Raw genomic sequence first — 56,855 nt, 5'->3', positions numbered from 1 at the left:
CCGTCCCGGCCGGATCGACATGGCGCGTTGAGCCCAGGCAATCGCATCATCGCGGGCACCGCGAACCCACCCCGCGGCCATGTCGACGACGTCGGAGTGATCGCGAGCAGTCTCGCGCGAGACCATCGCGGGCAATTCGTCGACTAGTTCGTCTTGGGCACGCCCCATGAAGGCCGTGATCGCCATTTCCGTGCGTCGCGCCCGCACGCTTGGCTCGTCAATCGCGGCGTGGGTGCCGATGAGTCCGATGCCGCGCACGAGGCGCGGGTGACGCTCGACCATGGCCATCGCCGCATACCCGCCCATCCCGTTGCCACACACGACAGCGGAGGTGACGCCGTGAGCACGGATAGATTCCGCGACGAGATCGGCGTACAGCTCGAGGGCGGGAGTCTCGCTCGGCAGCATCGACGCGCCGAACCCCGGCGGATCCACGGCAATGACGGGGATTCCCTCGAAGCGACGCGCCACTGCCTCCCACATGCGGTGATCGAAAGGAAACGGCGGCAGCAGGATCAGCGTGGTGCGCGTCGCGACGTGGTCGGCGTCGCGCTTAAACAGCGCCAGAGAACTATTTGCGCTCATCTTTTCTCCTTACCGCTTGTGTCCATCGTTGGTGGCTACCCTCACGCCGGCCGCAGGCCCCTATGCCAGCACGAAGCGTGCCAGTGGCGTCGTCCCTCCACCATGCGCTCGGCCGATACGAACTGATCGGTCGCCCACACGACGACGTGGGCCGTCCCCTGCGGAATCTCACTCAGACATCCCGGGCACGTGTAGGGCTTGCGCCCGGAGCTGACGTGCTGAACCCGGAAGCTGCGCTCGCCGCGTTCCTCGCTACGAGGCATCGAGGCCAGCCGCGTCATGTCGAGACGCCGATGCGGCTTGGCATAGGGGCGCTTGCCAGAGCGCCGTGCCATCTATGCTTCGCCCCCGACGACGTCGTCACCGCGGAAGATGACCCGCATCGGCTCAAGGTCGGGGGTAACAACGACGAGATCAGCCCGGTAGCCCTCCCCGATGCGGCCTACCTGGTCGTTGCCAAGAATGCGCGCGCCTTGGACCGAGGCCATGTAGACAGCGTCAACGAGAGGAATCCCGGCGGCATGCGCGGTGCGGACGACGTCAATGAGATGCGCCGTTCCCCCGGCGATGGCGCCCGTGCGGCCCAACCGGGCAACGCCGTCGCTGACCTCGACCTCTTGCCCACCCAGAACATAGGCACCGTCGGCAACACCGGCCGCCGCCATGGCGTCGGTGACGAAGACGATCTGCTCGCGGCCAACGAGCTCGTAGACGTTGCGCACCAGCTCGGGCGAGACGTGGACGCCGTCGGCAATGATCTCGACGATTACTCCGCCACCGGCGGCATCGGCGAGGATCTCGGGCACCGGACCGGGGTCGCGATGGTGCATCGGGGCCATGCCGTTGAACAGGTGCGTCACCGTTGCGTGGGCGCAGCGCGGCATCGGCGAGCGCGCAATCGTCTCGCGGATCTCGCGCAACGCCTGGCGCATGCGCTGAGCGTTGGTGTCGGTGTGACCAAACGAGGCCACGGCACCACCGTCAACCAGCGTCTCGGCGACGCCGCCGGGCCCCATCGTGTAGGGCTTTTCGGGCGCAACTGTCATCGACACGGCGTGCCCGCGTGAAGCGATGAGCAGCTCACGGGTCAACGCGGGGTTGGGAGACTGAATATGGCGGGGATCCTGGGCGCCGCAGTGCCCCTGCGCGATGAAGGGCCCCTCGAAGTGGATCCCGGCGATCTGCCCGGCATCGGCCAGATCGGCAAGCATCTCGGCGCGCTCGCGCAGCACCATCGGCGACGCCGTCACCAGCGACGCGACGAGCGAGGTCGTCCCCCACTGCCGATGCTCCATGACCGCCGTGAGCGCCTGATCCTTCGACGTCGAATCGGGGAAGGACTGCGCGCCCCCGCCGTGGCAATGGACGTCAACGAGTCCGGGGAGGATCAGTCGATCGTCGCTGGGCGCTTCGGCATCGAGGACCTCTTGGCCAAATCCCGCCACACGCGCGTCGGTGGATTCACCGACCCAAGCGATGGCGTCTCCGGCAACGACGACCACCCCGTCGGTGAGGATTCGATCAGGCAAAACAACGCGACCGCGCACGGCGTAAACAGACGATCCCATGGCTCAAGTATGGCAGACAAGGCCCTCCTTGCACCCATAGCGCAAGCGCATAATAGGGGCATGCACGGGACTGCCACGCCGCCACGACCTCGCTCATCTCGAGGACGAGGCTGGCGCGCCCTCCTCGTCCTCGTCGTTCTCGCCGCCAGCATCGGGGCGTCCCTGATCCTGACGAATGTGACAGCGACGATCTATCACGTCGGACTCCATCCGCACGTCGTGCGCGTTGACAACCATGATTCGTCAATCGACACCGGCGACCTCGAAAAGCGTCTCGCCCGCACCCAGTGGGGACGCCGGGTCGACCTCTATGTAGCGATCGCAGCTCGCACGCAGCCGCCGACCCCACAGGCCCACGTCGATAACCTCGGCATCACCCGCTACGACAATCCCGGTGCCCGCGGCGTCGTCACCTGTTCGACGACAGATCGCACTTATCAACGCCAGGCGTTTCCCGAGCTGCGCTCGGCCCCGAACTACTCGACCCCCGTCGTCTATCTATGCGTCGACCCGTATTCCGGGCAGTATGTCCTCGAGGAGGCAACAACCGCCGGCGGGCGATCGGCGTACGACGTCCAGGCGCGTCTCGAGCGCATCCTCGTTCACGACGATCTCGACGCCGACGCGATAGTTGGTGCCCTCCAAGATCTCGCCCAGGCCGAGGCCGGCGACGACTTCACGACGAACGTGCCGCGAAGTGCCGCGGTCATGCTCGGGATCATTATCGGCATCGTCGCCCTGTGGGGCATCGATTCGCTGCGTCAAACGATGACGAGGCCGCGCAGTTCCCGTGCCACGCGTCGCAAGATGGCCGAGCGCGTCAGTGCACGTTTCGAAGAGGCATCATTGGGCTTGGACGACCTCGCGCTGCACTGCCTCACTACCGAGGGCAACCTCGACAAACGCTTCGAGGCGTGGAAGCTGCGTTACACGCAACTGTGCGCGGAACTGGCCGACGACCACGACGACAAGCCACTGTGGGCGCGCTCGCGCTATGAGCGCCTGCTCTATCTCGACCGGCTCAGCGCCATCGTCGACGAGGGGCGCGATGCTCTGCTCGCCGAAGCCGGCGACGATGCGGGAGCCGACAGTGCGCGCGCAAGTCTCGAAGCGGCGTTGCGAGCCGCACTGAACGAGGTCGACGTGCTGGCAAACGCCCTCACGATCGGCAAGGACTCGTTGCAGTCGAGCGCGCTCGGGTGGCGCCACCGTTTCGATGTGGCCACGCGCGCCGACGATGCGACGGCGTTTGCCGCCTATACCGATCTGGCCAACGACATCGAGTCGGGCATTCACTGGCCCCTCGCGCGCTACGCTCGCGATCGCGGCCAGACCTACCCCCGCACCGACGTGTTTGCTGTCCCCGGACAGATCCTCGGCCTCGACCTCGTCCCCGCCGACGACGTCACCGGCTCGCCCGGAGCCATCGACAACCACGCGATCCTCAAGCAGGCCCGCCAGACCCCGCAGAATCATCGCACTCTGAGCGGAACCGGCCTGCTGACGCCGCTCACCCCGCGCGCGATGGCCATCGCCGTACTTGTGGCATTCGTCATCGGCATCCTCTCGCCGCTTCTTCAGATGGCCTGGGAATCCGAGTCGGCCACGTGGTCGCCCGGTAGCGTATACGCGAGCGCCTCCCCCGCCCTCCCCGGCGCCGGTTATCTGCCCGAACGCGCCTCCGACACCGCACTGCGCCATCCGGCTTCGGTGACGATCGACGACCCCGATGGCCTCGTGAAGTCGGCTGACGTTCTGCGTGAGAATCTGAGCCACCTAGGGTTCGCGACCGCCGCCTCACCGGACATCGTCGTCGCCGTGCGCGAGATCGACGCGTGCTCAGATGAGGCGAACATCGACCTGTCACGCTGCCTCTCGCCCGTGCTCAAGCCGGTCGAAGGGGCCGCCTCCCTGCCGACGGATCGGGCGTACGTGCCGGTCTCAGAAACCGGCATCGTCGTGGTGGTGCTGTACTCCGATAGCGCAGAACGCCTGATCCCCTACGTCTTCGCCGGCGAGGCGAAACTGCGAGGAAACCTGGATAAGGCGTCCTACCACGGCGCCAGTGGCTCGCCGCGTATCGTCATGTCGAACTCGGCACCCGACCTTCTCGTGTGGAACGGCCTCGTGGCAACCGCTCACATCTCGCGGGGCATCACGACCGCCGGCCTGGCGCCGATTGCTCGTACCCGTATCCACCCGCTCGTCCTCGGAGTCTGCACCGGCGGGGCCGCGCTCATCGCCTTCGTCATCGTGGGCGGCGCGGCCTCGGCGATCCACCGCTCACGCTCGCGCACGCGCGCCATGGCGGCCCGCGTTGATCGCTACCTCACGCGCGCCGTGATGGACACCGATCGCCTCGAACTTGAAGTCCTGTCCCTCTCCACCGCCTACCCGGCCTACGAGTCGACTCTCAACGAGCGGTGGCAGCGCTGGACCCAGAATCTCAACCGCGCGCTCGCGGTCGCTGGCCGTGGCTCCGAGGGAGCGGGACCCCTTGACGAACAGGCACGGCTGGCTCAGCTCGTCTCTTTGCAGCAGGCATCGTTGTGGCGCGTACGCTCTATCCTCTCGCGCGGTCCCGGCTGGCGTCATCAGTGGGAACGCGAGGTGATGACATGCGCGACTCTCGCTCCCACGATGAATGCCGTCGATCAGCACGCTCTCATCCAGCTGAGCGAATCCGTGCTCACGGACCGCTACGGGGGAACCCGTGCGCTTCGCCAGCTCGATCGCATGGCGACGCAGTGGCGGGCAACGGCCATCGTCCGCGGACTCGACGACGTCAGCGACCACCTCAGTGAAGAGGATCTCGGCTGGCGCGCGCTCACCGATATTCCTGACACGGCTCGCTACCGTGCTCCCGGGTGGGCGCGGTTGAGCACGCCCGGTGATTGGGGTCGCTGGATCGTTGTCCTCATCATCGTCGGGGCCCTCACGTGGGCCTCGATCGGCACGTATAGTCCCACCGAACGCCGGGTCACGTCGTGGACGACACCCGTCGACACCACCAGTAGCTACAAGCCCGCCAGCATCACCGTCACCGACCCGGGCAATCTCTTCGATGAGCGCGCCGTCGCGCACGCCGCCGAGACGACGCGGCTACCCGCTCCATTCCATCTCGTCATCACCTCTGCACAGGCGGCACCCCACGACGTACTCGCCAACGTTGATGGCTACCAATTCCCGGGTCTGCTCGCGCCGACAATCAGCCCAAATGCCGACGCGCTGCCACGCACCATCGCCATCATCGTCTACGCCGACCACATCAGCATTGAGAAGGGAGTCATGGTGCAGGTTAGCCCCGAGGCCCAAGCCGTCATTGATTCCCCGTCTGGGAACGATCACACGCAGCAGCTCACCCGGCTACTCGCGACGTCGCTGGTCACGTCCTAGCGCGTCACTCAGAACAGACGCGAGTCGGGATCATCCATGCCGCGCATCGCGTCGTAGTCGAGCACGACACACGCGATGCCACGATCTTCGGCGAGGGTGCGCGCCTGCGGCTTGATTTCCTGAGCCGCAAACATTCCCCGAATATCTGCCAAACGGGGATCGCGACGCAGCAGCTCGAGGTAACGCGTCAACTGTTCGACGCCATCGATCTCGCCGCGGCGCTTGACCTCAATGGCCACGTGGATGCCCTCGGGATCGATGGCAAGCAGATCGACGGGGCCAACGGGAGTCGGGTATTCGCGACGCACGAGGCGCCATCCCATTCCCAGTACGCCCTCAAGCGAATCAGCGAGGAGGGCTTGCAGGTGTTTTTCCACCCCGTCCTTGACAAGCCCGGGATCGACGCCGAGGTCGTAGGTGGATTCAGAGATCATCTCGTGGATGCTGATACGCAACATGTCACCCGTCTTGGTCTGGCGGACCTCCCACACTCTCTCGACCTCGCCGGCGACCTCGTCCTCGTCAGGCGCGCGCTCGCTCAGCGTGCACGGCGGTGCCATCCAGTTCAACGGCTTATAGGATCCCCCGTCGGCGTGAATGAGCACCGATCCGTCGGCCTTCACCATGACGAGGCGGATTGCCCGAGGAAGATGGGCATCCAGGCGTCCCGAATACTCGACACTGCACTCAGCAACACACACACGCACGGGAGAAGATCCTAACAGCCGCCCCGGCGCGCTAGTCGAGCGAGTAGGTGACCCCCGTCGTCGGGCGCGCCGGCGGTGCCGCCTCGCACCACGAGATCAACCCGTTATAGTCGGCCTCGGAGAGAAAAAGAAAGAACCGGTGGCCATCGGCTGTGACCGGCACAGCAATCCACACGGTTCCCTCGTTATCTGTTCGCCTCGTTGCATGCCCGAGGCTCATCCCCGATCGCGACCACGTCTTGTGGGGACGCATCGACAGCGAGACGAGCTTGTACCAGCTCAGCGCTGTCGCCTCGTAAGAACAAAATCCTTCGGTCCACCCATCACCGGCGGAAGCACGGTAGGACGCGAGGAACGAGCCGTCGCCCTTGAACCTGCGGCGCAACTTGAACAGATACGCGAACGTCGCGCTCACACAGGCAAGCGCGACGCACGCAATCGCGACAAGCAGCCACCAGATCCAGGGATTCATGGACCTAGCCTACTCGCTTTGATCCCCTATCTGACGGTCGACGACGATGGTGACCTCGTCCTCATCCACCGACGCAAACCCCTCGTCGACGTCGATGCTTCGGGTGCCGCCACCGACGAGCGTGAGGTCGACCGTGCCCGCCTGCATCGCGGCGAGCAGAGGCTGGCGACCCGGGAGGATCCCCAGGGAGCCGGTCACCGTCGGAATTGCCACGTGGGTGGCCTCGCCGCGAAACAGCTCGGCCTGACGGCTGACGATGCTGACCTGCAAAGCCATCTGCCACTCCTTCCCGCGCCGCTCAGTCCTCGGCCATCGCCTTGGCGTTGCGTTCGAGATCCTCGATGCCGCCGATGTTGAAGAATGCCTGCTCGGGGACGTGATCGTAGTGTCCCTCGCACACGCGCTTGAACGCCTCGATGGTCTCGGACAGCGGCACCGTCGAGCCCGCGACGCCCGTGAACTTCTCGGCCATGTAGGTGTTTTGCGACAGGAACTGCTCGATGCGGCGCGCACGCGCAACCGTGACCTTGTCTTCTTCCGACAGCTCGTCGACGCCGAGGATAGCGATGATGTCCTGGAGTTCCTTGTTCTTCTGCAGGATCGACTTCACGCGCGTGGCGACCTCGTAGTGTTCCTTCCCCACGAGCGCGGGATCGAGCAGTCGCGATGTCGATGCCAGCGGGTCGACCGCCGGGTAGAGACCGCGCGCGGCGATGTCACGCGAGAGTTCGGTCGTCGCATCCAGGTGCGCGAACGTCGTCGCGGGAGCGGGGTCGGTGTAGTCGTCGGCGGGCACGTAGATGGCCTGCATCGACGTGATCGAGTGTCCACCGGCCGAGGTGATGCGCTCCTGAAGCTGGCCCATCTCGTCGGCGAGGTTGGGCTGGTAGCCCACCGCGGAGGGCATCCGGCCCAACAGCGTCGACACCTCAGAGCCGGCCTGGGTGAAGCGGAAGATGTTGTCAATGAACAACAACACGTCCTGATTCTTCACGTCGCGGAAATACTCGGCCATCGTCAGCCCCGTCAACGGGATGCGCAGACGCGTCCCCGGCGGCTCGTCCATCTGACCGAACACGAGCGCCGTCTTGTCGAAAACGCCGGCCTCTTCCATCTCGTGAATGAGGTCGTTGCCCTCACGGGTGCGCTCACCGACGCCGGCGAACACCGAGACGCCGCCGTGGTCGAGGGCCACGCGCTGAATGAGTTCCTGAATGAGAACGGTCTTGCCGACGCCGGCACCACCGAACAAACCGATCTTGCCGCCTTGCACGTAGGGTGTCAGCAGGTCGATGACCTTGATGCCCGTCTCGAACATCTGTGTCTGCGACTCGATCTGATCGAAAGCCGGGGGCTGGCGGTGAATCGGCCACCGCTCGGTGATCTCAAGCTCCTCGCCGTCCGCGAGGTTGAGGCACTCACCGGTCACGTTGAACACGTGGCCACGGGTGACATCGCCGACGGGAACGGTGATCGCCGATCCCGTGTCGGTGACCTTCTGCCCGCGCACGAGGCCGTCGGTCGGCTTGAGCGCGAGGCAGCGGACCATGTTGTCGCCGAGGTACTGAGCGACCTCGAGGGTCAGCTCCTGCTCGGTGTGGCCGCCATCGTCGTCAGGCATGGTAATCGTCGTGCGCAGGGCGTTGTACATGTCCGGCATCGCGTCGGGCGCAAATTCAACGTCGACAATCGAGCCGGTGACACGGGCCACCCGACCAACGGTCGCCTCAGTGGTATCAGTCATCGTCTATTCCTTACTCAGTTGTCCTAGCTGCCGCTCAGCGCGTCGGCTCCGGACACAATTTCCGTGATCTCGGTGGTGATCTCGGCCTGACGGGCCGCATTCGCCAACCGGGTGTAGGTGGCGATCATCTCGTGGGCGTTGTCGTTCGCCGTGTGCATCGCCGTCTGCCGGCTGGCCAGCTCTGACGCCGCCGATTGCAACAGGGCGTTGCGAATGCGCGAGCGCACATACATGGGAAGCAACATGTCGAGAACGACTTCGGGGCTGGGCTCGAACTCGTACAGCGGCATGATCCGCTCGGGCACGGATTCGGGAATCAGGCCCTCGTCGAGGAGGTAGTCGCGGTCGGTGTCGTCGACGACCTTCAACGGCAGCACCTTACGAATCTCGGGAACCTGCTTGACCATGTTGTGGAAGCGGGTGTAGAGCACATAGACCTCGGCGATTCCTCCGTCCTCGGCCGGCGCCATAAACGTCGGTCGGTGAGGGTGCGCGCGATGTCGTCGCTCATCTGCTCGCTGGGACGGTCAGATTCGCCCTCCCAGGCACCAGCCACCTCGATGCCGCGATAGCTGTAGTACGAGCGTGCGCGTCGTCCGGCGACGTAGAGTTCCGGCTCCCGGCCCGACTCGCGCAACCGCTCGACGAGATCGTCGCATGCGCGCAAGATCGACGCCGAATATGCCCCGGCCATCCCGCGATCCGCGGTAACGGCGAGGATCGCGACCCGCTTGGTGTCCGTGCGCTCGCACGTCATCGGGTGCTCGATCGTCGAGTGCTGAGTGAGCGCCGCCACCGCATGTGTGATCGCGCGGTCGAACGGGTTGGCCGAGGACGCGGCATCGCGGGCAGCACCGATGCGCGAGGCAGCGATGAGTTCCATCGCCCGAAACACCTTTGCCAGGGTCTCGGTCGACCGAATTCGCTGCTTGTAAACGCGTTGAAGTCCGGCCATATCTAGCCTCGCTTACCCCGCGTGATCGTCTCCTCGGCGTATTCCGGCTCGACGATGTCTTCCTCGGCGAGGTCAACCTGGCCGCTGAGCGCCTTGCCCTCGGTGACGAACGTGCGACGGAATGCCTCGACGGCTTCCTTCAGTTCGTTTTCCGTGTCCTCGCTCAGCTCACCGGTCGACTTGATTGTGTCGGGCACTGACGTGTGCTGGTGGAGGTAGTCGAGGAAATCGCGCTCAAAATCGCGCACCTTGGCCAATTCGATGTCGTCGAGGTAGCCGTTGGTTCCCGCCCAGATCGAGCAGACCTGATCTTCGACTTCGAACGGCGACGTCTGCGACTGCTTGAGCAGCTCCATGAGCCGCTCACCGCGGTTGAGCTGGCGCTTCGTCGTCGCATCCAGGTCGGAGGCGAACATCGCGAACGACGCCATCGAGCGGTACTGGGCCAGCGTAATCTTCAGCGTTCCCGCGACCTTCTTCATCGCCTTGATCTGGGCGTCGCCGCCGACGCGCGAGACCGAAATGCCGACGTCGACGGCCGGGCGCTGGTTGGCGTTGAATAGGTCGGACTGGAGGAAGATCTGTCCGTCGGTGATCGAGATGACGTTCGTCGGAATGTAGGCGGAGACGTCGTTCGCCTTCGTCTCGATGATCGGCAGGCCGGTCATCGACCCGCCGCCCAGCTCGTCCGACAACTTGGCACAGCGTTCGAGCAGACGCGAGTGCAGGTAGAAGACGTCGCCCGGGTAGGCTTCGCGCCCCGGCGGACGACGCAGCAGCAGCGACACCGAGCGGTAGGCCTCAGCCTGCTTCGACAGATCGTCGAAGACGATGAGAACGTGTTTGCCGCCGTACATCCAGTGCTGGCCGATGGCCGATCCCGTGTAGGGAGCCAGGTACTTGAAGCCGGCGGGATCAGATGCCGGCGAGGCGACGATCGTCGTGTATTCCATGGCGCCGCCGGCCTCGAGGGTGTTGCGCAGCGAAGCAATCGTCGAGTTCTTCTGCCCGATCGCGACGTAGATGCAGCGGACCTGCTTATTCGGATCCCCCGACTCCCAGTTCTCGCGCTGGTTGATGATCGTGTCGGTGGCGATCGTCGTCTTACCCGTCTGACGGTCGCCGATGATGAGCTCGCGCTGGCCGCGCCCGATCGGGATCATGGAGTCGATGGCCTTCAGGCCGGTCTGCAGCGGCTCGTGAACGGACTTGCGGTGCATGACACCGGGAGCCTGGAGCTCGAGCGCACGTCGCCCCTCGAGATCGGCGATGTCGCCAAGCCCGTCGAGCGGGTTTCCCATGGGGTCGACGACGCGACCGAGGTAGCCGTCTCCGACGGGGACCGAAAGGACCTCACCCGTGCGGTGGACCTCGTCGCCCTCCTCAATACCTGAGTAATCCCCGAGGACGATGCAGCCGATCTCGCGCTCATCGAGGTTCATGGCCAGCCCGAGGGACCCGTCGCTGAAGCGAACGAGCTCGTTCGCCATGACACCGGGCAGTCCCTCGACGCGAGCAATGCCGTCGGCCGCCTGAACGACGACGCCGATTTCTTCCTCGCTCGCGCGTTGGGGGTCAAAGTCGCGAACGTACTCGTTCAGCGCGTCCCGGATGTCATCGGTCGTGATGGACAGTTCAGCCATGAGTTGTCTCTCCCTCCCTTTCGCGCCTACGCGCGGGCCTTTCCGGCCAGGCGCCGCTCGGCCTCGTCGAGTGCCGAACGGATCGTGCCGTCATAAATTGTGGAGCCGACGCTCACGCGCATGCCCCCTACAAGTTCGGGGTCTTGGGCGACGTTGAGGACGACGTCGCACCCCATCTTCGTGCTCAATGCGCGCCGCAGGCGTTCCACCTGCTCCTCGGTGGGCGTCGTCGCCGCGTGCACCGTCGCGATGGTCACTCCCTCGATAGCCGCGACGTCGTCGCGGTAGCGGCGAAGCGTCGAGGCAATATGCCCCGCCCCCTCCGCCCGCACAGCGCGTTCGAGAAGGGTCACCGCGTCCTGCGAGACTTTTCCGTCAAAGATCCGGTGAATGATGCCAACGCGATCGCCCGCGCTCAGTTGACCGCGTTCGCTCAGCGTGATGCGAAGGTCACGGTGATTCGCAATCACCTCTTCGGCATCAAAAAGATCGTTGCGCAGCTGCTCGCTGACCCCGCGCGAACGCGCGTGGATTGCGAGAGCCTGAGCACCCAGGTCGTCGGCGGCATGAGCGAGGTCATCGATGTGCGACCACCGCTGCCGGGCCATCGTCGCCACGATGTCGCGGCACGCCGGCGTCACCGACGTCAACAACCGTTCGGCCAACCGCGCCCGATCCTCACCGGCGCGGGTGGGATCGGTGAGCGCTGCCGCGACCTTCGGCTGGTCATTAAGGAGGTCGGCGAGGGCGAACAACTCACCCGACAGGGTTTGTGCCGTCTCGCCGTCCTCGGCAATGAGCGCGATCAGACGGTCGCGACCGGCTTCCCGCGCCGCCTCACTGGATGCCCGCATGAACTCTCACTCAGCCTTTCTGGGAGGCCTCAACCTCCAGCGAATCGAGGAAGCGATCGATGACGCGTCCCGACAACTCGCGGTCTTTCAGCTGCTCGCCGACGATCTTTTCGGCCAGCTCGGACGCGAGCAGCCCCACGTCGGTGCGCAGCGAGATCTCGGCGGCCTGCCGGTTCGCGTCGATCTCGCGCTGCGCACGCTCGACAATGCGGCGGGCTTCCTGATCAGCCTGCGACTTCGCCTGTGCGACGGTCTTTGCGGCGTGCTCCTGAGCCTGGGCGCGAATGTCGGACGCCTCAACGCGCGCCTTAGCCACCTCGGCGTCGGCTTGCGTGCGGGCGTTGGCCACGATGTTCTCGGCCTCTTTCGACAGGGAAACCCCGCGTTCGATCTCGGCGTTTCGCTCATCGATCGTCTTGGTGAACGTCGGCACGACAAAGCGCCACATGACGACGAAGACGATCGCGATGGTGATGGCCGACCACACGAGGTCGGGAAGCGTCGGGAACAGCAGGTTCGGCGTCTCCCCTTCCGCGGCGGCCGGAAGAAGATTCATCGCGTACATGACGATCACGCGCGGAAGAGGAAGCCCATGATGACGCCGATCAGCGCCAGAGCCTCAACGAAGGCGATACCGATGAACATCGTCGTCGAGAACGACCCACGCAGCTCGGGCTGGCGAGCCGTCGCCTCCTGCGTCTTACCGATGAGGATCCCCAGGCCGATGCCGGGGCCGAGGGTGGCCAGACCGTAACCGATCGTTGCGAGGACGGCAATGGAACCAGTCATGTTTCTTTCCTTTGTGTTGTCGGACTGCCCAGATGGGACAGCAGATCCAATCAGTGCGCGTGCACAGACAAGTTGATGTAGACGGCGGTCAGGATGGCAAAAATGTAGGCCTGCAAAAACGCGACGAGCATTTCGAACAGCGTGAAGGCCAGTGCGGCGGCCAACGTCAGCAGCCCAAAGCCCTTCATCGCGCCCAGCGCCGAGAAGACGAAGAAGTTGGTTCCCACCAGCGTCAGGGTCAACAGGAAGTGGCCCGAGACCATGTTGGCGAGAAGACGAACGAACAGCGTGAACGGGCGGACGATGAACGTCGAGACGAACTCGATCGGGGTCAACAAGATGTAGAGGACCCACGGCACGTTGGGCGGAAACAGCTGGGATTTGAGGAACTTCAGCCCACCCTGTTCGCGAATACCTGCCCAGATAAACAACAGCCACGAGAAGACGGCGAGGAGCAGGGGCATCCCCGGCAGAGCGGTCCCGGCCAGGTTGAGGCCGGGGATGATGCCGGCGAGATTCATGAACAGCACGAGGAAGAAGATCGACATGATGTGCTTCTCGTACTTACGCCCCATGGTGCGCCCGAGGATCTGCTCGGCGATCGACTCGCGGCAAAAGAGCAGCGCCGATTCAAACACCGTTTGGGCGCGCCCGGGGACGACCTTCGCCCGGGTCACATACAGCAGGGCGCACACGACAAAAGCGACGAGCATGACGAGGCGGTTCGTCGTCACTGCGTTCATCTCGAACGGGGTACCGATAAACGCGTACGGGTCCGGGTACAGCTCGTCGATGCTGGGAGCGTGAAAACCGGCCGCTACAACCCCGCTACTTGCGAGCACACTCGCACTACCCACGAGGGAACCTCCCTTGCCCCAGACTCGGCATGTCTTGGCCTCCTAGATGCCAGCGCAACGCTCACCAGTTTAGCGCGCGAATACGGATCGCCATGACCCGCCCCGCGTCGACACGGCCCTGGGTCCGCGCGTTTCCTTCGGCACGACGCTCACTCTATCGAATAGGTATGCGCGCCAGGCGACTTCGCCTCCGATATGACCTACGTCCCACTCGTCTCGGTCGAATCGAGAAGGCTCACACGGGTGCGGTGAATCGCCACGGCCGCCGCTACCGCCTGGGCGACCAGCAGGAGGATCGCTCCCACTCCGGCCATGTCACGCGGCCACGCCAGGGCGTCGGCGATGATGACGAACACGAGGAGGCACCCGGCTTTCACGCACATCCCGACGAGCTGAGTCGTCAGCGCCGAGGATAGGGCCGCCAGCTGGCGAGCGCTGACGAGAGCGCTGATGGCGACGAGACATACCCCGAGGATTGCCACACCCGCCGCGAGCGCGACAACATCGGCGTGCCCCACGACCGCGCCGGCCACCGCGTAGGCGAGGCCGAGGCCGAGGCTCACGCCGAGTTGGGCGCGCAGCATCGCGCGGCGCGCTGCCTGTGCCGTGCGTGGTCGGGGCTTAGCCATGGTGCTGCCACACGCGATCGACCCAGGGCACGTACTTCTGGCGCATGCCCGGCAGTGCGACGACGAGGAGGCCCATCACGACGAGTGCAAGCGTCCCGCTCAATCCCAGCGCGCCCGGCCACGGCAACACGAGGAAGCTGATGGCACCCACGGCGACCGCCGCTGACAGCGCATACATGAGGACGACCGCCTTGCGATGCGAATGTGAGGCGGCGAGCAGGCGATGGTGCAGGTGCTTGCGGTCGGGATGGAACGGCGTCTGGCCGGCGCGCAGGCGTCGCACGACGGCCATCGTCATGTCGAGCAGTGGCAGCATGAGGGTCGCCACGGGCAAGACGAAGGGCAGGATTGCCGGCAGCATCTGGGCGTGGCCGAACACCGTCGTGTCGATCTGTCCGGTAACGAGAATGAAGGCGACGCCGACGACGTAGCCGAGCAGCATGGCCCCGCAGTCCCCCATGAAGATCGTTGCCGGGTGAAAGTTGAAACACAGAAAGCCCAGGCAGATCCCGACGAGGACCACCATGAGCATCGCTGTCACCGATGCGTAGGACTGGGCATTCGTCATCCTCACGAGCAAATACGTGTAGACGAAGTATCCGCCGGCCCCGATGGCGACCGTTCCCGCGGCCAATCCGTCGAGGCCGTCGACAAAGTTCACAGCGTTGGTCGCCGTGACGATGACGAGGACGGTGACGGCTATCGAGACTCGCGCCGAGCCGACGGTGACGCCGAAGAGGGGGAACGAGACGACCTGGACGCCATTCCACGCAACGAGGCCGACGATGAACAGCTGGCCGGCGAGTTTGGCCCACCAGTCGAGATCCCACACGTCGTCAATGACGCCCAGCGCGCAAATCGCGCATGCTCCCGCGAGAATCCACCACGCTTGCGCCGAGGTAAAGAACTCGTGGAAGTAGGGGAAGCGCGAGCCGACAATCATCGTCGCCGCGAAGCCCCACGTCATCGCGATGCCCCCCAGCCGCGGAATCGGATGGGTATGAACATCGCGGTCGCGCACGGGCGTCAGCGCGTGCCACGCGAGGGCGAGGCGACGCACAATCGGGGTCGCCAGGTAGGTGAACGCCATCGCGAGGCAGGCGAGCAGGAGGTACGCCTTCACCCGCAGCTCCGCAGGACGGCCTTGACGTCGTCGCCGGGAATCTGTCCGACGCGCAACACCTTCCACGACAGCTCGCGCACGACGGCGACGATCGTCGAGGGAACCGGCCCCTCGGTGGGACCATCATCGATGTAGAGTCCGACGCGCTCGCCGAAGGTGTCCTGGGCCGCCTCGATGGTCGTCGCCGGCGGCAAGCCGTGGATATTCGCCGACGTCACCGCAAGGGGACCGATCTCGGTGAGCAGCGCCTGCAACTCGGGATGATTGGGCTGGCGCAGGGCAACGGTGCCGTCGTGGACGCGCGTGTCCCACCCCAGCGCCTCGGTGCGGGCCGGAACGACGATCGAGAGCGGTCCCGGCCAAAACTTCTCGGCGAGCGCCGCCGCTCGGGGACGCCACTCGCTGCACAACAGGTCGACCTGGTCAAGCGAACCGATGAGGACAGGGGGCGGCGCTAGCCTCAGGTGACGCCCCTTGGCACCGACGAGCGCCTTAACCGCCGTCGGAGAATCGATGCGTGCCGCAATACCGTAGACGGTGTCGGTCGGCACGACGATGAGGTTGTCGGCGGCGAGGCATTCCTTGACTCGTGCGCGATCGCCGGGGCTAAGCGGGGTGGAGATGACGTCGACCATATGCGCAGTCTCTCACGATCGCTGCGCACCCGGCGAGTAGGCCTCGAGCCACCGGACCCGTCCGGTGGCGTCGCGACACGCGCGCGCCTCGAAGCCGCATGCCCTGGCAGCTTCCACGAGCGCCGGCCCCTGCTCCTCGCCGTGTTCCATGACAAGGAGGCCGTCGGCAGCCAGTGCCCGCTGCGCTCGCCGCACGAGCGCGCGCGGAACGTCGAGGCCGTCCGGGCCTCCCCCGTACAGAGCGCGCGCGGGATCGCGCAGGGCCTCGGGCTGACTGATCGTATCCGCGACGACGTAGGGCGGATTCGTCACGATGATGTCGACGTCACCGTCGTATTCGGCCAGCACCTGTTCGTCGCACGCGTCGGCGTGCACGAGGTTCCACGTCGAGCCCGGCGCGGGAACGTGCTCGCGGGCATTGAGCCGGGCAAGATCGCAGGCCGCGGCGTCGATCTCGACGGCGATGACGTCAATGCCGGCGACCTCGGTGGCCAGAGCAATGCCAATGGCGCCGGAGCCTGCGCACCAGTCGAGCACGAGGGGACGCCGACCAGCGTCGACGAGATGGCGCGACCGCTCAATCGCACTATCGACAACCCATTCCGTTTCGGGCCGCACGACGAACACCCCGTCACGAGCGTGAAGATCGAGGAAGCGAAATGCCATTCGCTGCGTGATGTGTTGGAGCGGCTCGCGCGCCGCCCGCCGACCGATGAGCGCCATGTAGCGCGACCACGCGGCATCGTCGAGATCGCCGGCGGCCGCGTACAGCGGGGCGCCAATCACGTGCTCGGCAAGGACTCGCGCGTCCGCCATCGGGGCATCCACGCCGGCCTCGGCCAACACGTAGGCGCCCTCGTGCAGGGCATGAGCCAGTCGCACCTAGGCGTCCTCGCCGAACTTCTTCAACCGCTCGGCCTCGTCCATCTCGATCGCCGAATCGATGACGGGTTGGAGATCGCCTCCCAGCACGGCGTCGAGGTTGTAGGCCTTGTATCCCGTGCGGTGATCTGCGATGCGGTTCTCGGGGAAGTTGTACGTGCGAATGCGTTCAGAGCGGTCGACGGTGCGCACCTGAGAGTGGCGAGCCTCGGCCGCCTCGGCCTCACGTTTGGCCTGTTCCTCGGCCAGCAGTCGCGAGCGCAGCACTCGCATCGCCGCCTCGCGATTTTGAATCTGCGACTTTTCGTTTTGCATCGACACGACGATGCCCGTCGGCACGTGGGTGATGCGCACCGCCGAATCCGTCGTGTTCACCGACTGCCCGCCGGGACCCGATGAGCGAAAGACGTCGATGCGCAGATCGTTCATGTCGATCTCGATCTCGCCGGTCTCCTCGGCCTCGGGCATGACGAGGACGCCGGCAGCGGAGGTGTGGATGCGTCCCTGCGACTCGGTGACGGGAACGCGCTGGACGCGGTGGACCCCGCCTTCGTACTTCAGAGCCGCCCACACCCCATCTTCGGGGGCCGGATTGCCCTTGGCCTTGATGGCGATCTGGGCGTCCTTAATTCCGCCAAGATCGGATTCCGTCGCGCCGAGCACCTGCACACTCCAGCCGCGCACCTCGGCGTAGCGGGTATACATCCGCATGAGATCCGCGGCAAACAGCGCCGATTCCTCACCACCGGCACCGGCTTTGATCTCCATGATGACGTCACGGGCGTCGTCGGGATCACGCGGGGCCAACACCTTCGTCAGCGCTGCTTCCGCCGCCGTCAGGCGCTCCGTGAGCGCGGGGATTTCCTCGGCCATCGACGCGTCGTCTTCGGCCAGTTCGCGGGCGACCTCAAGGTCCTCGCCCGCGGCCTTCCACTCGTCGATCGCCGCGGTCATCCGCCCAAGTTCGGCGTAGCGGCGTCCCAGGGGGCGGGCCTTCGCCGGATCCGACAGCACCGCGGGGTCGGACATCTTCTGTTCGACGTCACGGTGCTCGTCGTAGATCGCCTGGAAGTCATCGAGCGAAAGGGAAAGGGCCACGCCTGCTCCTTGAAAGATCGATCATGGACGGTCACACCTAGTATGCCCGCCGCGGTGGGCACATACGTTCGGCGGGCGGCCGGAACACCCGACCGCCCGCCGAACACACGCGTTAGTTCGAGCGCGAACGCTTGCCGTAGCGAGCCTCGAAGCGAGCCACGCGGCCGCCGGAGTCGAGGATCTTCTGCTTACCCGTGTAGAACGGGTGGCACGCCGAGCAAACTTCGACGCGGATGGTTCCCGACGGCGCGGTCGAGCGAGTTTCAAACGAGTTACCGCACGTGCACGTGACCTGTGTCGGCCCGTAGGCGGGGTGAATACCAGGCTTCATGGTTCGTCTCCTTAAGGAATTCGAGGATGCCGGGTCCACGCGAAAGACGCGCGGTGAACCGGGACCACCAGCCATTATGCGCGCCTGAGTCCGACCTGTCGATGAGGGTCGATGAGGATTTGCTCACGAAAGGCGTCCTCCCGGGCGTTATCGGTGGTATCGCCCAAGCGACACCTCTAGACTCGCGCACAGAGGTAACAGTCGTCTTTACCGCGCTGATACGCGAGAAAATCCTGTGAGGATCAGGGATGTCAGATAACGAAACACGCACCATCACCCCCATGGCTTCGGGCGACGCATCCCGGAAACGTGGGCGCTGGTCGGCATGGTCACGCCGCACCAAGATGGTCGTCGTCGGCGGCACGATTGCCGGCGTCGCCATCGTCGCGGCTGCGGCCAGCTACGGCATCTACTACGGCGCCGGTCATCGCGCGCTGCCGGGCACGATGATCGGACAGACCTCGGTATCAGGAATGACGCGTGGCGAGATCACCCAGATGATCTCGCACGCCGAAAAGTCTCATAAGCTCACCGTCACCGGCGAGGGGCTCAACACAAAGACCGCGTCGCTAGCCGATCTTGGCGTCCACGTCGACGCCAACAAGACGGCCAGCCAGGCGCTCGCTGGTAACGGTTCGCTCTCCAACTATTTCTCGGCCCCCTTTGTCGACACCCGCATTCGCCCCGTACTCACGTGGGATGACGCCACGCTCAACGCGTTTGCGTCCTCGCTCACCGAAGGCGTCGACGGCGCTTTCCCGGCCACGGAGCCGAGCGTGCATGCCGACGAGGCGGCAGGAAAGTTCGTCGCGGTTGATGGCAAGAAGGGCCACGGAGTGGCGCCCAGCTCGCTGCTCAAAGGGGCCGAAAGCGTCATCGGCACCGACGCCGATTACACGTTGAAGACGACGTTGGGCGATATCGAGCCCATGAAGACCCTCGACGACGCGAACAAGCTCGCCGAGCAGGCAAACTCGCTGCTGAGCCCGGCAGTCACCGTGAGCGTCGGAGATTCCACGGCGACCCCGGACGTCAAGCAGCGCATGTCCTGGGTCAACGTGCCGGCGATCGGCCAGGAAGCCACCACGGCGACCCTCAACACCGACGCGGTCAAGCAGTGGGTTGATGCCGCGGCCAAGCCGTTGCTCGTCACCCGGGTCGACGGCAGCCGCTACGTCAACGAGAAGGGCGACGTCGTCCTCGAAAAGGTCAAGGCCGTTGACGGCGTGAACGTCGCGAACGGTGACGCCGTCACCCAGGGCATCGTCACCTCGCTCAGCGATGGCAAGGCCTATACCGGTGCCTTCGAGACGGCTGTCAATAAGGCCGAGTGGAAAGACACCGTGATTGCCGCCGGTGCCGAGAAACTTGCCTACCCGGCAGCCCCCGGCGAAAAGTGGATCGACATCAACCTCTCCACGCGCACGACGACCGCGTACGAGGGTGCCACCGTCGTTCGTGGACCGGTCTACATGGTCCCGGGTGCCCCGGAAACTCCGACCGTGACCGGCCGCTTCGCCGTCGAGCGCAAGGTCCGCTCGGACACGATGCGCGGCTTTAACGCCGACGGCACCCCTTACAAGACAGAAAACGTCCCCTACGCGACGTACTTCTACCAGGGCTATGCGCTGCACGGGGCACCGTGGCGCTCGTCCTTTGGCCCCGGTGCCGCCGGTGGATCGCACGGGTGCATCAACTTGCCCGTCGGCGAGGCCGGATGGTTCTACAACTGGGCTCCCACGGGAACCGTCGTCGTGTCCCACTTCTAGGCCAGCTCATACGCGTGTGGGCGGGGAGGACCCCGCCCACACGCGTATTCACACTCGGCTGTCGGCCGACGGGGTTTAGTCGGCCCCTGCGTCGGCGCGCAATAGTGCCCACGGCATGGCCTCGCCCCCCAGGACGACGAGCGCTGCCATCGCATAGGCCAACATCGTCATCTCGACGTCAGCGACATCGGCGTCGATGAGCGGGGCGAGTGCCCGCGCCATCGGCGCCGCCGCCCACGCGTCACAGACGAAGACTTGCGGCTCCTCGACCCCCACGTCCGTAAGCGCCCGATTGACGCGTGCCCTGTCAATCGTCGTTCCAGGACACATGTTGATGATGGTCGCGACCTCGCGATGGGCACCCACCATGACGGGTTCGGGTTCGGTTGCCGCCAGGGCAAAAGCCTCGCGAAGCTCGGGACCGCGCGGAGGATCGTGCGCGAGAATGCGCGCGCGCTCGCGATGCTCCTCGCGCGGCATGCCGCGCCCGAGTGCCTCGAGAAAGGCGTGGACGCCCTTCTCGTCTCGCCCGATGAGGCTGAGGATGAGCCCCCACCCGTCCGCCGCTCCGCAGCCCGAACGCCGCTGCCCCGCCATTTCGTCGACGTGAAAGACGACGGGCCATCCGGCTGCGTGGACGAGGCCGACGAAGCGCTCGGCGAGGGCACGCGGGGTCTCTGCGTCATCAGCCCACGCACCGGCGAGCAGCATCCCGGCGAACGCGCTCACGCCACCACCGGCGAGGCGCGGAAAGTGTTGCTCGCCGCCTCCCCATTCGACGTCGCGCCCATCGACACACGCCGCTGCCCACCAGCCTGTCGCTGGGCGCAGCACCGTCTCGGGCGCCGCTTCCCAGGCGTCGATGAGGTTTCCAATCGCGCGTCGCGTCTGCACGCTCGGACCGGTCAGCCCTAGCCCCTGATACGTCCGCATGCCCTCACCCTAGAAATTGCCTTTCGCCCACGACTAACGGCGTCGCCACTTCGGCCTGGGAGTGTGCTCGTCCTCGCTGCGACGCGACGGCACCACGAGAACGGGACACATCGAATGCGACAGCACCGACTGCGACGTCGACCCCAAGAGCAAACCGCGCACCCCGCCGCGACCGCGCGAACCCACGACGACGAGATCAACCGCGGTCGAGAACTCTGCGAGCAGCATCGCGGCATTTCCGTCGAGCGCGTGTGCCCGCACGGTGACGTCGGTGTCAGCGCTCGCGTGGTCGCACAGCGTGCGCAGCTGAGAGCGCACGTCCGAGAGGATCTCGGAGCGGTCGACTGCGGGGGGAAGCCACGCCAACGAGCCGGCACTCGACGCCATGGGAACAGCCTCTACCGCCGTGAGCGTTGCGTCCCAGGCCGCGGCCTCGCCCACGGCCGCCTCCAACGCCGCCGAGGACTGGTGGGATCCGTCGACACCGGCAACGATGCGTTCAACCGGGACGAATTCCGAGCCCTCGCGGTGACGGGGAACGACGACGACGGGACAGTGGGAATAGGCCGGCAGCGCCGAGGAGGTTGCGCCAAGAAGTCGGTCGGCGAAGCCCCCACCGCCGCGGGTCCCGACGACGACCATGCGGGCGGACTTCGACAACTCGACGAGGGTTCCCGTGGGATCCCCCTGCTGAGCGATCGTAGCGACGGTGACGCCGAAGGACGCCACGTGTTCTGCCGCCTCAGCGACGACAGCCTGTGCACTGGCCTCAATCGCGTTGTCGTCAACGGCGGCGAAGCCGGAATCCATGGAGGCGGCCGTGTATGACGGGAGGGCGTAGGCGCACACGATATCGAGCTCCCAGCCTGACTGCTTGGCCCTGGCTGCTGCCCACCGAGCCGCTTCTAGGGACTCGCGAGATCCGTCGACTCCCACAACGATGACGTCTCGAACAGACATGATCCTCAACCTCCTAGGACACCGCCTCTGCTGACCCAGTAGTGACCGGGCACACATTAAGGATAACGCGCCGCCCCTCCCGTCGGCTCAATCTCAGAAATCGATTTCGCCCCACCGCTCGATTGCGTCGCCACAACGCGACTACGGCGGGGAGAACCGCAAAATGGTTCTCCCCGCCGCAGCGATGGAAAAATCGACTAGTACCGCACGGCCGTCGTGAAGCCGCCGTAGCGCATCGGCGAGACCTTCACGACGTCACCCGGCTTGGGAGCATGGATGTACATGCCGTTGCCCAGGTAAATGCCGACGTGACCGCTGTGCCACAAGATGTCGCCGGGCTGAGCATCGGCGAGGCTGATCTTCGTGCCACCGGCCATGATCGAGGCGTCGGTGCGGCCGTTAACCGCGATACCGGCCTGAGCGTAGACGTACTTGACGAAGCCCGAGCAGTCGAAGCCCGAAGGAGTCGACCCGCCGTAGACGTAGGGCGTGCCGAGGTAGTTCATGGCGATCGCCGTGATCGATCCGCTCGCCGCGGAAACAGGAGGCACGTCATAGGAGGCGGTGCTCACCTGCGCCTGCTGGGTGCGCGCGGGCGTCGTCGCCGCGCGCGTCTCGCGAGCAACGACGGGCTTCGCGACGACCTTCATCGACGCCTGCGAGATGGTGAAATCGCCTGCGGGGGCCGTGACCGTCTCGTTGACGGCTGCGCGGACGGGGGCCGCAGCATCGGAACCCGAGGTCTCTGCAACGGCCAGGTTGGCCGTTCCCTGGGCGGCGATGACGCCGACAGCGAGACCCGAGGAAGCGAGGACGGCGGCCTTACGGCGAGCTTCCGGAGAGGTCACGACGGCGGCCGCGTGAGTAAGAGGAGTCGTGGGACGGCAGGCCGCGCGGTGGCGGGCAGCGGAGCGATTAGCCACGTTCGATGTCTCCTGATCGATGACGATGCGGATATGACCGCCGAAAGCACGTCTCGGCGCGTCCAACACGACCACAATAACGGACCGATCACGGAAAGTCACACTTTGATTACAACTACGCGATGAGACTCGCGCCACATAACGATTTGATAACACACGTGCCCGCGACCGGAGGGCCGCGGGCACGCGAAGATCAGTGTCACTAGGCGTCACAGACGACGAAATAGTGCAGGGCAAGCGGGCCCCGGATCCGCACCGAGCCACTCGACCCGCACAGGTGCACGTCCTCGCCCTCGGGACGCAGCCGAACACGCGCGCCCATGCCGACCTCGAGGCGCTCGATTTCCCGCAGCAGCTCGACGTCGGCCTGGACGGGCTCACCGATGCGGCTGACCGTGGCCGCCGCGATCTCACCGTGAAGATCACACGCCTCGGCAATCGAGGACTCAAGCGGATCAACGCAGCGTCCCGATCCGGGCACGGGATTGCCGTAGGGGTCGACGTCGGTGTCGGCGAGCAGCGCCTCGAGGCGCGCCTCGACGGCATCGGACATGACATGCTCCCACCGGCAGGCCTCATCGTGTACCAGCGGCCATTCCAAACCGATGACGTCGAGGAGCAGTCGTTCGGCCAGGCGGTGCTTGCGCAGCACGGTCACGGCATGATCGCGCCCGGCGTCGGAGAGTTCGATGCGGCGGTCGCGGCCAACGTGTACGAGGCCGTCACGTTCCATACGGGCCACCGTCTGGGACACGGTCGGGCCGGAGTGCCCGAGCCGTTCGACGATACGCGCGCGCAGCGGAGTCACGCCGTCCTCCTCCATCTCGAGGACGGTCTTCAAATACATCTCGGTGGTATCGATGAGATCACTCACGCGCATACTCCATTCTGTGGGCACCGACATTTCCGAAGCTCACGCCTGGTGCCAGGCTACTCGCCCGCACCCAACGGCGAACACCCACCGGACGAGGCAGCCTCACCCAAGGGCGGCGTTGATACGTTTTCACCATGAACACCGCGCTAAGTCTGCCTGCTGACCTGCTGCCTGCCGTCCGCGACTTCGGGTGCGGCCCCACGGCTATACGTAAGGATGCTCTCGCCAAATTGGGGGCCAGCTCACGTCTGGGTTCGTCTCACCGACAGGCCCCGGTCAAGGATCTTGTCGGCGACATCCGTGCCGGCATTCGCGACCTCTTGGAGGTGCCCGAGGGCTGGGAGATTGCGCTGGGCAACGGCGGGGCGACGGCGATGTGGGCGATCAACGCGGCATGCCTCATCCGCTCACGCGCGGCATGCGGCGTCTACGGCTCGTTCACGGCCAAGTGCGCCGACGAGATCGACCGTGCACCCACCTCGGGGCGTGGGTGCCGCCATTCGCACGGTGGCAGATCCCGGCGGCCTGGCACTACCGACGGCCATTCCCGGAGTAGATGCCTATTGCTGGGCCCATAACGAAACGTCGACGGGGGTGCGTGCCGGCACTGAGCGGCCGGCGAACGCGGATCCCGATGCGCTCACGCTCATCGACGCCACGTCGATCGCCGGCGCCGTCGCCGTCGATATCAGCGCCATCGACTGCTACTACTTCTCGCCGCAAAAGGCCTTCGCCGCCGATGGCGGGCTGTGGTTCGCGATCCTCTCCCCCGCCGCGATCGCGCGCGCCGAAGAGCTTAGCCGAAGCGAGCGCTGGATCCCGTCAATTCTTGACCTCACGCAGGCGCTGGCCAATTCTCGGAAGAATCAGACGCTCAACACTCCGGCGATCGCCACGCTTGAGTCCTCGCCGACCAGCTCGACTGGCTGGCACAGCTGGGTGGAATCGACGCCTGCGAGGCCCGCTGCACACGTTCATCGGGCATCCTCTATGACTGGGCCCAGGCGCATCCGCTCGCGCGCCCGTTCGTTGCCGATGCGTCGCTGCGCTCTCCCGTCGTCGCAACAATCGAATTCGCTGACAACGTCGATGCCACCGCCGTCATCGCCGCGTTGCGCGATAACGGCATCCGCGATGTCAATCCCTACCGCGGCGTCGGGGCTAACCAGATCCGTGTTGGGTGTTTCCCGGTCATCAGCCCCGACGACGTCGAAGCGCTCCCGCGTGCCTCGACTACGTCATCGAGCGCATCGCCGCCTAGACGACGCCCACGACGCAGCAGTGGCGGCGACCCGAAGGGGTCGCCGCCACTGTGTGACCAAGCTGGGGCGCTTAGACGCCCTTGAGGACCGCCTTACCCAGCTGGCGGTTCAACGTCGAGATGACGTCGAGCGGGATGTCCTTGGGGCACGCCGCCGAGCACTCGCCGTAGTTCGTGCAGCCGCCGAAAGCCCTCGGCATCCATCTGCGTCATCATGTTCGTCACGCGACGCAGGTTCGGGCTTGCCTGCGGCAGCAGGCCGAGGTGGGTGACCTTCGCCGACGTGAACAGCATCGCCGAGCCATTGGGGCACGCCGCCACACAGGCGCCGCAGCCGATGCACGCGGCCGCCTCGAACGCCTTATCGGCGTTCTCCTTGGGCACCGGCACCGAGTGGGCATCGGGGGCACCACCGGTGTTGACCGAGATGTAGCCACCTGCCTGGATGATGCGGTCGAGCGCCGACCGGTTGACGACGAGGGTCCTTGATGACCGGGAACGCCGTCGAGCGCCACGGCTCGATGGTGATCGTGTCGCCATCCTTGTAGTGGCGCATGTGCAGCTGACCGTCGTGCCGTTGTCGTGGTAGTCGTTGCCGTGCGGGACACCGTTGATCACGAGGCCGCACATGCCGCAAATACCCTCGCGGCAGTCCGAGTCGAACGCGATCGGCTCCTCGCCGCGGGCGAACAGCTCCTCGTTGAGGATGTCGAGCATCTCGAGAAGGACGAGTCCTCACTGACGCCGCGGACTTCGTATTCGTGAATTGCACCTTCGGCGTCTGCGGACGCCTGTCGCCAAACCCTGAGTGTGATGTTCACTTGTAACTCCGCTGCTTCAGTTCGATGTTGTTGTAGATGAGGTCTTCCTTGTGGAGGATCGGGGGCTGGCCCTCACCGGTCCACTCCCACGCGGCGACGTAGCAGTAGTTCTCGTCGTCACGCAGCGCCTCACCCTCTTCGGTCTGGTACTCCTCGCGGAAGTGACCACCACACGATTCGTTGCGGTGCAACGCGTCGATGCACATGAGCTCACCCAGTTCGAGGAAGTCCGCGAGGCGGCCGGCGCGCTCGAGCGACTGGTTCATCTCGCCCTTGCCTTGCCGGGGATGCGAACGTTCGTCCAGAACTCCTTGCGCAGCTCACGGATCATCTGGACGGCACGCTTGAGTCCCTCGGCGTTACGCGACATGCCGCAGTACTCCCACATGATCTTGCCAGCTCCTTGTGGATCGAGTCCACCGAGCGGGTGCCATCGATCGACATGAGCTTGTCGATGCGGGCCTGAGCGTCCTCGCGCGCCTTGACGACATCTGGTCGTCTGGGGCAGATCCGACCAGGCAAGCGTCTGCGCCAGGTAGGCGTTGACGGTGTGGGAATGACCCAGTAGCCGTCGACAGCCCCTGCATGAGCGCGGACGCGCCCAGGCGGTTAGCGCCGTGATCCGAGAAGTTGCACTCCCCCGCCATGTAGAGACCGGGGATCGTCGTCTCGAGATCGTAGTCAACCCAGACCCCGCCCATCGTGTAGTGAACGGCCGGGTAGATGCGCATCGGCGTCTCGTAGGGGTTGTCGTCGGTGATGCGCTGGTACATGTCGAACAGGTTGCCGTACTTCGCCGACACGGCATCGCGGCCCATGCGCTCGATTGCCTCGGCAAAGTCGAGGTAGACACCCGGGCAACGCCGTCGATCTCGGGGCCGACACCGCGGCCCTCATCGCACATGTTCTTCGCCTGGCGCGAGGCGATATCGCGCGGGACGAGGTTACCGAACGAGGGGTAGATGCGCTCGAGGTAGTAGTCGCGATCCTCTTCGGGAATGTCGCGCGGATCCTTCTTGCAATCCTCGGCCTTCTTCGGCACCCAGATGCGTCCGTCGTTACGCAGCGACTCACTCATGAGCGTCAGCTTGGACTGCTGATCACCGTGCTGCGGAATGCACGTCGGTGAATCTGCGTGTAGCACGGGTTGGCAAAGTAGGCGCCCCTTGCGGTGCGCACGCCACGCGGCCGTGCCGTTGCAGCCCATCGCGTTGGTCGACAGGAAGAACACGTTGCCGTAGCCACCCGTCGCGAGCACGACGCAGTTGGCCGTGTAGGTCTCGAGCTCGCCCGTCGCCATGTCGCGCGCGACGATGCCGCGTGCACGCCCGTCGTGGACGATGAGTTCGACCATCTCGTGACGCGGGTGCTCGTGAACCGTGCCCGCCTTCACCTGACGCTCGAGCGCCTGGTAGGCGCCGATGAGGAGCTGCTGACCGTCTGGCCACGGCGTAGAACGTACGCGAAACCTGGACACCGCCGAAGGAGCGGTTATCGAGCAGGCCGCCGTATTCGCGAGCGAACGGCACACCCTGAGCGACGCACTGGTCGATGATGTTCGCGCTGACCTCAGCCAGGCGGTAGACGTTGGTCTCGCGGGCGCGGTAGTCGCCCCCTTCACCGTGTCGTAGAACAGGCGGTAGACCGAGTCATTGTCGTTGCGGTAGTTCTTCGCCGCGTTGATACCGCCCTGGGCCGCGATCGAGTGCGCGCGGCGAGCGGAGTCCTGGTAGAAGAAGGCGTCGACGTGTAGCCCTTCACCAGCGAGGCGGCTGCCGCGCCGCCGGCCAGGCCCGTACCGACGACGATGATCTTGATCTTGCGTCGGTTCGCCGGGTTGACGACGGGGTGTTGAACTTGCGCTGGCTCCAGCACTGCGACAGAGGAACGTCGAGGGGTGCCTTCGTGTCCGCGATCTTCTCGCCTTCGCGGTAGAGGCCGTCAATCAAAGTATCCGACATGATGTCTTTCCCCTCTTTCCTACAGACCAATCGGCGCCGGCTGGTCACCATGAGGTAGACCGGCGGGATCGCGAACATGAGGAACACGAGGGCACCGATGAGACCCGACAACGGCACGATGAGTCGACGCGTATTCCCACGCAGCCATCCCATCGTCTGCAGGCCGACCACACGCCCGTGGGCGATGTGCAGCCCCAGGCAGCCAACCGCGATCAGGTAGATGACGAGAGCCCACCAGTTCTCGGGGCTAAACGTCGTCACCATCATGTTCCACGGGGCCGCCGGGACGGCCTCACCGTGAATGTTCTGGGTAGCGGTCACAGTAGTTCGCCGTGTCACCGACCTTGACTGCCTTAATCGTGAAGTGCAGCAGGTGGAACACGATGAAGATGATGAGGTAGATGCCGCCGTACATCATGGTGCGCGCGGCGTAGTTGTTGAGGATGTTCTTCTTCTTGTCCATAGGCGGCGCCGCGAGCCTTGCGCCCGCGCATCCACAGGTGGATTGCCGAACCCATGTGGACGAGGACGAGAACCACCAACACAATGCGCAAGATCCACAGCAGACCCTCGTAGGGCAGGATCGGCATGAGGAACGTGCGCAGGTGGTGCGCGTACTCGTTGTAAGCCTCGGGACCCGCGAGGATCTTGAGGTTACCGTAGGAGTGCATGAGGACAAACAGGACGAAGAAGACGCCGGAAACAGCCATGCACTGTTTCATGAACACTTGCGTGTTCCACGACCGTCGCTTCGTGGGTGCTTCATTGTTCTTGGCCACGTCGCCAGGCTATCGACGCCCCCAAGGCAGATTTGGGCCTTTAGTGGCAGATCGAGCGCCACGGCAATCTCCAGGCGGCAAAACCCGCGAAATCTCGACATTCTCGCTACCTCTCAGCGCATCGCCACAACGGCGGTGAGCGGCCTCAGGCAGGCTCGCAGCGTTCACGGAAGGGGGACAATTCGCAACGCAAGCCTTCAATAATTCCGTGGCGTGGCTCACGCTGTCTCGCTGCCGATCGGTCCCACGCGCGAGCCGCTCCGCGCGCGCATGACGACCGCATCTTCGCGTGGATGGCGGTAGTACCCGCGCCGGCGCGCGATGATGCAAAACCCGCGCGAGCGATACAGCGCCTGCGCCGCCTCGTTGCTCGCACGTACCTCTAAGAAGATCTCGCGGATCCCCCGCGTCTCGGCCTCGTCGATGGCGGCGTCGAGGAGGGCTGCGCCGAGGCCGCGGCGGCGATGAGAGGCGGAGACGCCGAGGGTCGCGACGTCCGCTTGGTCGCCCCCGCGGGTCATGATGATGGCACCGATGCAGGCCTCGCCCTCGCGAGCGATTAACCCCCATCCGTCGGCGGAGGCTAGCACCTCGCCGAAGGCCTCGCTCCCCCAGGCTTCCCAGCCGAATACCTCGGCGTCGAGTGCGGCGAGGTCCTCGGCATCGGCCGGGGTGGCGGCAACGATCACCGGCGGTGACCCGGGTGGATGTCCGCCCCACGCAGATACAGCGGCTCTGTTCCCAGATCGGCCGGCGCAGCTCCCGCACGCTCGCGCGCGTAGGCAATGCGCGCGAGCGTGGCGGCCTCAACCCTGCCGGGTTCGCTCATGGCGGGCGGCAACTCGGCCGGATAGAGCGCCGCACCGGGTCCGGCGACAAGATCGTCGACGCCGATCGAGCGGGCGAGGACGCCGGGAGCCTCAACGACCGGCCCCCACACGCGTGCGACGTCGTTGGCACCCGCCGCCCGATAGGCGGCCGCATAGACCTCTTTGCGTCGGGCATCGGTCGCGACGACGACCGTGCGATCGGGATCGACGAGGTCGAGGGCGGCGCGTCCGAGAGCATCGATGCTCGCGATACCGACGACGTCGATGCCGAGTGCCCACGCCAGCGTGCGGGCGGTGACAAGGCCTGCGCGCAATCCCGTGAATGGGGCCGGCCCCGTGCCCACGACGACCCGATCGAGCCCGGCATCTGCGAGCCGGGAGTACCCGGCGTCGGCGACCACCTCGCGCACGCATTCGGCCAGGCGTTCGGAGTGGGCGCGGGGATCGTCGAAGCCACCGCTGGCCAGCGGAGTCGCCTCATCGGTATCGACGAGGGCGACGCTGGCTCCGACAGAAGTATCTAGGCACAGGTAACGCACGGGTCCACCCTAGTCCGGGTTATTCGGCCAGTGCCGCGACGATGGCCTCGGCGCGTTCCCCGACGGCATGCGCCGTCACCGTCCGCTCGCCCTCGTCCAGCCCGGCGAGGTCGACGGCGCCGTCGGAGGTCGTGATGGTCACACCGCTGGCCCGCTCGATCGCGATCTCGACACGCGTGGGCGACAGGGACTCGACGAGACCTTCGCCCCACTCGACGACGACCGCGTGCTCGCGCAGGGCCGTATCCAGGTCGAGGGTTTCGAGGTCCTCGCTAGAGGTGAGTCGATAGGCGTCGACGTGGACCAGCCCCGCGCCATCGCTCTGGCTGGGGTGGACACGAGCAACGATGAAGGTCGGCGACGCGACGGTGCCCGCTACCCCCATTCCCTCACCGAGGCCCTGCGTGAGCGTCGTCTTGCCGGCGCCCAGCGGGCCGGACAACATCACGAGGTCGCCAGCCACAAGCTGTTCCCCAAGTGCGCGACCACATGCACGCATGTCCTCGGCCGTCGCTATCCGGCGGGTGATTGTGGTCATGAATCTCCTCCTCCTACACCGGCGCGGCGAGTCGGCGCGCAACGCCCACCCCCATGCCGGTGAGGATCTCGTAGGGAATGGTCTGGGCCCACTCGGCCCACTCGGCGGCATCGGGACCCGCCCCACCGAGCACGTCGACGATATCGCCGACGCTGCCGAGTGGCTCGCGATCGGCCGACCCCAAGTCGATGACGAACTGGTCCATGCAGATGCGTCCCAGTTGGCGCACGCGGTGCCCGTTGACGCTCACCCATGCCTTGCCCGAGGCCAGGCGTGGGATGCCGTTGGCGTATCCCAGCGGCACGATGCCCAGCCATCGCGCCTCGTCCAGTCGCGCTAGGGCACCGTAGGAGATGCCGCGACCCGCGTCGACGCGTTTGACGAGCGTCAGGCGCGCCTCGACGCGTAGTGCCGGGCGCACTCCGGCGGGCATGGCAACGTCGGGAGAGGGCGCATAGCCGTATTGGGCGATGCCCCACCTCACCATGTCGTAGCGCGCGCCCGGATGAGCCAGCCCGCCGGCGGAGGCCGCCAGGTGTCGTATGCCGGCGCCAAGGCCGGCGGCCTTGACGACGGCGAGCGCCTCGTCGAACTCGCGCTGCTGCGCCGCCGTCGCCTCACGCCCCTCCACACCGGCCTCGTCGGCGCGCGCCAAGTGGGACCACACGCCCGCTACCTCACAGTGGCCGACCTCAACCGCCTGGGCAGCTGCCGCGACGAGCAACCGAAAATCGGCGGCGGTCGCGCCCCCGCGGGACATGCCCGTGTCGATCTTGAGGTGGATGCGTGCGACACGGCCACACTCGGCGGCCGCTGTCGCCGCGTACAGGACGTGCGAGACCTCACTGACGCTGACGTCGATGCCGGCACCGATGAGGAGCGGGAGCGAGTCGGGATCGTAGATCCACGTGAGGATGCGAACCTCGGTGCCGCTGCGCGCCGCCCACTCGGCCACCTGGAGCGCCTCGCTGCCCTGCGCCACGCCGAGCCAGCGCACGCCCGCGTCCACCGCGGCCTGGGCGACGACGTCGCGGCCGTGACCGTATCCGTTGGCCTTGATGACGCTCATTGACTCGGCCTCGCTCAAAGCATCGAGCGCCATGAGATTGGCGGTGATCGCGGCCGGGTCGACGATGATGCGCGCCGGCATCGACGCCATCGCCGAGTCGAGGTCACGCCCCGGTGTCGGCCACTCGGTTACGGAAAGCACACTCACCTAGCCAGCGTAGCGAAGGGGGCCGGCCGCGAGCGCGTGGCGAATGGCCTGCGGTACGGCGGCGATGATGTCGGTGGCGATGATCGGGGCGCCTGCCCCAATCGGTTCGACGTCTTCGGCCTGAACACTCAGGGCATCGACGGCGGCAGGCCTGTCGGGACGTAGCCCCGCTGCCAGGCGCGCCGCGGTGCCGTGGACCCACACGCCGGCGGCGATGCGACGCGCGAGATCGGCCTGCGTGAGCTCGGCGCCAGCCTGTTCACTCTGCGCCTGCGCGGCGGCGGCAACGGCAACGAGGATGCCCGCGAGGACGTCCCCCGATCCCGCGGTGCCCGCCCAGGCCGGGGCTTGGTGTTGGACGTAGGGAATCTCGCCGGGAGCGACGATGAGGGTTGCGGCTCCCTTGAGAACGACGATGGCACCCGTGCACTCAGTCAGGCGCGTCGCCCACCGCAGCGGTTCGGCCTCGACCTCGGCTCGTGAGATACCGCCGCGCTGAGATCCAGCCCCCAGGTGCGTGAGAAGCATCGCGGCCTCGCCCGCGTGCGGGGTGAGGACAGCCAACGGCCCGATCTCACCGCCGGGAAGCTGAGACACGAGCCGACGCCACGCCCGAAGCGCCCCCGCGTCGAGGACCATCGGCAGGTTGGCGGCGTGGGCCGTGCGCATGAGCTCGCCGGCCTGCTCGATTCTCGCGTCATCGCGCTCGGATAGTCCGGGTCCCAGAAGGCACGCCTGGAAGCGCCCGGGGGCACCGACGGCCTCGGGAACGCGGCTGAGCACGGCAAGCGACGCTTCCGCCGGACCCGAGTAGCGCACCATCCCCGCACCCGTTCGCGCGGCCGCCTCGACGCACATGACCCCGGTGAACGGATACTCCGTCGAGCCGGCGACAACCTGGGCGACGCCGCGGGTGTATTTGTGATCGCTAGGCCCCGGCACCGACCACGCGCAGCCGACGTCGCCGGCCCCGAGCGAGCGAGCGCGCTCGGGAGTCGAGATCGTCACCCCGAGATCGCACAGACGCACCTGACCGACGCTGTAGCTGGCGGGCGGCAGCACTGCCTGCGGTTTGAGTGCGCCCATGGTGACGGTGACATCCGCCGGCAGGTGCACCCCTGCGACGCTCCCGTCCTCCCCGCCGAGGCCCGAGGGCGTGTCGACCGCGACGACCAGGGGGCGGCGCGAGCGCTCACTCGTCCCCGGGCGATGACCGGTCTGGGGGCTTTGCCGTCGGGTGCGTCCCAACCGATCGCCGGCGTCCGCCAGTCCCGCCCGCACGAGAGTGACGACCGTCGCGAATGGTTCGCGCAACGCACCGCGCCCACCCGTGCCCACGAGTCCGTCGATGATGACGTCGCAGCCGATGACGGTGCGCGCCACGGCCTGGGCAACAGCGCGCGGGGATCGCGACAGATCGGGACGCACGAGGTGGACCCCGGCGTCCTCGGCGGCCTGGCACCCACGCGGGTGGGGCTCAGCGTGAAGGATGACGGCGTCACACTCGATCGCGGAACGCGCCAGCATCGCCACCGCGTACAGGGCATCGCCACCGTTGTCGCCGCCCCCGACGAGGGCAACGACGCGACCGGCCCTGGCAAGATCGCGGGCCGCGATGAGCTGAGCACAGGTCTCGGCCACCGCACCCGCCGCCTTCTTCATGACGTGGTCGAGGGGCGCGTGGGCGACGAGGTCGTATTCGGCTTGTCTGATCGTCGCGGTGTCGAATGCGCTGATCATGCGTGCCAGTCTAGGACAGCTGCGCTATTCGACGGTGACGGACTTGGCGAGGTTGCGCGGCTGGTCGACGTCGTAGCCCAGGTCCGTCGCCACCTGGGCGGCGAGCACCTGAAGCGGAATGACGGTGAGCAACGGCATGTACAGGGTCGGCGTTTGGGGCACGCGCACGAGAGTGTCCGCCCAGGCCTCGACGCTGGCGTCGCCCTCCTCGGCAATGACGATCGTCCGGGCACCGCGCGCGCGGACTTCCTGGATCGTCGAGACGACCTTGCGGTGGAGTTCGGGACGGCGCGGGGTCGGCACGATGACAACGACGGGAACCCCGGACTCGACCAGGGCGATCGGCCCGTGCTTGAGCTCGCCCGCGGCAAACCCTTCGGCGTGGACGTAGGCGATTTCCTTGAGCTTCAACGCGCCCTCAAGGGCGACGGGGAAACCGACGTGGCGCCCGATGAAGATGAACGAGGACGCCGAATGCGCGAGCTCGTGCGCGACCTCGACGACAGGATCGAGCTGGCCGAGCAGTCGCTCCATCTTGGCCGGGACCTCGGAGAGTTTCGCCAGGTAGTCGGCGATCTCGTCGCCATACTTGTTCCCACGCACCTGGGCGAGGTAGAGGCCGAGGATATAGCACGCGGTGACCTGGGCGGTGAAAGCCTTCGTCGAGGCCACGGCGATCTCGCGACCCGCGTGGGTGACCAGCACGGCGTCGGCTTCGCGCGCGATCGTCGATCCGGGGGTGTTGACGATCGCGAGCACCTTCGCGCCCTGTTCACGGGCGTGGCGAATGGCCTGGATCGTGTCCATCGTCTCGCCCGATTGGGAGATCGCGACGATGAGCGTCTTTTGCGACACGATGGGATCGCGGTAGCGAAACTCGCTGGCCAGCTCGACCTCGCACGGGATCCGGCACCAGTGTTCAATCGCGTAACGGGCGACCTGACCGGCGTAGGCCGAGGTGCCGCAGGCGATGACGATGATCTTGTCGACCTCGCGCAGCACGTGGGCGGGAATGCGCAGCTCGTCGAGGACGAGCAGCCCCGAGGCGTCCGTGCGTTCGCGCAGCGTCTCGGCGACGGCGCGGGGCTGCTCGTGGATCTCCTTGTCCATGAACGTCGCCCACTCCCCCTTCGACACGTCGTCCACGGCGAACGAATAGTCAAAGGGCGTCGCTTCCGCGGCGCTGCCGTCGGCGGCGACGATGCGGATGTCCTCGGCACCGACGAGAGCCACCTCGTCCTGGCCGATCTCCAGGCAGTCATCGGCCAGGTCGGCAAACGCCAGCGCGTCCGAGGACAGGTACGTGGCGTCTGCGCCGCGCCCGATCATGAGAGGCGAGGATCGCCGGGCGGCGGCGATCATCTCGGGGCAGCGCCCATCGAGCGCGAGGATGGTGAACGTGCCCTCGAGCCGGGGAACGAGTCGGACGAGGGCGCGCGCGAGTCGACCCGCCGCCGCTCGGTGTTCCTCAGCAATTCCCCGCGGGATCTCCACGTCCGGCGTCACCGCCGTCTCGTCGGTCTCGTCGTCAGCGACGGCGCACGCCAGGAGATGCGCGATCACCTCGGAGTCGGTGTCGGAGGCGAAGCGAATTCCGCGCTCGCTGAGTTCGGCGCGCAGGACCTCGGCATTTTCGATGATGCCGTTGTGGACGATCGCGATGTTGCCGTCGGCGCTGACGTGCGGGTGCGCGTTCGTATCGCTCGGCGAGCCGTGAGTGGCCCAGCGCGTGTGACCGATCGCGGCCCGCGCCACAGCCAGCGGATCGGCGTCCAGATCGGCGAGGAGATTCGCCAGTTTCCCTTCCTTCTTGCGCACCTGTAGGCCCGTTGCCGCAGCCACAGCGATGCCCGCCGAGTCGTAGCCGCGATATTCCAACCGCGCGAGCCCGTCGAGAACCACCTGTTGGGGGGTGGTCGATTCACCGCGCGCGACGCATCCAGCAATTCCACACATGGGGGTGATTTTTCCACGACTTCGCCCGCTCGTTCCACATGCGAGGCCCATCGGGTTCAGATTGGTCGCCGCGCCCCCGTACACTAAAGCGGGCGAGGGTGAAGGAGAACCAATGCCGCAGCGTGGGGACAAGCACACGGGATCCTTCTGGGAGAAATACAGTCGCGCCGAGTGGGCGAGATTGGCCCAGTCCACCCCGTATCCGCTCACCCAGGCCGACGTGACTAAGCTCGCGGCGCTGGGCGATCCCATCGGACCGGTCGAGGCCGACCAGATCTATCGTCCCCTTGCCCAGCTCCTCCAGATTCACTACACCCAGCACCACGACCTCGCCCGCTCGCGCTCGCGCTTTCTCGGTCGCCCCCGCGCCGACGCCCTCACGCCCTTCGTCATCGGGGTCGCCGGCTCGGTTGCCGTCGGCAAGTCAACGACGGCGCGGCTGCTCCAAGAGCTGCTGCGGCGCTGGCCGTCGACGCCACGCGTCGAACTGGTCACGACGGACGGGTTCCTCTATCCCAACGCCGAACTCGCCCGCCGCGGTATCGCCCACCGCAAGGGTTTTCCCGAGTCCTACGACCGGCGCACGTTTCTCCCGCTTCCTCGCCAACATCAAATCGGGCGTCGAGGTGACGCACGCGCCCGTGTATTCCCACGTCATCTACGACATCACCGATGAGGTGACGACGGTGCGCCGCCCCGACATCGTCATCATCGAGGGGCTCAACGTCTTGCAGCCGGCACGCCCCCACCGCGAGGCCTCCTCGGCCCTGGCCGTCTCCGACTTCTTCGATTTCTCGATCTATGTCGACGCTCGCCCCGCCGATATCGAGCAGTGGTACGTCGAGCGTTTCCTGCGACTGAAGCAGACGGCGTTTTTGGAACGCGACTCCTACTTCCGCCGCTACGCCGATATCAGCGACGACATCGCCCGCGATATCGCCCACAACATTTGGGCGTCGATCAATCTGCCCAACCTCGTCGACAACATCGCCCCGACGAGGTCGCGGGCCAACCTCATCTTGCGCAAGGGCCCCGACCACCACGTCCACCGCATTTTGCTGCGGAAAATCTGAGCCGCTTAGTCCTCGGGGACGATGGCGTGACCGGGCACCCACCGGTTGGCAACGAACAGGTCGGCAAACACGCCCAGCGTCGTCACGCCCGACATGATGCGGCGGGCGTACTGCGCCTGGTTGAGGGGGCCGCGTAGCGCCTCGAAGGCCATGGGGTGGCGCAGGCTGACGACTTGGCCGTAGGTGCGCGAGGCCGCCTCGAGCAGTCCCGTCGCCGCCAACGCCGCCCGCACGCGCGAGCGCGCCGAGGCCGGCGCCTGGCTCACGCGCGAGCCGAAGTAGTCCGCCGAGGAGCCCGTCACCTCGCTATAGACCTCGTTGGCCCAGCGAACGTAGGCCGCTCGCGAGGGGTCGATGAGGTCGACCGGGACGCGCATCCACTCGTCGACGACGTCGCGATCGAGCATGGGCAGCGCCCATTCGCAACCGAAGTGCTCGTAGGCGCGCATCGAGTTGTTAATGTACTTTGCCTGCCGCTCGACGACGTTGTAGGCGCCGACGACAAAGGCGCGATAGCGCGGGTCCTCGTCGCCCCACCACCGATCGAGGAAGGCGGCGATCTGCTCGCGAGGGCGAGCCGCGAGTTCGGCGTATTCCGGATGCGAGCGCAGCACGTAGTGGTGCTCGGCCAGTTCGGCGTGCAGCTGGCGCCTACTGAGGCGGCGTGTCGGCGAAAACGTCGGGTCATAACTGTCGTGATAGACCCCGACAATCGTGTGCCCGGGCAAGACGATCGCCCCGGGCTCCATGACGCCCGTGCGCGCGAGTTCACCCAGCGCATACCAGTCCTGGATGTGGGGCAGGGCCCGCCCCGACCACGTCGCGCGCAAAAAGTCCGCGGTGCTCGCCTCACTCCAGCGTCGGCGCGCCTGGTGCGGATCGATGGTGACTCCGTGCCAGGTAAAGCCCACGCCCTCGGCGATGCGTCGCGAGATCTCGACCTCGCGCGAGCCCGCGACCCGTAGGTGAACGTCGTGACATTCGCCGCGCCGAGCCGGCGCAGCAGAGCCACGAGCAGCCGCGAATCGGCTCCCCCCGACAGCGGAACGAGGAGCTGGCGGTCGCCCGCGAGCTCGAGCACCCGCCCGCACGCCTCTTCGATGCGGCGGCCGAAGCGGGCAAAATAGCGCTCTGCGCTCTCCTCTCGCGGCGTGGCGGCCTCCCGATCGACGGTGTAGTCGACGCGGAATCCGCTCGCGCTCAGCGTGATGATCTGGCCCGCAGACGCCCCGTGAATGCCCTCGACGAGGGTGTCGGTGCCGCTGACGAATCCCAGGTGTCGGAACTCCGCGGCCTGGCGATCGCCGCGAACGGCGCGCATGTGTGGCCACAGTGCCTCGCTCGTCGTCGCGATCACCCATGGAGAGGGATCGGATGCCGAGGCCCGGGGGTTGGGGTGAACAGAACGCTCGTGCGACACGCGATGTCGACCATGATGAGGGCGCGATCGGCCTGTTCGAGGACCGCCACCCACTGCCCCGGCTGGGACCGCGCCCACGCCGCGGGATCGGAGAGGTCAAGGTGAGTGGGTCTGAGCGCACGCAGGGACGGCAACCACCACAGCCGCCCGTGGGCAGTATCCAGGCATTGCCACGCGGACGCATCGGCAATCTTCACCGCACTCGACCTCCCCTCACCACTACCGGGCACACGACCTAGACGTTGAACTTAAATTCGACGACGTCGCCGTCGCGCATGACGTAGTCCTTGCCCTCCTGGCGGATCTTGCCCTTATCGCGGGCTTCGGCCAGCGAGCCGAGGGCGACCAATTCGTCGTAGCTAATGACGTCGGCCTTGATGAAGCCGCGCTGGAAGTCCGTGTGGATGACGCCGGCCGCCTGCGGGGCCGTCCAGCCCTTGCGGATCGTCCACGCCCGCGTCTCTTTTTCGCCGGCGGTGAGGAAGGTCTGCAAGCCCAGCGTGTCGAAGCCGACGCGGGCCAGCTTGTCGAGGCCCGACTCGTCTTGGCCGGCCTCGGCCAGCATCTCTCCGCCTCGTCGGCCTCGAGTTCGACGAGCTCCGCTTCAAACCGCCGTCGAGGAACACGGCTTCGGCCGGGGCAACGAGGTCGCGCAGGCGTTGCTGCGTGGCCTCGTCTTCCATTCCTTCGGCATCCATGTTGAAGACGTAAATGAACGGCTTGGCAGTCAGCAGCTGGAACTCGCGAACAATCTCGCGGTCGAGGGATCGGCAACCGACGAAATCACCTTGCCGTCCTCGAGGTAGGCCTGGCATGCCCGTGCTGTCTCGAGGACCTCCGGCTCGATCTTGCGTCCGCGCAGCTCCTTCTCGAGTCGTGGGATCGTCTTCTCGATCGTTTGCAGATCCGCCAGGACGAGCTCGGTCGAAATCGTCTCGATATCGGCAGCCGGATCGATGCACCCGTCCACGTGGACGACGTCGGGATCGGCAAAGACGCGGGTGACCTGGCAGATGGCATCGGCCTCGCGGATGTTAGCGAGGAACTGGTTGCCCAGTCCCTCGCCCTCGGAGGCACCACGCACGATGCCGGCGATATCGACGAAGCTCACCGTCGCGGGAACGACCTTCGCCGAGTGGAACATCTCGGCAAGCACGTCCAAGCGGCGATCGGGCAGATTGACGATGCCGACGTTGGGCTCAATCGTCGCGAACGGGTAATCGCCGCCAGCACGCTCGCGCGCGTCAACGCGTTAAAAATCGTCGATTTGCCGACATGGCAGACCGCAATACCAATCGTTAAAGCCACGCGCTCATCCTACTAGCGATCTCGCTGAGCAGCTCACCGATCGAGGCGTAGAACTCCTCCATCTTATTGACGACGAGGCCGATGGCGACGACGAGCGTGATGACGCACATTCCCAAGCCAAACCGCGCTTGAAGACTCGGGCGGCTGTGGCGGGCGCGCGAGCGAGCGGGGAACCCACACGAAGACCAACACGCACGAGGCGGCCACGATGATGCTCACCGTCAGCGTCCCACCCCATGAGGGAGAACGGTGTGGGGGCGTACGTCTCGGGCTTGTGCTCGGCAGTGACGTCACCGCCGACCTGAGGCGCTGCCTCTGCGCGACGTGATCGTGGTTGAGCTGCTTGCCCCACCACGTCATGATGAGCGGCAGCTCGCCCTTCCACTGCACCCAGTTTATGTCCGCCCGGGTGTGATATGGTGTAGATCCGATCGTCGGAATGCAGAGGTCCCGTCACGATCGTGTGGCGACGTTGACGGAATCCGGATCGGACTGCGTGCCCGACAGATACAGCCACACGGGGAACGCGCGCTCGCGCGCGAGCATGACGGACAGGGTGTTGGCCCGTCCCAGCTCCTTCGAGCCCTGACCCAAGGCCCAACCAGGGGTAGTCGTACCCCGACAGCACCCCTGCCGCACCCCAGATCCGGGTGAACGAGCGCGGTCCTGCCCGCGCAGTAGGCGCCCGAGGAGATCCCCATGACGAGCCAGTTGGCCCGCTCAGTTGCGACGTTGGGGAACTGCGTGCGGATCATCGTCGGAATATCGACCGAGAGCCACTTCTGGGCCTGCGGCTTTCCGGGAATGTCCGCGCACGAGGGGGACCGCGGCGAGGTTGACCTCGGGACGACAAAAATCGAGGGTGGGATGACCTTGCGGTCGATCAGGTCTTGCAACTGGCGGCGCGCATCCAGTGACTCGATGACACCCTGGGGCGAACCCGGCGACCCGTGGAGAAACACGATGACGGAATAGCGTTGCTTATCCGTGGGCGAATATCCGCGCGGGGTCCACACCCGAACGAGCTCGGTCGCCTTCGACGTCGGCCCGGTCCACTTCGCCGAGCGCACGCCCCCGCCCTCGTCGTGCCAGTCGGGATTCCACTTTGCCCGCTCGGCCGACGACGAGCGCACGGGAGCCGTCGACGTCGGCAACTCAGTGAGCGGCCCCAATGACGCGGCCGGGGCGGGCGTCGGCGGCGTGCCGACCTCTGCCGGGCTGAGGTCGTCGGTGTGGCTGGGGCTCACCAACCGCATGAGGTCCCCCGGATCCGACACGTAGCCCATGGGTCGGTTGATCGTGAGCCCGATGGCGCACACGAGGCACACACACGTGAGCACGACAGCGCCGAGACGCCCGATCCACGCCCACCGGCCGACACGTCCGAACACCCAGATGCCGCCGGCAAAGACGAGACACACGACGACCCACGAGACGATGACTGTTGTCAGAGATGTCAGCATGATCAGCAGGTGTGCTCGGGGCCGTTTTGGCGGCGGTGGGCGCGCGGCGGCACCGCACCGGTGTCGATGAGGTCGGCGCGCAGGTTCTTCGGCAGAGAGAACGTCACCGTCTCGGTCGCCGTGCGCACCTCTTCGACGTCAGTGAATCCCCACGTCGCCAACACGTCGATGACGTCGCGCACGAGGATCTCGGGCACGGATGCGCCCGAGGTCAAGCCCAGCGTCGTCGCATCCGCAAACCACTCTTCGCGCAGCTCGTCGGCCTTGTCGATCCGATAGGCCTGGCGGGCGCCGGCCTCAAGGGCAACCTCCTTTAGGCGCACGGAATTCGACGAATTCGCCGAGCCAACGACGATCATGACGTCGCACCGCGCGCCGATCTCCTTGACCGCGCCCTGACGGTTCTGAGTCGCGTAGCAGATGTCGTCCGAGGGCGGATCTTGCAGCTGAGGAAACCGCTCGCGCAGCCGCTTGACGGTTTCCATCGTCTCGTCCAGCGACAGCGTCGTCTGCGAGATCCACACGACCTTTTCCGGGTCGCGCACGACGACCGAGTCGACCTCGTCGGGTGACCCGACGATCTGAATGTGCTCGGGGGCTTCACCCTGGGTGCCCTCGACCTCCTCGTGGCCGGCATGGCCGACGAGGATGATGTCGTAGTCGGCCCGGGCAAAGCGCGTCGCCTCGCGGTGAACCTTCGTGACGAGCGGGCACGTCGCATCGATCGTGCGCAGCTGGCGAGCCTGGGCCGCCTCGTGCACCTGCGGGGAGACGCCGTGGGCCGAGAAGACGACGCGGGCCCCGCGCGGAACCTCGTCGGTCTCGGAGACGAAGACCGCGCCCTTGGCGCTCAGCGATTCGACGACGAACTTGTTATGAACGATCTCCTTGCGCACGTATACCGGCGGCCCATACAGCTCCAGGGCTTTCTCGACGGCGTCAACGGCACGGTCGACGCCCGCACAATATCCGCGCGGCGCAGCGAGGAGGATCTTTCGCCCACCGCCACTTACTCGCTCCATCGTTCTCCTTTACCCCGTGTCCGCTCCACGCGGACGTGATTTCCCCACTCTAGACGCATGCGCGACGCATGCACGCTGTGACGTGCGTGTTGAGCCGATCGCGCGGCGGTTAGGATGGGCCGCGTGCCCAGCCAGTCTGTTGCCCCAACCGCCGCGGCCACCACGCGCGATAATCCGTGGCCGCTGTCGCTGCTGACGACGAATATCGAACGCGTCGTTCACCGGATGTCCGAGATGTGGGTGAGCGGCCAGGTCGTCGAGTACCAGCGGCGCCCGGCGACGCGGCTGGCCTTTTTTGTCCTGCGCGACCTCCACGCCGACACCTCAATGAGCGTCAGCTGCTTCCCCGGCATCATCGATAGCCTGGGGCCGGCGTTTTGCGAGGGCGCGTCCGTCGTCATCAAGTGTCGGCCCAATTTCTGGAAGGGCAAGGGCACGCTGTCGCTGCGAGCCAGCGACATTCACATCGCCGGCATCGGCTCGCTGCTGGCCGACATCGAAAAGCTGCGGGCGCGCCTGCGCGAGGAGGGGCTTTTTGCCGCCGAACGCAAACGCCCGCTGCCGTTCTTGCCCAGGCGCGTCGGCCTCATCTGCGGCTCGAACGCCAAGGCCCGCCACGACGTCGAGGTCAACGCATCCGCGCGGTGGCCGGGACTGGCATTTTGCGTGCGTGAAGTCGCCATTCAGGGGCCGCGCTGCGTCGCCGAGGTCTCGGCTGCCCTGCGTGAACTCGACGGCCTCGATGACGTCGACGTCATCGTCATCGCCCGCGGCGGCGGAGCCGTTGAGGACCTGTTGCCGTTTTCCGACGAACACCTCGTTCGCGCCGTCGCGGCCGCGCGCACCCCGGTCGTCTCGGCCATCGGGCACGAATCCGATGCTCCCCTGCTCGACTACGTGGCCGACTATCGCGCCTCAACTCCCACCGACGCCGCCCGCCGGATCGTTCCCGATCTCGCCGAGGAAACCGCTGTGCTGCGGGAGGCGCGCCAGCGTTGCCTCGCCGTCGTTCGCACGACGCTCGAGCGCGAGCGCACCGGACTCAGCGACATGCGCTCACGTCGCGTCATGTCCTCGCCGGCGGCGCTGCTCAATCCGCACCGCGAGCGCCTCGACGTCTCGCGCCACCATCTGCGCCAAGCCCAGGTCGGCCGCCTCGAAGGCGAGAGCGCCCGACTGCGCGGGGCGCGCGAGACGCTGCGGGCGCTGTCGCCGCGCGCGGTCATGGAGCGCGGGTATGCGATCGTTCGCGCCCCCAATCGCCAAATTGTCCACTCGGTTGCCGACGTCTCCAAGGGCGACCTCATCGAACTGCTATTTGCCGACGGTTCGGGCGTCGCCCAGGTCGCCGGCACTCGCGCCACGACGATACAGAAGGAAGAGAGCTAAGGATGCCTGCCGATACCCCTCGCCCCGTTGCCGAACTCAGTTACGAGGAGGCTCGCGCCGAACTCGTCAACACAGTGCGCACGCTCGAGACCGGACAGGCCCCGCTCGAGGCCTCAATGGAGATGTGGGAGCGCGGCGAGGAACTTGCCCAGCATTGCCAGGCGATCCTCGACGCTGCCCAGGCGCGCATCGACCGTGCGCGTGGCACCGAGGCCGACACCGAGGACTAGCGGCCCATGCGCCGCTCGCGCTGGGAGTAGTCGCGCAGGGCTCGCAGAAAGTCGACGCGGCGGAAGTCGGGCCAGTAGGCCTCGCAAAAGTAGAACTCCGAGTGGGCCGATTGCCACAGCAGAAATCCGGATAGGCGCTGCTCCCCCGACGTGCGGATGACGAGATCGGGATCGGGCTGCCCCTTGGTGTACAGGTGCGCGGTAATGTCGGCTACGCTCAGGTGGGCGGCGACGTCGGCCAGGCTCGATCCGGCGCGCTCGCCCTCGTGGAGGATCTCGCGCACGGCGTCGACGATCTCCTCGCGGCCGCCGTAGCCGACGGCGACGTTGACGTGCAGCCCGTCAACGTCGGCGCTGGCCGCTTCGGCCGCGTCGAGGCGGCGGCGAACGCCCTCGGGAAGCAAGCTGCGATCACCGACGATGCGCAGCCGCCACCGCCGGGCAGTGGCCAACTTGTCGACGGCGTCGCAGATAATCGCCATGAGGTCATCGAGTTCACGGTCGGAGCGCTTGAGGTTGTCGGTCGAAAGCATCCACAAGGTGACGACCTCGCAGCCGACTTCTTCAGCCCAGCAGAGGAATTCGCTGATCTTGCCCGCCCCCTTGCGGTGGCCCTGAGCCGGCCCAGCCCCCATCGACTTGGCCCACCGGCGATTGCCGTCGAGGATGACCCCGATATGGCGCGGCGTCGATGCCGCGTCGAGGGCGCGCACGAGGCGGCGCTCGTAGAGCTGGTAGAGCACCGCGGGAGAGAAAAACGCCACGAAACCCTCCTCAATAGAACCACTGCCGTTACGGCTTAGGCTACAAGGTTCACCCGGGCCGGGCAGGTGGCGGCGAACGCAATTGACGCCCCGCTCAGCCTACGCTAGCGTAACTTACGCATCGGTAAGTTGATGGAAGGAATGGCGATGTCCTCCACGGCACCCACCTACACGTCCTCCACACCCACGTCCCTCCCCCTCACCAAACCGCTGCTGCGTGGCTGGATCCATCTGGGCGTCACCCCGTTGGCACTCGCGGCTTCCATCGTTCTCACGGCCCTGGCTCCGACGAGCTCTACCCGCCTGGCTTCCGCCGTCTTCCTCGTCTGTTCGCTGTTGCTGTTCGGCGTCTCGGCACTCTACCACCGCGTCAACTGGTCGCCGCGCGCTCACACCGTGCTGCGCCGCCTCGACCACTCGAACATCTTCCTTCTCATTGCCGGCACCTACACGCCGATCTCGATCGGCGTCTTGCGCCCGCACGACGCCACCGTCCTCCTCAGCGTCATCTGGATCGGCGCGGCGGCGGGAATCGCGCTGTCGCTGGGCTGGCCGAACGCCCCGCGGTGGCTATACGTCCCTATCTACATCGTGCTGGGGTGGATGGCGCTGTTCTACATGGCCGAGCTGGTCACCCGCGGCGGGTGGGCCATGGTGTGGCTACTTATCGCCGGGGGCCTGTGCTACACCCTGGGTGCCGTCGTCTACGGCTTCAAGCGCCCCAACCCCTGGCCGCGCGTCTTCGGGTTCCACGAGATCTTTCACCTGGGCACCGTGGCCGGGTGGGTGTGCTGCTGCATCGCCGCTTATATGGCGGTCCTCTAGCTCCCGCGCCGCATCCGTCGCACGCTGCTATAGTTGCCCACGTCCGGCACCGCTTGGGGCAGCCCAGCGGTGCCTTTTCACACGACCAAGGAGGCAGCATGGCCGACACGACATGGCTCACGCAGGACGCCTATGATCGCCTGCAGGCCGAGTTGACCGAACTCATCGAGGTTGAGCGTCCCGCGATTGCCAAGCGCATTGACGAGGCGCGCCAGGAGGGCGACCTCAAGGAAAACGGCGGCTACCACGCCGCGCGCGAGCAGCAATCGTGGAACGAGACCCGCATCCAGCAGCTTGAGGAATTGCTCGAGAACGCTCAGGTGGGCCAGACCCCGGACGACGACGGCATCGTTGAGCCCGGCATGGTCGTCACCGCGACGATTGCCGGACGCGAGAAGACGTTCCTCATGGGCACGCGCGAGGCCGGGATCGGCATCGACCTCGAGGTCTTCTCCCCCGACGCCCCGATGGGCCAGGCCATCCTCGGCCACAAGGTCGGCGACGAGGTGACGTACGAGGCTCCCAACGGCAAGGACATCCGCGTCGTCATCACCGACGCCAAGCCCTACGCCGGCTAACCCACAGCGAAAAGCGGGGCGCCGGGTCGATTGATTCGACCCGGCGCCCCGCTGTATGTCTAGTCCTCCTCGACGTCGCGCGGACTCCTCGAGGGTTCCTCGGCATGGCGGGCACCCTGGATCGCCTCGTCGGCCTCGTGGGGCAGCGGCTTGGCCGAGGACGGCAGGCCCGCGCTTTCACCGCCATCATCGAACTCGGCGAGTTGATCCTGAACTTCCTTCTGCGTCTTGCCCGCGGCCACCCGCGAGGCCTCAGCGGCCTCGAAGGTCCCGTTATCGCGCGCGATCTCGCGCGCCTTGAGGGCGCTGGCGAGGTTGGCGGCGTCCGGCCGGGCGGCCTCGGCCATTTCCTCGGCCAACGTCCCCGGGGCACCGCCGGGACGATCGCGGTCGTAACGCAGGCGCAGGTACTTGTCGTAGCCCTTGAGGTAGAGCACCGTCGTGTTACAAAACGCCAGCATCGGCACGGCGAAGACGGCCCCGACGATGCCGGCGAGGTAGCCACCGGCCGCCACGGCCAACAAAACCGCCACCGGGTGGAGGCTGACGGCCGAGGACATGAGGAACGGATGGAGGAAGTTCGATTCGAGCTGCTGAACGACGAGGATGACGATGACCATCGCCAACGCCGTACCCGGCCCCTGCGTGACCATGGCGATCGCCACGGCGATGACGCCGGTCGAAACCGCACCGACGATGGGGACGAACGAGGCAAAGAACACGAGAACGGCGATGGGCACAGCCATGGAACGTCGAACAGCCACGCGCCCAGCCCGATGCCGACGGCGTCGATCGCGGCGACGAGCATCTGGGTGCGCACGTAGGATCCCAGCGTCACCCACCCGCGAATCGCCGCCTCATTCAGTGGCGAGCGCGACGCGACCGGGAGGAGCCGCAGCATCCAATGCCACATCTTGCGACCGTCCTTGAGGAAGAAGAACGTGCAGAACAGGCACATGAGGACGCCGGTGAGCAGGTTCGTCGTTGCCGAGACCGCGCCGAGCGCACCCGACGCTAGCCGCGAGGAGTTCTGCTCGACCCACGTGCTCAGCTGCGCCTGGATGTTATACCAGCCCTCGCGCACGACGCTGGCGTCGATCTTCGCCGGGCTGGCCGTGACGATGGCGTTGACGACCTGGTCGATACCGCCGCGAGCCTGCTGGATGAGGACGGGGATGTTCGTAATGATCTGGGTCGATGCCAGCCCCGCCAGCCCGATGACGATGACGAGTCCGAGCACGAGCGCGATCGCAGCACCCAGGGTCCGCGGCAGGCGCAGCGTCTTCGTCAGCAGGTTGAGCAGCGGCTCGAGAAGGACGGATAGCAGCACGGCGATGAGAGCGGGAACGATGACGACCTGCATGTGCACGACGGCGAAGCCAAGGCCGGCCGCCGCGACGCCAAGGATGATGAGGCGCCACGCCCAGGCCGCGGCGACGCGTAGGGTCCACGGCACCGATTCCGACACATCGCCGTGATCGGCCTCGTTGATCTCGAGCAGATCGGCCGGCGGGTCAGCGTGTTCTTCGGGTTCGGGGACCAGCCGGTGAAGTAGGGAGCGCCACCCGGCGCGTTTCGCGGTGTCCTCTGCCATCAGTCCTATCCGTTTCCTCGGGAACCTCTGCCACTTAGCCTAGCGGCCACGCTCGGTCGCACCTATCCCGCACCCGCTCCCTGTGGCACGCTTGAGGCAGACGAGAAAGGACCATCCATGACGTATCGCCCCGCCCCACACGTCGTCCTCGGCACCCGCATTGACGACGCCCCTGCCTCCTGCCGCATCCTCGACGTCGCTATGGGATGTTTCTGGGGTGCGGAGAGGGCCTTTTGGACGCTGCCTGGCGTGTATTGCACGGCCGTCGGGTATGAGGGCGGCCACCTCGCCAACCCCACCTACCGGGATGTGTGCCGGGGCGACACCGGTCACGCAGAAACGGTGCGCATCGTCTTCGACCCCGCCCAGATCACGACGACCGAACTGCTTCAGGTGTTTTTCGACAATCACGACCCGACACAGGGGCTGCGCCAGGGCAACGATGTCGGGCCGCAGTATCGCTCGATGATCTTCGCCTCCACCGAGGCCGACGCCGCCACGGCGTCAGGCGCGCGCGAGCGCTTCGCACAGGCCCTTGCGGCTCGGGGATTCCCCGCCGTCACCACCGAGGTGTGCGGTCCCGACCCCAACCGGACCTTCTGGTTGGCCGAAGACGATCACCAGCAATACCTGGCGAAGAATCCTCTCGGCTACTGCGGGCTCCGTGGCACCGGCGTCAGCTGCGCCCTTAGCGAACGAGACGCGAATATTCCAGACCCGTCTCGGGATCGCTGAGGCTCATCCCATCCAGCGTGAAGCCGTTGAGGCGGAGGAAACGACGGATCGTCCGATCGTCGCGCCACACCCACGCCTGGACAGGGCCGCGGTCGGCGACGACGAAATCGAGGAGGCGCTGATAGAGGTCGTCGGTGGCGAAGTCGGGCAGAACCCCGAAATAGAACAGTTCGCGCTCGCGCGCCGCCAGTTCACCCGAACGATCGTTTCGCCCCACCGGCGCCATCGCGCAGATACCGACGACGCGACGATGAGTGAGCGCGAGCGCGATGCGCGTGCCGTGGAGCGGCGACAGGAAAATGTCGTGCCAGCGCTGGACCTCGGCTTCTTCACCATGGTCGCGCCAATACGCGTCGTCGACCCGATCGCCCAGGTGGTGACGGGCGATGAGGGCGGCAGCCATGCCCGCACCGGCGGCATCGGTGAGAGCGGGGCGGCGAACGATGATGGTCATGTTTCTCCTGCCCGGTGTCGGCATCGCCGTGAGGTCGAGCGCCGACGCGGTGAGCGTGGGACTAATTCGACATGATCCGCAGGTACTGCAGCAGTCGCAGAAGCTCCGTGTAGAGCCACACGAGGGTGACGATGAGACCGAAGGCACACGTCCACGCGACTTCACGCGGCATCCCGGCCTGGACGCAGCGCTCGGCGACGTCGAAGTCGGAAATCAACGACATGACGGCGAGGACGAGGGCAATGAGACCGACGACGAGGCCGAGCGGGAATCCCATGATCGTCTGGGTGCCCAGCGGTGAGCCGGTGAGGCCGGTGAGCTGGAGCAACGCGGAAGCGCCGTAGTAGACCATGAGTCCGATCAAGCCGATGCTGAGCATGCGTCGCAGCTTCGGGCTGGAGCGCACGATGCGCATCTTGTAGGCCACGAGCGTCACGGCAAAGACGCACAGCGTCGCCACGACGGCCTGGATTGCGATGCCCGGGTAGACCAGATCGATGAACGCGCTAAGCGCGCCGAGGAGGACCCCCTCGGCCACCGCGTAGGCGACGATGAGAGCCGGCGAGGGCCGCTTCTTGACCGAGTTGACGATGCCGAGGACGAGCCCGATCACGAGACCGCCCATGAGCAGGGTCAGGGAGAGGCGCGGAGCCACCGCCGCCGTGTGCCAGGCGAGCGCCGCCGCCGCCACGAGCGCCAGAAAGAGGCCGCCCGTGCGCATGATGATGTCGTCGATGCTCACGCGGCCGCGATCGACGTTATCGGCCGGGCGCGACGCGTAGACCTGCTCGAAGTGGGAGAAATCGTCGGAGCCGGTGTGCAGATCCGGGACGGGGCCGCGCCCGGGGGTGTAGCCCGGCATCGTCGGGTAGCCCGCCGGCGTGCGTGAACGCGATTGGGTCTCGAGTGTCGTCATCACGGGATTCGCCATAGTGGGCTCTCCTTCGGTCGTGCTCGGCTGCTGCCAGTCTAGTTGCCCAAGCCCATCTTCATCGAGGGGTGCTGTACCCCCAGTCGGGCTCGAACCGACACTTGACCGATTTTAAGTCGGTTGCCTCTACCGATTGGGCTATGGGGGCGCGCCTCTAGTGTCGCCGCTTTGCCCCTACCAGGCAAATGCCCCGGCCCGCGCTCACGGCTACCCGATAGGATGCCCCCATGACCGATTCGAGGAAGCAGGCGGATAATTCGCAACCCGACGCCAAGCTCGCCCGGGCTCAGAAGGATTTTGCTGAGCGCTATTCGCGAGCCTATTCCGGGGAGAAGTCGCGCAGCGGGGATCTGCGCTCGCCCTTCCCCGATCACTACGAGGATCTCAACTTCCCGTATTCGGACTCCCCCACCGACTACGAGTCCACGGGGCTGTGGGGACGCATCAAGGGGGCCCTGGCCAACGACATCGTCGCCGGCCTCCTCCTCATCGTGTTGGCCGTCCTCGCGCTCATCGTCGCGAATTCGCCGATCCGCGAGGCCTACTTCGCCCTCTCCCACGCCGAGATCGGGATCTCGGCGATCAACCTCAAGATGTCGGTTGCCCACTGGGCTCAAGACGGCGTGCTCGTGCTGTTCTTCTTCGTCGTCGGCCTCGAGCTCAAGCAGGAGTTCGTCAACGGCTCGCTACGCGATCCGCGCACCGCGGCGATGCCGATCATCGCCGCCCTCTTCGGGATGGCCGGGCCCGCCCTCATCTACTGTCTCGTCACCGCGCTCACCGGCGATTCTGCCTGGCACGGCTGGGCGATCCCCACGGCCACGGACATTGCCTTCGCCGTCGCCATCTTGCAGATCTTTGGCCGCGGGATGCCGCTGGCTGCGCGAACGTTCCTGTTGACCCTCGCCGTGGCGGACGATCTTGGGGGCATCATCGTCATCGCCCTGTTCTATTCCTCGGGCGAGATCGCCCCGCTGCTCATCAACCTGGCGCTCGCCATCGTCGCCGCCGTCGTCTTCTCGCTGGTGGTGCGTCGCGGCATCGTCGCGTGGTGGATCCTGCTACCCATCGGCGTCGTGTGCTGGTACTTCATGCACGCATCCGGCATCCACGCAACCATCGCGGGCGTGCTCCTGGGGATGGTCGTCCCGGCCTCGCGCGTGGGGAACGATCACGAGCCCATGACCGAGCGCCTGACCGAGGCCGTCAACCCGTTCTCGGCGGGGTTGGCCGTACCGATTTTCGCGTTCTTTGCCGCGGGCGTCGACATCATCGATTCCCCCGGCGGCCCCTCGGCGATGCTCACCAACCCGGTGACGCTGTCGGTGGCGCTGGCGTTGCCGATCGGGAAGTTCCTCGGAATCTTCGGGTCGGTGACCTTCATGTATGCCCTCACGCCCCTCACGCTGGGCAAGGGCGTGAAGCTGCGCGACATCATGCCGATCTCGTTCGTCGCCGGTATCGGCTTCACCGTCGCCCTGCTGCTCTCGCACCTCGCCTTTACCGGCGATGAGACGCGGACGCAGGCCGGCTCACTGGGGGTCGTCCTCGGCACGTTCCTCTCGACGATCATCGGCGCGATCCTGCTGACGTTGCGGGTGCGCCGCATCCGCGCTGAGGCTGAAACCGAGTGACGGCCTAGCGCTCGAGCACCGACGCGGTGATGCCGTCGAGAATGTCGTGCTCGGCCGTGACGACGTCACCGATGTCGCCGCCCTCGTCCTGGCGAGCTTTCGCGACCCGGTCGACGATGCGCGACCAAATGAGCGCACCGGCACCGATGACGTCTTCGCGCCCCGGCGGCATGAATCCGAGTTCGCGCCGCTGCGCGACGTCGGCGTTTTGCAGCCAGTTACACGAGCGCTGAATCTGGGCCAGGCTCAGCCGCGTCCCGTCAATGGCATCGGGATCGTAGGCATCGAGATCGAGGGCATGCGCCGTGATCGTCGTGACCGTACCGGCAACGCCGACGAGGCTGCGCACGCGACCGAAATCCACCTGACGCTCGGCCTCGGTGATGAGACCGTCGATCATTCGCGTCGCCTCGCGCAGCGCGCGGGCCATCTCGGGGCTGCGCGGGGTCATCGAGCCGGCGGACTCATCCGCCAATGAGGCGAAGAAACGCTCGTAGACGCGCACCGACCCCATGTCCATCGAGCACGCCGCGCTGACGTCGCGACTGCCGCGAACGAATTCCGTGGAACCTCCGCCGATATCGACGAGCAAAATCGGCGCGTCGACATCGTCACCGAGGCTCGTGCACGCTCCCCGAAATGACAGGCGCGCCTCTTCCTCCCCGCTGACGACCTCGGCGTCGACGCCAAGGATCTCGCGCACACCGCGGGCGAAGTCGTCCGAGTTAGCCGCGTCGCGCGTGGCCGAAGTGGCAACGACGCGCACGGCCTCGACTCCGGCTCCTCCATCTGGCGGGTGTAGCCGCGCAACGCGGCGAATGTGCGTTCGAGGGCGTCGGCTCGCAGAACGCCGGTGCGATCGACCCCCTGCCCAAGTCGGGTGATGCGCATCTCGCGCGCGACGTCGGCTCCCAGGTGCCCGTCCTCGACGCGCGAAATGAGCAGGCGCGCGGAATTGGTTCCGCAATCGATGCCGGCAACTGTCTTCACGAGAGTTCCTCCTCGCTCCATCCCGGTTTGCTTCCACGTTCCCTCGCGCGCGAGGCGCCGCAACACGTCGTCGCCCACGGGGTTGATTCCCGGCCCGGAGGCGAGCGCGTGAGCGACGAGCGCGTGCAGGCACTTGACGCGCTCGGGCATGCCGCCCGCGGAGATCCCGGCGATCTCGGCCACCTCGGCGATGCCGGCGATCCGCCCGATCTCGGCTCGCTGACGGATATAGGTCTCGTGCGCATCCCGATACGCCCGGGCGCATCGGGATCGTCGAGCCGGCGCTGATACTCGCTCATCGACCCGTGGCCTCCAGCGTGGAGACGAGCTTCACGAGGTGGGGAGTGGGTGAGGTAGAACGTCGTCGGGAATGGTGACCCGTCGTCAGGCGGGGAGCAGTAGCCACGACGGCGACGTCGCCAGCGTGCGTGCGCGCAGCCACCCCGACGACGCCGCGAGGCACCCGCCCCAGCTGGTCGCGCACCTGGGCAGCGTCCGCGCTCGACCATCCCGATAACGTCAGCGGGCCTCACCCATCACTTGCCCTCCTTCGTCGGCACTTCGGTTCGCTCCCTCGGCCGGGGTGCCCCGCCGCGACGTGGTCACGTCTCTTGCTGCTGCCCCGCCTTGTCCGCGGCTGCTGCGGAATCGGCGAGAGCAAGGAACCACGGCCTATCCGAACCGGCATCGTCCTTCGCCTCGCGCGTGAGATAGCCGGGGCCGGGATCGACGACCTTGTAGCGGTCTCGCCCGGCTTGACGTAGCCCAGTCGCTCGCGGGCCTGCGCCGAAATGTAATCCGGATCCGACCAGCGATTTAGTTCGGTCGTCAGCTCGGTCTTCTCGGCGCGTGCCTGCGCCAGTTCCACGCTCGCGCGGTGCTGCTCGTGAAGGGAATTGGCGAGGTTGTACAGCGGGGCACCCAGCACGATGACAATGACGGCAAGCACGAGCACGACCGTCGTCATGCTCATCGTCAATGGGCGCGCCCCCGGGCGTTTGACCGTCACCGATCGCCCCAAGAATCCCCGGTTCGCCCCGTCGGCGCGGGCGCGGCCGCGCGCGCGGGGCGGGCAAACGCCGAGGGACGGCGAGCGGCTGGGTGATCATTCCTCTATCGTGCCGCGACGCGGCCCGAACGCTAGTTGGCACCCCGGCGCAACACCGACTTCACCCGCGAGTCCGCGTATAGACTGGGGCCTCGCCCATGCGGACGAGGCCCCAGTGTGGCTAACGCTTAGCGCTGGAAGCGCGGGAACGCGGAGGCGCCGGCGTACACGGCGGCGTCGCCGAGCTCCTCTTCGATGCGCAGCAGCTGGTTGTACTTGGCAACGCGCTCGGAGCGGGCGGGAGCGCCGGTCCTTGATCTGACCGGAGTTCGTCGCCACGGCGAGGTCGGCGATCGTCGTGTCCTCGGTCTCGCCCGAACGGTGCGACGTCATCGAGTGGTAGTTGGCGCGGTGGGCCTCTTCGATGGCGTCGAGGGTCTCGGTGAGCGAGCCGATCTGGTTGACCTTGACGAGGAGGGCGTTCGCGACGTTCTCCTTGATGCCGCGGGTCAGGCGCTCGGGGTTGGTGACGAACAGGTCGTCGCCGACGAGCTGAACCTTCTCGCCAACGGTGGCGGTGAGGTGGGCCCAGTCCTCCCACGAGTCCTCGTTCAGCGGGTCCTCGATCGAGACGATCGGGTACTTCTTGAGCAGCTCCTCGTAGTAGTTCGCCATGTAGGCACCGTCGCGGGCCTCGCCCTCGAACAGGTAGGTGCCGTCTTCCTGGTAGAACTCGGAGGAGGCGACGTCCATGGCCAGCGCGACGTCGTCGCCCGGGGTGTAGCCGGCCTTCTCGATGGCCTCGATGATGAGGTCAAGGGCCTCGGCGTTCGAGTCGAGCGACGGCGCGAAGCCGCCCTCGTCACCCAGGCCGGTCGACAGGCCGCGGTCCTTGATGACGGCCTTGAGGGCGTGGTACACCTCGGCACCCATGCGCAGGGCGTCGCGGAAGGTCTCGGCGCCGATCGGGGCGATCATGAATTCCTGGATGTCAACGTTCGTGTCCGCGTGGGATCCGCCGTTGAGGATGTTCATCATCGGCACGGGCAGGACGTGGGCGTTGGGGCCGCCGAGGTACTTGTACAGCGGCAGGCCGGCGTCTTCGGCAGCGGCCTTGGCGACGGCGAGCGAGACGCCGAGAATCGCGTTCGCGCCCAGCTTGCCCTTGTTGTCGGTGCCGTCGAGCTCGATCATGATCTGGTCGATCGCGCGCTGATCGGCCGGGTCCTGTCCCAGCAGCTCGGGGGCGATGTCGTTCTTCACCGCGTTCACGGCGTCGAGGACGCCCTTGCCGAGGTAGCGGTCCTTGTCGCCGTCGCGGCGCTCAACGGCCTCGAAAGCGCCCGTGGAGGCACCCGAGGGGACGGAAGCGCGGGCCAGAATACCCGTGTCCAGGCCAACCTCGACCTCGACGGTCGGGTTGCCGCGGGAGTCAAGGATCTCGCGAGCGTCAACAAACACAATAGCTGCCACGTCATTCTCCTTAAACGGTCGGTGGTGACGTCACCACTAACGCTAATACGTTTCGTCGCCGATGCGCAGCCCGGGGCCAATCGGCGGCGGTATCCGCGCGCACGGCACGACCAACGCCCCGGACCGGGGAGTGACTATGGTCCCGGCCGGGGCGTGATCTCGGCTAAAGCGCGCGCGTGCTAGCCCTGCGTCTTCGGGGCATAGGCAACGCCGCCACCGAAGTTCGGCATCGGCAGCAGCTGCGAGTCATCAACGTGACCGTAGCGCGACGAGAACTTCGGGGGATTGGCCGCCACGAGCTGCTGGACCTGAGTCGTGTAGATCCCCATCGAGTCGCTCTGGACGACGAGGAAATTGCGGAAGGCTTCCTTCGTCGTCGATGTCGGCGTGCCGGCCTCGGGCGCCACCGCGGCCAACGCCTTGAGCTGCGCATCGACGACCTGTTCCTGTTCGGGTGCCAGGGCGTTGTCGATGATCGGGCTGTACATGAGCAGGGTCATCGTCTGAATGCGCGAGAACTTCATCGGCGCGCCCTGCCCCGCATTGCTGGCAGAAACCAGCTCGTTGAGTTGGCGAGTCGTCTCGCTGACCTGCCCCTCGGTGTAGCTGTGACCGGCAAATGACAGCGCTTGACGGTCGGAGCCGGGGGCCTGGCACCCCGTCACAGAGGCGGCAAGCGCGACGCCTGCCATCGCCATCACCAAAACGCGAGGAGCCTTCATCTGCTTTCCCTTTCGTGGCCGCTCATTCGTCCTCATGCTAACCGTTTGCTGCCGCGTCGTCAGATCGCCGCGTGCCAAACGGCGTGATGATGTTCGCCAACAGGTCGCGAATCCACGCGATGAGGTCGTCATCGGCGAGGGGTCGCCCGGCAATTCCCCCGCTCTTGGGCGCCGGCACCCGGATCTCGCGCACGGCCGGCTTGAGCAGCGTCCCGGGATGCAGCCGCAGCAGGCGCAACCGTTGCGAATCCGCCAGCTCAACCGGGCTCAGCCGCAGGTACTTGCCCTGGGTGACGATCTCGGTGATCCCCAGCGCGCGGGCCTGCTCGCGCAGCCGCGCCAACGACAGCAGTCGCGTGACGACGGCGGGAAGGGGACCGTAGCGATCGGTTAGTTCCTCGGCGATCGCGCCGAATTGCTCCTCGGTGCGCGCTGCCGAAATCTTCGCGTAGATCTCGAGGCGCAGGCGCTCCGAGGGGATGTAGTCCGGGGGAATGTGCGCCTCGGCGGCAATTTCGAGGCGGTGCTCGTCCTCTTCCTCCTCGGTGCCATCGCGGAAATTGGCGACCGCTTCGGCGACCATGCGCACGTACAGGTCGAATCCGACCCCGGCGATGTGGCCGGATTGCTCGTCTCCCAGCAGGTTGCCGGCGCCGCGAATCTCCAGGTCCTTCTGGGCAACAGCCGTTCCCGCCCCCAGATCGGTCTGGGCCGCAATCGTCGACAGGCGCTCATGCGCCGTTTCGGTCAGCGGGCGATCGGGGTCGTAGAACATGTAGGCGTAGGCGCGTTCGCGCCCGCGCCCGACGCGCCCGCGCAACTGGTGGAGCTGCGACAGCCCCATCTTCTCGGCCCCCTCGATGATGAGGGTGTTCGCGTTGGCGATGTCGAGGCCGGTCTCGACGATGGTCGTGCACACGAGGACGTCGTAGTCGTGGTTCCAAAAGTCGACCATGACGGATTCCAGTTGCGTCTCACTCATCTTGCCGTGGGCAACCGCGATGCGGGCGTCGGGGACGAGCGACGCGATGCGCGCGGCTGCCTTGTCGATGCTCGCCACGCGGTTGTGAACGACGAAGACCTGGCCGTCGCGCAGCATCTCGCGCCGAATCGCCGCCTTGATCTGGGTCGAGGACGAGGGACCGACGTAGGTGAGGACGGGGTGGCGCTCTTCCGGCGGGGTCAGCAGCGTCGACATTTCCCGGATCCCCGTGATCGCCATTTCGAGGGTGCGAGGGATCGGGGTGGCCGACATCGACAAGACGTCGACATTCGTGCGTAGGGCCTTGAGGGCTTCCTTGTGTTCGACGCCGAAACGCTGTTCCTCGTCGATGATGACGAATCCGAGATCCTTGAAGATGACCGCCCCGGACACCAGGGCGTGCGTGCCGATGACGACGTCGATCGACCCGTCGGCCAAGCCCGCTTTCACGCGCTCGGCCTCGGCCGGGCTCGAGAACCGTGACAGCTTCTCGACGCGCACGGGGAATCCCGCATACCGCTCGGTGAACGTCTCGTAGTGCTGTTGGGCAAGCAGCGTCGTCGGCACGAGCACGGCGACCTGTTTGCCGTCTTGGACGGCCTTGAAGGCCGCGCGCACGGCGACCTCGGTCTTGCCGTAGCCGACGTCGCCGCACAGCAGGCGATCCATCGGCTGCGGCTTCTCCATATCGGCCTTGACCTCGTCGATCGTCACCAGCTGATCGGGCGTCTCGACATAGGCGAAGGCCCCCTCCAACTCGGCCTGCCACGGGGTATCCGGACCAAACGCGTGGCCGGTGCTCGCCTGGCGCGCGGCGTAGAGACGGATGAGTTCGGCCGCGATCTCGCGGGT

At 66.3% G+C, this 56,855-nt stretch carries 53 protein-coding genes, 1 tRNA gene and 8 pseudogenes (2 of these 62 running past the window's edge); 10 read left to right on the top strand and 52 right to left on the bottom strand.

Annotation, left to right across the window (positions count from 1 at the left end; translation table 11 throughout):
- The 3 genes in view from H8R18_RS02655 to H8R18_RS02645 are tightly spaced (at most 41 nt apart) and all read right to left on the bottom strand, a layout consistent with a single transcriptional unit that may run on beyond the window.
- Positions 1-585, bottom strand: partial view of an alpha/beta fold hydrolase gene (locus H8R18_RS02655; protein WP_191072039.1) — the 5' portion only. It extends 246 nt beyond the left edge of the window; 585 of the gene's 831 nt are visible here — the first part of the coding sequence; it begins with the start codon at positions 583-585; its stop codon lies off the left edge, out of view.
- Positions 586-626: 41 nt separating this feature from the next.
- Positions 627-920 carry a hypothetical protein gene (locus H8R18_RS02650; RefSeq protein ID WP_191072040.1) on the bottom strand — a complete coding sequence of 98 codons (294 nt, stop codon included), beginning with the start codon at positions 918-920 and terminating at the stop codon, positions 627-629.
- Positions 921-2,153 carry an N-acetylglucosamine-6-phosphate deacetylase gene (locus tag H8R18_RS02645; protein ID WP_191072041.1) on the bottom strand — a complete coding sequence of 411 codons (1,233 nt, stop codon included), beginning with the start codon at positions 2,151-2,153 and terminating at the stop codon, positions 921-923.
- 60 nt (positions 2,154-2,213) lie between these two features.
- Here H8R18_RS02645 and H8R18_RS02640 point away from each other — a divergent pair, with 60 nt between their 5' ends.
- Positions 2,214-5,549: a hypothetical protein gene (locus H8R18_RS02640; RefSeq protein ID WP_191072042.1), complete on the top strand. Its 3,336-nt coding sequence runs from the start codon at positions 2,214-2,216 to the stop codon at positions 5,547-5,549.
- 8 nt (positions 5,550-5,557) lie between these two features.
- Here the strand turns inward: H8R18_RS02640 and nucS are convergent, their stop codons facing one another.
- The 16 genes and pseudogenes from nucS to rpmE form a co-directional block, all read right to left on the bottom strand.
- The gene (gene nucS, locus H8R18_RS02635; protein ID WP_191072043.1) at positions 5,558-6,256 is read right to left on the bottom strand and encodes an endonuclease NucS; all 699 of its coding nucleotides are present in this window, start codon (positions 6,254-6,256) and stop codon (positions 5,558-5,560) included.
- 31 nt (positions 6,257-6,287) lie between these two features.
- Positions 6,288-6,728 carry a DUF2550 family protein gene (locus tag H8R18_RS02630; RefSeq protein WP_191072044.1) on the bottom strand — a complete coding sequence of 147 codons (441 nt, stop codon included), beginning with the start codon at positions 6,726-6,728 and terminating at the stop codon, positions 6,288-6,290.
- Positions 6,729-6,737: 9 nt separating this feature from the next.
- Positions 6,738-7,004 (bottom strand): hypothetical protein, encoded by a 267-nt coding sequence (locus tag H8R18_RS02625; protein WP_191072045.1) that lies wholly within the window; start codon positions 7,002-7,004, stop codon positions 6,738-6,740.
- A 22-nt stretch (positions 7,005-7,026) separates the two neighbouring features.
- Entirely contained in the window at positions 7,027-8,472 is a 1,446-nt protein-coding gene (gene atpD, locus H8R18_RS02620) for a F0F1 ATP synthase subunit beta (protein WP_191072046.1), read from the bottom strand.
- Between the two features lie 23 nt (positions 8,473-8,495).
- Positions 8,496-9,427, bottom strand: a pseudogene (locus H8R18_RS02615) (F0F1 ATP synthase subunit gamma).
- 2 nt (positions 9,428-9,429) lie between these two features.
- Positions 9,430-11,070 (bottom strand): F0F1 ATP synthase subunit alpha, encoded by a 1,641-nt coding sequence (gene atpA / locus H8R18_RS02610; protein ID WP_191072048.1) that lies wholly within the window; start codon positions 11,068-11,070, stop codon positions 9,430-9,432.
- 26 nt (positions 11,071-11,096) lie between these two features.
- Positions 11,097-11,924, bottom strand: coding sequence for a F0F1 ATP synthase subunit delta (locus tag H8R18_RS02605; protein WP_191072049.1), 828 nt, complete (start codon positions 11,922-11,924; stop codon positions 11,097-11,099).
- Between the two features lie 10 nt (positions 11,925-11,934).
- Positions 11,935-12,489 carry a F0F1 ATP synthase subunit B gene (locus tag H8R18_RS02600; protein ID WP_191072244.1) on the bottom strand — a complete coding sequence of 185 codons (555 nt, stop codon included), beginning with the start codon at positions 12,487-12,489 and terminating at the stop codon, positions 11,935-11,937.
- A gap of 5 nt (positions 12,490-12,494) precedes the next feature.
- A complete protein-coding gene (atpE, locus tag H8R18_RS02595; protein ID WP_191072050.1) occupies positions 12,495-12,713 on the bottom strand; it encodes an ATP synthase F0 subunit C in 219 nt (72 codons plus the stop codon).
- A 50-nt stretch (positions 12,714-12,763) separates the two neighbouring features.
- Entirely contained in the window at positions 12,764-13,555 is a 792-nt protein-coding gene (gene atpB, locus H8R18_RS02590; protein ID WP_227712851.1) for a F0F1 ATP synthase subunit A, read from the bottom strand.
- A 215-nt stretch (positions 13,556-13,770) separates the two neighbouring features.
- Positions 13,771-14,199 carry a hypothetical protein gene (locus H8R18_RS02585; RefSeq protein WP_191072051.1) on the bottom strand — a complete coding sequence of 143 codons (429 nt, stop codon included), beginning with the start codon at positions 14,197-14,199 and terminating at the stop codon, positions 13,771-13,773.
- Complete coding sequence (locus H8R18_RS02580) at positions 14,192-15,322, bottom strand: MraY family glycosyltransferase (protein ID WP_191072052.1); 1,131 nt, start codon at positions 15,320-15,322, stop codon at positions 14,192-14,194. Before H8R18_RS02580 ends, H8R18_RS02585 begins: the two co-directional genes overlap by 8 nt.
- Positions 15,319-15,957 (bottom strand): L-threonylcarbamoyladenylate synthase, encoded by a 639-nt coding sequence (locus H8R18_RS02575; protein ID WP_191072053.1) that lies wholly within the window; start codon positions 15,955-15,957, stop codon positions 15,319-15,321. The genes H8R18_RS02580 and H8R18_RS02575 overlap by 4 nt, the downstream gene beginning before the upstream one ends.
- Before the next feature lie 12 nt (positions 15,958-15,969).
- Positions 15,970-16,839: a N5-glutamine methyltransferase family protein gene (locus tag H8R18_RS02570; RefSeq protein ID WP_191072054.1), complete on the bottom strand. Its 870-nt coding sequence runs from the start codon at positions 16,837-16,839 to the stop codon at positions 15,970-15,972.
- Entirely contained in the window at positions 16,840-17,937 is a 1,098-nt protein-coding gene (gene prfA / locus H8R18_RS02565) for a peptide chain release factor 1 (protein WP_191072055.1), read from the bottom strand. It lies immediately after the preceding gene.
- 112 nt (positions 17,938-18,049) lie between these two features.
- The gene (gene rpmE / locus H8R18_RS02560; RefSeq protein ID WP_191072056.1) at positions 18,050-18,268 is read right to left on the bottom strand and encodes a 50S ribosomal protein L31; all 219 of its coding nucleotides are present in this window, start codon (positions 18,266-18,268) and stop codon (positions 18,050-18,052) included.
- Positions 18,269-18,516: 248 nt separating this feature from the next.
- Here rpmE and H8R18_RS02555 point away from each other — a divergent pair, with 248 nt between their 5' ends.
- Positions 18,517-20,037, top strand: coding sequence for a L,D-transpeptidase (locus H8R18_RS02555; RefSeq protein WP_191072057.1), 1,521 nt, complete (start codon positions 18,517-18,519; stop codon positions 20,035-20,037).
- Between the two features lie 75 nt (positions 20,038-20,112).
- On the opposite strand, the gene H8R18_RS02550 is transcribed toward H8R18_RS02555, so the two are convergent.
- From H8R18_RS02550 to H8R18_RS02535, 4 genes are all read right to left on the bottom strand, one after another.
- Complete coding sequence (locus tag H8R18_RS02550) at positions 20,113-20,970, bottom strand: hypothetical protein (protein ID WP_191072058.1); 858 nt, start codon at positions 20,968-20,970, stop codon at positions 20,113-20,115.
- A gap of 33 nt (positions 20,971-21,003) precedes the next feature.
- A complete protein-coding gene (locus tag H8R18_RS02545; RefSeq protein WP_191072059.1) occupies positions 21,004-21,930 on the bottom strand; it encodes a universal stress protein in 927 nt (308 codons plus the stop codon).
- Between the two features lie 197 nt (positions 21,931-22,127).
- The gene (locus H8R18_RS02540; RefSeq protein WP_227712850.1) at positions 22,128-22,853 is read right to left on the bottom strand and encodes a C40 family peptidase; all 726 of its coding nucleotides are present in this window, start codon (positions 22,851-22,853) and stop codon (positions 22,128-22,130) included.
- A 202-nt stretch (positions 22,854-23,055) separates the two neighbouring features.
- Positions 23,056-23,727 (bottom strand): metal-dependent transcriptional regulator, encoded by a 672-nt coding sequence (locus tag H8R18_RS02535; protein ID WP_191072060.1) that lies wholly within the window; start codon positions 23,725-23,727, stop codon positions 23,056-23,058.
- 134 nt (positions 23,728-23,861) lie between these two features.
- Between H8R18_RS02535 and H8R18_RS09720 the strand changes: the two genes are divergently transcribed.
- The gene (locus tag H8R18_RS09720) at positions 23,862-24,305 is read left to right on the top strand and encodes a PLP-dependent aminotransferase family protein (RefSeq protein WP_338089205.1); all 444 of its coding nucleotides are present in this window, start codon (positions 23,862-23,864) and stop codon (positions 24,303-24,305) included.
- A 754-nt stretch (positions 24,306-25,059) separates the two neighbouring features.
- Here H8R18_RS09720 and H8R18_RS02525 read toward each other — a convergent pair.
- The 13 genes and pseudogenes from H8R18_RS02525 to glmS all read right to left on the bottom strand — a co-directional run bounded on the left by H8R18_RS02525 (position 25,060) and on the right by glmS (position 35,368).
- Positions 25,060-25,809 (bottom strand): annotated as a pseudogene (locus H8R18_RS02525) (succinate dehydrogenase/fumarate reductase iron-sulfur subunit).
- The gene (locus H8R18_RS09100) at positions 25,806-26,075 is read right to left on the bottom strand and encodes a hypothetical protein (RefSeq protein ID WP_265087388.1); all 270 of its coding nucleotides are present in this window, start codon (positions 26,073-26,075) and stop codon (positions 25,806-25,808) included. Before H8R18_RS09100 ends, H8R18_RS02525 begins: the two are co-directional and overlap by 4 nt.
- A complete protein-coding gene (locus H8R18_RS09495; protein WP_265087405.1) occupies positions 26,072-26,179 on the bottom strand; it encodes a hypothetical protein in 108 nt (35 codons plus the stop codon). Before H8R18_RS09495 ends, H8R18_RS09100 begins: the two co-directional genes overlap by 4 nt.
- Positions 26,169-26,627, bottom strand: coding sequence for an FAD-binding protein (locus H8R18_RS09095; protein ID WP_227712894.1), 459 nt, complete (start codon positions 26,625-26,627; stop codon positions 26,169-26,171). Before H8R18_RS09095 ends, H8R18_RS09495 begins: the two co-directional genes overlap by 11 nt.
- Positions 26,628-26,785: 158 nt before the next feature.
- Positions 26,786-27,493, bottom strand: a pseudogene (locus H8R18_RS09090) (FAD-binding protein); the annotation flags it as partial.
- 73 nt (positions 27,494-27,566) lie between these two features.
- A complete protein-coding gene (locus H8R18_RS09085) occupies positions 27,567-28,091 on the bottom strand; it encodes a succinate dehydrogenase/fumarate reductase transmembrane subunit (protein WP_227712849.1) in 525 nt (174 codons plus the stop codon).
- 32 nt (positions 28,092-28,123) lie between these two features.
- Positions 28,124-28,480, bottom strand: a complete 357-nt coding sequence (locus tag H8R18_RS09080; protein WP_227712848.1) for a succinate dehydrogenase/fumarate reductase transmembrane subunit — start codon at positions 28,478-28,480, stop codon at positions 28,124-28,126.
- Positions 28,481-28,767: 287 nt separating this feature from the next.
- Positions 28,768-29,238, bottom strand: coding sequence for a ribosomal protein S18-alanine N-acetyltransferase (gene rimI, locus H8R18_RS02510; protein WP_191072065.1), 471 nt, complete (start codon positions 29,236-29,238; stop codon positions 28,768-28,770).
- Positions 29,235-29,918: a tRNA (adenosine(37)-N6)-threonylcarbamoyltransferase complex dimerization subunit type 1 TsaB gene (tsaB, locus tag H8R18_RS02505; RefSeq protein ID WP_191072066.1), complete on the bottom strand. Its 684-nt coding sequence runs from the start codon at positions 29,916-29,918 to the stop codon at positions 29,235-29,237. The genes rimI and tsaB overlap by 4 nt, the downstream gene beginning before the upstream one ends.
- 19 nt (positions 29,919-29,937) lie before the next feature.
- The gene (gene tsaE, locus H8R18_RS02500) at positions 29,938-30,456 is read right to left on the bottom strand and encodes a tRNA (adenosine(37)-N6)-threonylcarbamoyltransferase complex ATPase subunit type 1 TsaE (protein WP_191072067.1); all 519 of its coding nucleotides are present in this window, start codon (positions 30,454-30,456) and stop codon (positions 29,938-29,940) included.
- 13 nt (positions 30,457-30,469) lie between these two features.
- Positions 30,470-31,672 carry an alanine racemase gene (alr, locus tag H8R18_RS02495; protein WP_191072068.1) on the bottom strand — a complete coding sequence of 401 codons (1,203 nt, stop codon included), beginning with the start codon at positions 31,670-31,672 and terminating at the stop codon, positions 30,470-30,472.
- A complete protein-coding gene (locus H8R18_RS02490; protein ID WP_191072069.1) occupies positions 31,673-33,412 on the bottom strand; it encodes a bifunctional ADP-dependent NAD(P)H-hydrate dehydratase/NAD(P)H-hydrate epimerase in 1,740 nt (579 codons plus the stop codon).
- 24 nt (positions 33,413-33,436) lie between these two features.
- On the bottom strand, positions 33,437-35,368 hold the full coding sequence (gene glmS / locus H8R18_RS02485; RefSeq protein ID WP_191072070.1) for a glutamine--fructose-6-phosphate transaminase (isomerizing): 1,932 nt from the start codon (positions 35,366-35,368) through the stop codon (positions 33,437-33,439).
- 112 nt (positions 35,369-35,480) lie between these two features.
- Between glmS and coaA the strand changes: the two are divergent.
- Positions 35,481-36,441 (top strand): annotated as a pseudogene (gene coaA, locus H8R18_RS09870) (type I pantothenate kinase).
- A gap of 5 nt (positions 36,442-36,446) precedes the next feature.
- Here the strand turns inward: coaA and H8R18_RS02475 are convergent.
- The 5 genes and pseudogenes from H8R18_RS02475 to H8R18_RS02455 all read right to left on the bottom strand — a co-directional run bounded on the left by H8R18_RS02475 (position 36,447) and on the right by H8R18_RS02455 (position 41,654).
- Positions 36,447-37,352 (bottom strand): hypothetical protein, encoded by a 906-nt coding sequence (locus tag H8R18_RS02475; RefSeq protein ID WP_194189360.1) that lies wholly within the window; start codon positions 37,350-37,352, stop codon positions 36,447-36,449.
- Positions 37,353-37,794: 442 nt separating this feature from the next.
- A complete protein-coding gene (locus H8R18_RS02470; protein ID WP_194189359.1) occupies positions 37,795-38,058 on the bottom strand; it encodes a hypothetical protein in 264 nt (87 codons plus the stop codon).
- 38 nt (positions 38,059-38,096) lie between these two features.
- Positions 38,097-39,169: pseudogene (gene ychF / locus H8R18_RS02465) on the bottom strand (redox-regulated ATPase YchF).
- A gap of 395 nt (positions 39,170-39,564) precedes the next feature.
- The gene (locus H8R18_RS02460; RefSeq protein WP_194189358.1) at positions 39,565-40,632 is read right to left on the bottom strand and encodes an alpha/beta hydrolase; all 1,068 of its coding nucleotides are present in this window, start codon (positions 40,630-40,632) and stop codon (positions 39,565-39,567) included.
- 2 nt (positions 40,633-40,634) lie between these two features.
- Positions 40,635-41,654, bottom strand: coding sequence for a 4-hydroxy-3-methylbut-2-enyl diphosphate reductase (locus H8R18_RS02455; protein WP_191072075.1), 1,020 nt, complete (start codon positions 41,652-41,654; stop codon positions 40,635-40,637).
- A 114-nt stretch (positions 41,655-41,768) separates the two neighbouring features.
- Here H8R18_RS02455 and xseA point away from each other — a divergent pair, with 114 nt between their 5' ends.
- The gene (gene xseA / locus H8R18_RS02450) at positions 41,769-43,043 is read left to right on the top strand and encodes an exodeoxyribonuclease VII large subunit (protein ID WP_191072076.1); all 1,275 of its coding nucleotides are present in this window, start codon (positions 41,769-41,771) and stop codon (positions 43,041-43,043) included.
- 2 nt (positions 43,044-43,045) lie between these two features.
- Positions 43,046-43,273, top strand: a complete 228-nt coding sequence (locus H8R18_RS02445) for an exodeoxyribonuclease VII small subunit (RefSeq protein ID WP_191072077.1) — start codon at positions 43,046-43,048, stop codon at positions 43,271-43,273.
- On the opposite strand, the gene H8R18_RS02440 is transcribed toward H8R18_RS02445, so the two are convergent.
- Positions 43,270-44,037, bottom strand: coding sequence for an isoprenyl transferase (locus H8R18_RS02440; RefSeq protein ID WP_191072078.1), 768 nt, complete (start codon positions 44,035-44,037; stop codon positions 43,270-43,272). The two genes, H8R18_RS02445 and H8R18_RS02440, sit on opposite strands and share 4 nt — an antisense overlap.
- A 147-nt stretch (positions 44,038-44,184) precedes the next feature.
- Here H8R18_RS02440 and trhA point away from each other — a divergent pair, with 147 nt between their 5' ends.
- Positions 44,185-44,862, top strand: a complete 678-nt coding sequence (gene trhA, locus H8R18_RS02435) for a PAQR family membrane homeostasis protein TrhA (protein WP_191072079.1) — start codon at positions 44,185-44,187, stop codon at positions 44,860-44,862.
- A gap of 98 nt (positions 44,863-44,960) precedes the next feature.
- Positions 44,961-45,440 carry a transcription elongation factor GreA gene (greA, locus tag H8R18_RS02430; protein WP_191072080.1) on the top strand — a complete coding sequence of 160 codons (480 nt, stop codon included), beginning with the start codon at positions 44,961-44,963 and terminating at the stop codon, positions 45,438-45,440.
- A 59-nt stretch (positions 45,441-45,499) separates the two neighbouring features.
- Here greA and H8R18_RS09075 read toward each other — a convergent pair.
- Positions 45,500-46,803: pseudogene (locus H8R18_RS09075) on the bottom strand (AI-2E family transporter).
- A 348-nt stretch (positions 46,804-47,151) separates the two neighbouring features.
- Here H8R18_RS09075 and msrA point away from each other — a divergent pair.
- Positions 47,152-47,769 (top strand): peptide-methionine (S)-S-oxide reductase MsrA, encoded by a 618-nt coding sequence (gene msrA / locus H8R18_RS02415; protein ID WP_191072082.1) that lies wholly within the window; start codon positions 47,152-47,154, stop codon positions 47,767-47,769.
- Here msrA and H8R18_RS02410 read toward each other — a convergent pair.
- From H8R18_RS02410 to H8R18_RS02400, 3 genes are all read right to left on the bottom strand, one after another.
- Positions 47,723-48,223, bottom strand: a complete 501-nt coding sequence (locus H8R18_RS02410) for a hypothetical protein (RefSeq protein ID WP_191072083.1) — start codon at positions 48,221-48,223, stop codon at positions 47,723-47,725. The genes msrA and H8R18_RS02410 overlap by 47 nt on opposite strands.
- Positions 48,224-48,284: 61 nt before the next feature.
- The gene (locus tag H8R18_RS02405) at positions 48,285-49,154 is read right to left on the bottom strand and encodes a Bax inhibitor-1/YccA family protein (protein WP_191072084.1); all 870 of its coding nucleotides are present in this window, start codon (positions 49,152-49,154) and stop codon (positions 48,285-48,287) included.
- 74 nt (positions 49,155-49,228) lie between these two features.
- Positions 49,229-49,302: transfer RNA gene (locus H8R18_RS02400), tRNA-Leu, on the bottom strand.
- 79 nt (positions 49,303-49,381) lie between these two features.
- Between H8R18_RS02400 and nhaA the strand changes: the two genes are divergently transcribed.
- Entirely contained in the window at positions 49,382-50,788 is a 1,407-nt protein-coding gene (nhaA, locus tag H8R18_RS02395; protein WP_191072085.1) for a Na+/H+ antiporter NhaA, read from the top strand.
- 4 nt (positions 50,789-50,792) lie between these two features.
- Here the strand turns inward: nhaA and H8R18_RS09070 are convergent, their stop codons facing one another.
- The 6 genes and pseudogenes from H8R18_RS09070 to mfd all read right to left on the bottom strand — a co-directional run.
- Positions 50,793-51,554 carry a Ppx/GppA phosphatase family protein gene (locus H8R18_RS09070; RefSeq protein ID WP_420846891.1) on the bottom strand — a complete coding sequence of 254 codons (762 nt, stop codon included), beginning with the start codon at positions 51,552-51,554 and terminating at the stop codon, positions 50,793-50,795.
- Between the two features lie 263 nt (positions 51,555-51,817).
- Positions 51,818-52,301 (bottom strand): annotated as a pseudogene (locus tag H8R18_RS09865) (DUF501 domain-containing protein); the annotation flags it as partial.
- 6 nt (positions 52,302-52,307) lie between these two features.
- Positions 52,308-52,745, bottom strand: coding sequence for an FtsB family cell division protein (locus H8R18_RS02385; protein WP_194189356.1), 438 nt, complete (start codon positions 52,743-52,745; stop codon positions 52,308-52,310).
- A gap of 269 nt (positions 52,746-53,014) precedes the next feature.
- Positions 53,015-54,299: pseudogene (gene eno, locus H8R18_RS02380) on the bottom strand (phosphopyruvate hydratase).
- A gap of 179 nt (positions 54,300-54,478) precedes the next feature.
- A complete protein-coding gene (locus H8R18_RS02375) occupies positions 54,479-55,021 on the bottom strand; it encodes a hypothetical protein (protein WP_191072090.1) in 543 nt (180 codons plus the stop codon).
- Positions 55,022-55,058: 37 nt separating this feature from the next.
- A protein-coding gene (gene mfd, locus H8R18_RS02370) for a transcription-repair coupling factor (protein WP_191072091.1) crosses the window boundary here: on the bottom strand, positions 55,059-56,855 show its 3' portion. It continues 1,791 nt past the right edge of the window; the window shows 1,797 of its 3,588 coding nt (coding positions 1,792-3,588); its start codon lies beyond the right edge, outside the window; the stop codon is at positions 55,059-55,061.

The organism is Nanchangia anserum, from assembly GCF_015240065.1.
Classification (GTDB): domain Bacteria; phylum Actinomycetota; class Actinomycetes; order Actinomycetales; family Actinomycetaceae; genus Nanchangia; species Nanchangia anserum.
The sequence above is the reverse complement of the archived record's forward strand: the minus strand, read 5'-3'. Positions and strand labels throughout refer to the sequence as shown.

Bases quoted from the DNA above. Each gene is read 5' to 3' on its own strand.
- H8R18_RS02650 (WP_191072040.1), bottom strand. From the start codon at position 920: ATGGCACGGCGCTCTGGCAAGCGCCCCTATGCCAAGCCGCATCGGCGT.
- H8R18_RS02645 (WP_191072041.1), bottom strand. From the start codon at position 2,153: ATGGGATCGTCTGTTTACGCCGTGCGCGGTCGCGTTGTTTTGCCTGAT.
- H8R18_RS02640 (WP_191072042.1), top strand. From the start codon at position 2,214: ATGCACGGGACTGCCACGCCGCCACGACCTCGCTCATCTCGAGGACGA.
- H8R18_RS02630 (WP_191072044.1), bottom strand. From the start codon at position 6,728: ATGAATCCCTGGATCTGGTGGCTGCTTGTCGCGATTGCGTGCGTCGCG.
- H8R18_RS02625 (WP_191072045.1), bottom strand. From the start codon at position 7,004: ATGGCTTTGCAGGTCAGCATCGTCAGCCGTCAGGCCGAGCTGTTTCGC.
- atpD (WP_191072046.1), bottom strand. From the start codon at position 8,472: ATGACTGATACCACTGAGGCGACCGTTGGTCGGGTGGCCCGTGTCACC.
- atpA (WP_191072048.1), bottom strand. From the start codon at position 11,070: ATGGCTGAACTGTCCATCACGACCGATGACATCCGGGACGCGCTGAAC.
- H8R18_RS02605 (WP_191072049.1), bottom strand. From the start codon at position 11,924: ATGCGGGCATCCAGTGAGGCGGCGCGGGAAGCCGGTCGCGACCGTCTG.
- H8R18_RS02600 (WP_191072244.1), bottom strand. From the start codon at position 12,489: ATGTACGCGATGAATCTTCTTCCGGCCGCCGCGGAAGGGGAGACGCCG.
- atpE (WP_191072050.1), bottom strand. From the start codon at position 12,713: ATGACTGGTTCCATTGCCGTCCTCGCAACGATCGGTTACGGTCTGGCC.
- H8R18_RS02585 (WP_191072051.1), bottom strand. From the start codon at position 14,199: ATGGCTAAGCCCCGACCACGCACGGCACAGGCAGCGCGCCGCGCGATG.
- H8R18_RS02575 (WP_191072053.1), bottom strand. From the start codon at position 15,957: ATGGTCGACGTCATCTCCACCCCGCTTAGCCCCGGCGATCGCGCACGA.
- rpmE (WP_191072056.1), bottom strand. From the start codon at position 18,268: ATGAAGCCTGGTATTCACCCCGCCTACGGGCCGACACAGGTCACGTGC.
- H8R18_RS02555 (WP_191072057.1), top strand. From the start codon at position 18,517: ATGTCAGATAACGAAACACGCACCATCACCCCCATGGCTTCGGGCGAC.
- H8R18_RS02550 (WP_191072058.1), bottom strand. From the start codon at position 20,970: ATGCGGACGTATCAGGGGCTAGGGCTGACCGGTCCGAGCGTGCAGACG.
- H8R18_RS02545 (WP_191072059.1), bottom strand. From the start codon at position 21,930: ATGTCTGTTCGAGACGTCATCGTTGTGGGAGTCGACGGATCTCGCGAG.
- H8R18_RS09720 (WP_338089205.1), top strand. From the start codon at position 23,862: ATGAACACCGCGCTAAGTCTGCCTGCTGACCTGCTGCCTGCCGTCCGC.
- H8R18_RS09100 (WP_265087388.1), bottom strand. From the start codon at position 26,075: ATGAACCAGTCGCTCGAGCGCGCCGGCCGCCTCGCGGACTTCCTCGAA.
- H8R18_RS09495 (WP_265087405.1), bottom strand. From the start codon at position 26,179: ATGTCGCGTAACGCCGAGGGACTCAAGCGTGCCGTCCAGATGATCCGT.
- H8R18_RS09095 (WP_227712894.1), bottom strand. From the start codon at position 26,627: ATGGGCCGCGATGCCGTGTCGGCGAAGTACGGCAACCTGTTCGACATG.
- H8R18_RS09080 (WP_227712848.1), bottom strand. From the start codon at position 28,480: ATGGCTGTTTCCGGCGTCTTCTTCGTCCTGTTTGTCCTCATGCACTCC.
- tsaE (WP_191072067.1), bottom strand. From the start codon at position 30,456: ATGACCACAATCACCCGCCGGATAGCGACGGCCGAGGACATGCGTGCA.
- H8R18_RS02490 (WP_191072069.1), bottom strand. From the start codon at position 33,412: ATGATCAGCGCATTCGACACCGCGACGATCAGACAAGCCGAATACGAC.
- glmS (WP_191072070.1), bottom strand. From the start codon at position 35,368: ATGTGTGGAATTGCTGGATGCGTCGCGCGCGGTGAATCGACCACCCCC.
- H8R18_RS02460 (WP_194189358.1), bottom strand. From the start codon at position 40,632: ATGCTGACATCTCTGACAACAGTCATCGTCTCGTGGGTCGTCGTGTGT.
- H8R18_RS02455 (WP_191072075.1), bottom strand. From the start codon at position 41,654: ATGGAGCGAGTAAGTGGCGGTGGGCGAAAGATCCTCCTCGCTGCGCCG.
- xseA (WP_191072076.1), top strand. From the start codon at position 41,769: ATGGGCCGCGTGCCCAGCCAGTCTGTTGCCCCAACCGCCGCGGCCACC.
- H8R18_RS02445 (WP_191072077.1), top strand. From the start codon at position 43,046: ATGCCTGCCGATACCCCTCGCCCCGTTGCCGAACTCAGTTACGAGGAG.
- trhA (WP_191072079.1), top strand. From the start codon at position 44,185: ATGTCCTCCACGGCACCCACCTACACGTCCTCCACACCCACGTCCCTC.
- greA (WP_191072080.1), top strand. From the start codon at position 44,961: ATGGCCGACACGACATGGCTCACGCAGGACGCCTATGATCGCCTGCAG.
- msrA (WP_191072082.1), top strand. From the start codon at position 47,152: ATGACGTATCGCCCCGCCCCACACGTCGTCCTCGGCACCCGCATTGAC.
- H8R18_RS02410 (WP_191072083.1), bottom strand. From the start codon at position 48,223: ATGACCATCATCGTTCGCCGCCCCGCTCTCACCGATGCCGCCGGTGCG.
- H8R18_RS02405 (WP_191072084.1), bottom strand. From the start codon at position 49,154: ATGGCGAATCCCGTGATGACGACACTCGAGACCCAATCGCGTTCACGC.
- nhaA (WP_191072085.1), top strand. From the start codon at position 49,382: ATGACCGATTCGAGGAAGCAGGCGGATAATTCGCAACCCGACGCCAAG.
- H8R18_RS02385 (WP_194189356.1), bottom strand. From the start codon at position 52,745: ATGACGACGGTCGTGCTCGTGCTTGCCGTCATTGTCATCGTGCTGGGT.
- H8R18_RS02375 (WP_191072090.1), bottom strand. From the start codon at position 55,021: ATGAAGGCTCCTCGCGTTTTGGTGATGGCGATGGCAGGCGTCGCGCTT.